The sequence below is a fragment of the Phenylobacterium sp. genome, assembly GCF_041691455.1.
Taxonomy (GTDB): domain Bacteria; phylum Pseudomonadota; class Alphaproteobacteria; order Caulobacterales; family Caulobacteraceae; genus Phenylobacterium.
The window spans coordinates 109,027-163,830 of record NZ_JBEPUO010000004.1; the positions used below are offsets into that span (position 1 = coordinate 109,027).

Below are 54,804 nucleotides of genomic sequence, written 5' to 3' on the forward strand. Positions count from 1 at the left end.
AAGAGAAGAGGGAAGAGACCGATGAAAACCCCGATCCGCGCGGCCGTCCTGGCCGGTGTGCTCAGCCTCGCCGTCGCGCCCGCCGCGCTGGCGCAGGTTTCCCGCTCGACCCCGGGCCAGCCCGAGGCCCGCACCGCGCTCGATCTGATGCCGGCCAAGGCAAAGCTCACCGTCACGACGCCCGCCTTCAAGGAGGGCGCCGACATCCCCTTCGAAAACACCCAGTATCGGACCAACACCTTCCCCGGCCTGAGCTGGACCAAGGGACCGAAGGCGACCAAGTCCTATGTGCTGATCATGCAGGACAACTCCCTGCTGCTGCGCGGCGCGCCGATCCTGCACTGGACGCTGTTCAACGTCCCGGCCAGCGTCACCAAGCTCGACGCCGGCATGGCGCCCACCGGCAACCCGGCCGGCTCGTCCTACGGTCCGAACTACAAGGGCGCGAGCCAGCCCTATACCGGCCCGCGCACCCCGCCGGGGCCGGGCGACAGCTACCACTTCGAGATCTTCGCCATCGACACCACGATCCCCGACGAGGGGAAGTCGAGCTATGAGGCGATCACCAAGGCGATGGAGGGCCATGTGCTCGCCAGCGGCGAGGTGGTCGGCCACGGGATCGCCGATCCCAGCGCGCCACCGCCCGCGCCACGACCTGCTGCGCCCGCGCCCAAATAGGGCTAAAGCGACCCTCGGGTAGGGGGAGCTTTGCGTCCGCATGGTTGAATTCACCGAGGCCGAACGCCGGGTCACGCTGGCGGGCGTGGCCATCGTCTTCCTGTTGTCGGCGCTCGATCAGACGATCGTCTCGACCGCCATGCCGCGGATCATCTCCGAGCTGAATGGCCTGGCGCTCTACTCCTGGGTGACCACCGCCTACCTGCTGAGCTCGACGGTGATGGTGCCCATCTGGGGCAAGCTTGGCGACCTCTTCGGGCGCAAGCCGGTGCTGTTGGCCGGGATCATCATCTTCCTCGCCGGATCCTGGCTTTCCGGCCTCTCCGGCGAATTCGGCGCCCTGCCGCTGGTCGGCGGGGGCATGACCCAGCTGATCGTCTTCCGCGCCATCCAGGGGATCGGCGGCGGGGCGCTCTTCACGACGGCCTTTGCGATCATCGGCGACCTCTTCCCGCCGCGCGAGCGGGGGCGAATCGGCGGGATGTTCGGGGCGGTCTTCGGGCTTTCCAGCACCATCGGCCCGCTGATCGGCGGCTATTTCACCGACCACGGCACGGTGCAGATCCTTGGCCACACGGTCGCGGGCTGGCGCTGGGTCTTCTACCTGAACCTGCCGCTGTCGATCCTGTCCCTGTTCATGATCCTGGTGAAGATGCCGAAGATGTCCCACCACGCGCGGGGCAAGATCGACTTCATCGGCGCGGGCCTGATCATCGCGACGGTGGTCCCGTTCCTGCTGGCGCTGACCTTCGGCGGCCGGACCTATCCCTGGGGCTCGCCGACTGAGCTCCTGCTGTTCGGCGGCTCGGCCCTGGGCCTGCTGCTCTATGTGATCGCCGAGCGGTTCGCGTCGGACCCGATCCTTCCGCTCGACCTCTTCCAGAACAGGGTCTTCTCCACCGCCAACCTGGCGGGCTTCCTGATCTCCATGTCGTTCATGAGCACCGTGGCCTTCCTGCCGCTGTTCATGCAGCTGGGGCAGGGGATCAAGGCCACCGCCAGCGGGCTTTCGATCCTGCCCTTGATGGCGGGCCTGATGGGCAGCTCGATCTTCGCCGGCCGTCTGGTCACCAAGACCGGCGCCTACAAGTCGCTGATGATCGGCGGCGTGGTCGTCACCTTCGCGGGCATTTTCCTCTTGAGCCGCATGCACGCCGAGACCGGCCGCCTCGACCTGGCCTGGCGCATGCTGGTGCTGGGGATCGGGCTCGGCCCCGGCCAGAGCCTGTTCAGTCTGGCGGTGCAGAACGCCATGCCGATTGAGCGGCTGGGCGTGGTCACCAGCTCCAGCCAGTTCTTCCGCCAGATCGGCTCGACGATCGGGGTGGCGGTGTTCGGGACGGTGCTGACCGCGCACCTGAACGCCGGCCTCGGCAAGATCATGCCGGGCATCGACGTGGGCAAGCTGCAGGGGATGGGCGTGGGCGCCAACGGCGGGGCGGCGCCGGCGCTGCCGCACTTCATCAAGGTGATCATCTCCGACGCGATCACCAGCGTCTTCGCGCTCGGGCTCTATGTCGTCGTCATCGCCTTCTTCGTGGTCCTGCTGATTCCGCAGGTGAAGATGCGCGACCGTTCGATGATGGGCGCCCAGGCCTCGCCCAAGGAGGACGGTGAAACCGTCATCCCGGCCGAGGCGCACCTCTAGCCAAAAGCGCCCTAGGGCTTGAGCTGGGCCGCCAGGAACTTCTTCACGCCCTCGCCATAGGGCGGGCGCAGCGCCTTCATCGGCCCAAGGTCCTTCTTGAGCTGGTGATAGATCGACTTGCGGTGGCTGAACTCCCGGAAGCCGTCGACCCCGTGGTAGCTGCCCATGCCCGAGGGGCCCACGCCGCCGAACGGCAGATCCTCCATGGCGACGTGGAAGATCACGTCGTTGACCGTGGCCCCGCCTGAGGTCGTGCGCGACAGGACCTGCGCCTCCTCCGCCGCGTCGGTCCCGAAGTAGTAGAGGCCCAGGGGCCGGTCGTGGGCATTGACGTAGCCGATGGCGTCGTCGACCGATTTGTAAGTCATTACAGGCAGTACGGGGCCGAAGATCTCCTCCTGCATTACCTTCATCTCGTCGGTGGCGTTGAGGATCAGGGTGGGCGGGATCTTGCGGTGTTCCTGTTGGCTGAAGTCCTCGCCGGCCGGGTTGATCTCGACGATCTCAGCGCCCTTCGCCCGGGCGTCCTCGACGTAGCCCTTGATCCGCTCGAAGTGCCGCTCGGCGATGACGGCGGTGTAGTCGGGGTTGTCCTTGATCGTCGGGAACATCGCCGTCACGGCCGCCGTCGCTTCCCGCACGAAGGTGGCCACCTGGTCGGCCGGGGCCAGGACGTAGTCGGGGGCCAGGCAGATCTGGCCGGCGTTCAGCGTCTTGCCGGCCATGATCCGGGCCGCGCTGGTGGCATAGTCGGCGGAGCGGCCGAGGATCACCGGGCTCTTGCCGCCGAGTTCGAGGGTCACCGGCACGAGGTTTGCCGCGGCCGCCTTCATCACGTGCCGGGCGACCGAGGTCGCGCCGGTGAACACGAGGTGGTCGAAGGCCAGTTCCGAGAAGGCTTGGCCCACGTCCGGCCCGCCGGGAAAGACGGCGATCTCGTCCTCGTCGAAGACTTCCGCGAACATCCGGGCCATCAGCTCCGAGGTCGCGGGCGTGAATTCCGAGGGCTTGATCATCACCCGGTTGCCCGCCGCCAGCACGCCGGCCAGCGGCGCGAAGGTCAGGTTCACCGGGAAGTTCCAGGGGCTGATGATGCCGATCACGCCCTTGGGCTGGAAGCGCACCTCGGCCCTGGCGCCCAGCATGCCGAGCAGCGCCGGTGTGGTCTTGCGCTTCTCAGGCTTCATCCAGGTCTTCAGGTGCGCCTTGGCATGCTTCAGCGGTCCGATGGACGCGCCGATGTCGGTGATGCCGCTGACCGCCGGCGCGCGCGCCCCGAAGTCCTGGGTCAGAGCCTTCACGATCGCCTCGTCATGCCGGATCAGCAGGCCGATGGCGCGATCGAGCCGCGCGATCCGCGTCTCGAGACTGGGCGCGCCGTCGCGGATGTTGGCGGCCTTCTGCCGGCGCAGCACCTCGGCCATGCGGCGCGATTCGCTCGCGAGGTCGATGTTCGGCGCAACGCTCATGGTCAGTCCTCCGTAGGCGCCGGCACGGTGAACCGGCCCCCCGCGTTCGACAAGCACGACGCCGCGTAAACCACGGCGCTCACCGAACGACGTGATCGACCCGCCTGTCTGTCCGGATCGCCGTCTTCCGGCGCAGGGCTTGGCGCGGCAGGTTCCGCCTCCGAATATTCAGAGGAGAAACCACATGAAAACCTTAGCTTTTGCGCTCGCCGTCGTCTGCCTGGGCGCCGGCTTCGCCTCGGCCCATCCGCCGGTCCGCACGCCGGAAGGAGAGGGTGCGGCGCCGGTCCTGCGCTACGCCGATCTCAATCTCCGCCGCGAGCCGGGCGTCCGGATGCTGGTCGGCCGCATCAAGCAGGCGGCCCACGCCTTCTGCGGTCCCGAACCCAGCGCGCTGAGCCTCGGCGAATACCAGCGCTACGGCGCCTGCGTGCGGGAGAGCACGGATGCGGCGGTGCGGCGGGTGAACGCCCCGCTGGTCACCTCCATCTATAAGCAGGGCGCAGACAGCCTGCGGTTCGCCGCGCGCTGAACCTTGTGACCTCATGGCGTCAGCAGAAGCGCGTCGGCCCCCGGCCGGCGCGCTTCTTGCCGTCAGACGGCGTCCAAGCCGATGTCCAGCACGCTGGCGGAATGGGTCAGGGCGCCGACGCTGATCACGTCCACACCGGTCTGGGCGATCGCCCGCACGGTTTCCAGCGTCACGCCGCCGGAGGCTTCCAGCACCGCGCGGCCGGCGGCCCGGCGCACCGCCTCCGTCAGGTCATCCAGGCTGAAGTTGTCCAGCAGCACCACGTCGGGGCCGTACTTCAGCGCCTCCTCGAGCTGGTCGAGCCCGTCGACCTCCACCTCGACCTTCATCAGATGCCCCGCCGCGGCCTTGGCGCGACGCACAGCCTCGCCCACCGAGCCGCAGGCGGCGATGTGGTTGTCCTTGATCAGGATTGCGTCATCGAGGCCGAAGCGATGGTTGATCCCGCCGCCGCAGCGCACGGCGTATTTTTCAAGGGCGCGCAGGCCCGGCGTGGTCTTGCGCGTGTCGGCGATCAACGCGCCGCTGCCTTCGATCGCCTCGACATAGGCGCGCGTCAGGGTCGCGACCCCCGACAGGCGGCCCAGAAGGTTCAGGCTGACTCGTTCGGCCGCAAGGAGGGCGCGGGCGTTGGCGTCCACCCAGGCGAGCTTTTCGCCGGCCCCGATCCGGGTCCCGTCGTCGGCCACCGCCTTGAAGTCGGCCGAGGGGTCGAGGGCGGTGATCGCCAGGCGCGCGCAGGCAAGGCCCGAAACCACGCCGGCCCTGCGGGCGACGAAGACCGCGCGGAGCCGGGTATCGGCGGGGACGCAGGCCTGGGAGGTGACGTCTCCGGCGCGCCCCAGGTCCTCGGTCAAGGCCGCCTGGACGAGGGGCGCGATCAGCAAATCCGGCAGGGGCTCGGTCATTCGGCGGCGTACCTCCAGGCGTTGGCGGCGATGAGTTCGGACCAGCGGACGAAGGTCCGTTGCGGGACTGCGGGGCTTTCGCCGGCGTCGGCGCGGAAATGGCCGCCGCGGCTTTCGGTGCGGGCCAGGGCGCAGGCCGCGACCAGCCGGGCCGCCGCCAGCGCCGCCGTGCGTCCGTGCCGGGCCTCCAGGCCGTCGACCTCGTCGAGCAGGCGCGAGAGGCCCTCGGCCGAGCGCACGACGCCGGCGTCGCGGCTCATGGCCCGCCGCAGGGCCTGCACGGCGGCCTGGGGAAGCTCGGGCGCGATCAGGCGGACCAGGCGCGCGGGCGCGGGCTCCGGCTCAAGGCCGGCGGCGCGGCCGGCGCGGGCTCCGAACACCGCGGCCTCCAGCAGCGAATTGGAGGCGAGGCGATTTGCGCCGTGCACGCCGGTCGAGGCGCACTCGCCCGCGGCGTAGAGGCCGGGGAGGGAGGTGCGGCCCTCAGCGTCCGTGGCGATCCCACCCATGTGATAGTGACAGGCCGGCGCCACGGGGATCGGCTGGCTCCGCGGGTCGATCCCGCCGGCCAGGCAGGCGGCGAACACCGCCGGAAATTCGTCGGGGAAGCGTTCCCCGACCGCGTCGCGCGCGTCCAGGAAGGCGCCGCGGCCGGCCTCGCGCTCGGCGTGGATGGCGCGGGCGACCACGTCGCGCGGCGCGAGCTCGGCCTGCGGATGGTAGCGGCCCATGAAGCGCGCGCCCGCCGCGTCGACAAGCACCGCGCCTTCGCCGCGCAGGGCTTCGGTGGCCAGCGGCGCCGGATCGCGGCCAACGTCGATGGCGGTCGGGTGGAACTGCACGAACTCCGGATCGGCGACGAGCGCCCCGGCCAGGGCAGCGAGTCCAAGACCTTCGCCCCTGAGCTCGGCCGGCGTGGTGGTGACGGCATAGAGCCCGCCGATGCCGCCGGTCGCCAGCACGGTCGCCGTCGCCGTGATCTCGACCAGCGCGCCCTCATGCTCGGCGATCACGCCCCGCACGCGGCCCGAGGCGTCCTGCAGCAGGCCACGCAGCCGATGGCCGGTGCGCACCTCGACATGCGGAGCGGCCAGGACGGCGATGGCGACGGCCTGCATGATCGCCGCGCCCGCCTGGTCGCCCTTCACGCGCGCCACGCGAGGCCGCGAGTGGGCGGCCTCCAGGCCCTGGGCGAAGCCGCCGTCGGCCGTGCGGTCGAAGGGCGCGCCGAGCGCGGCCAGGGCGCGGACCGCGGCCGGGCCTTCCTCGGTCAGGATACGCGCCATGGCCGGATCCACCAGGCCGGCGCCGGCCGCGATGGTGTCGGCGGCGTGGGCCTCGGCGCTGTCGTCGGCGGACAACGCCACCGCCATGCCGCCCTGGGCCCAGGCCGAGGAGCAGCCGTGGTTCACCGGCGCGTCGGTCAGCACCAGCACCTGGCGCGGGGCGGCCGCCAGGGCGGCGCTGAGGCCCGCCAGGCCCGCCCCGACCACCAGCACCCCGTCGTGGACGATCCGGCGCATCAGATCAGCTCCACGTCGACGTGGTGGCGCGCCTTGACCAGATCGTAGCGGGCGGGCTTGGCCGGCGGCGGCAGGTCGACCATCCGCTGCACCGCCAGGCGGGCGCGCGCGGCGACGTCGGCCTCGACCGTCACCTCGTGGCGGCCGTGCAGCAGGGCCTCGTAGATGTTCTCCAGGCTGATCCGCTGCATGTGCGGGCAAAGCACGCAGGGCCGCACGAACTCGGTGTCGACCGCGTCGGCCGCGACGTTGTCGGCCATGGAGCACTCGGTGATCAGCACGACCCGCTTGGGCTTCCGCGTCAGGACGTAGTCGTTCATCGCCTGTGTGGAGCCCGCGAAGTCGGCGACTTCCAGCACCTCGGCCGGGCACTCCGGGTGGGCCAGCACCTCGGCGCCGGGATAGGCCTGCTTGATCTCCAGGATATCGGCGGCGGTGAAGCGCTCGTGCACCTCGCAGCGGCCCTTCCAGGCGATGATCTTGATGTCGGTCTGGCGGGCGACGTTGCGGGCGAGGAACTCGTCTGGGATCAGGATCACCCGGTCGACGCCCCACAGCCGCGCGGCCTCCTCGACCACCTGCACGGCGTTGGCGCTGGTGCAGCAGATATCGGTCTCCGCCTTCACCTCGGCGGTGGTGTTGACGTAGGTCACTACCGGCAGGCCGGGGTAGCGCTGCTTGATCAGCCGCACATCGGCGCCGGTGATCGAGGCGGCGAGTGAGCATCCCGCCCGAAGATCCGGAATCAGAACGGTTTTCTCCGGCGACAGGATCTTCGAGGTCTCGGCCATGAAGTGGACGCCCGCCTGGACGATGACCCTGGCCTTCGAGCGGGCCGCCTCCTTGGCCAGGCCCAGGCTGTCGCCGACATAGTCGCCGACCCCGTGGAAAATCTCCGGCGTCATGTAGTTGTGCGCCAGGATCACCGCGTCCTTTTCGGCCTTCAGCCGGTTGATCGCCGCGATCAGTGGGGCCTTGGCGCGCCATTCCATCGGCGTGACGATGCGCCTGACCTTCTCCCAGACCGGCGCGGTCTCGACCTCGATCTCGGGTGTGAACGCGAACTGGAACCCATCGGCGGCCATCAGATCCTCCGTTATGCTCAAAATGAGCATTTCTTCGGTCTAAAAAGACGCCAGGCGAGCTTGTCGCTGGCGTCAGTTATGCTCAATCCGAGCATAACCGGTAAGGGACATATAGACCCATCCGGACATTTCGCAAGTCTCGGAAGCGAAAAGGGCGCCTAGACGGCTTCCGGAGCCTTTCCCATCACCGCCTCGATGACGGCGGCGAGGGCCTCGGCGGGGTAGGGCTTGGCGAGTAGGGGCCACGGCGCCTCGGTCGCGGCCCCCAGGGTCTCGCCGGTGTAGCCGGAGGTGAGGATCACCGGCAGGCCGGGGCGCATCTCCACCGCCTTGTGCGCGAGTTCCACGCCGTTCACCCCGCCCGGCATGATCAGGTCCGTGAGTAGCAGGTCGATCCGTTCGCGGCGCTTGAGGATCTTCAGGGCCGGCGCGGCAGCCTCGGCGCGCACCACCTCGTGCCCCAGGTCCGTCAGCATGGCCTCGACCATCTCACCGACGCTGGCGTCGTCCTCTACCAGCAGCACCCTGCGGGCCGGCCCCCGCGCCGCGGGAGCCTCCACGGCGGTCTGCGCGCGCCTAGCGCCGGCCCCGGCGAGCGGCAGGTAGACACGGACAGTGGCGCCCTTGCCCGGCGCGCTTTCCACGACCGCCGCGCCGCCGCTCTGGCGGGCGAAGCCATAGACCTGGCTCAGACCCAGACCGGTGCCGCGCCCCGGCTCCTTGGTGGTGAAGAAGGGCTCGAACACCCGGGCCGCGGTCTCGCTGTCCATGCCTTCGCCGGTGTCGTGCACCGAGACGCAGAGGTACTCGCCGGGCGGAGCGTCTTCCGCCTCCCGGGCGGTCAGGGTGCAGAGGTGGCTTTCCACCCGGATGCCGCCGCCGGGCGGGGTGGCGTCGCGGGCGTTGACCACCAGGTTCATCACCGCCGCTTCGAACTGGCTGGGGTCGACGTTGCTCACCGCTTGCGGTGCGCCAGGGGCCACGGTCAGCGTCACCGCCTCGCCGACCGCGCGGCGCAACAGGGGCTCGCTCTCGGCCAGGATGTCGTCGACGCAGACCAGTTCGGGCTTCAGGGCCTGGCGCCGCGAGAACGCGAGGAGCTGCTGGGTCAGCCGCTCGCCGCGCCGGGCCGCGCCTTGCGCAGCCTCGATCATCCGCTCGCGCCGGGCCTCATCGGCGGGATGGCGCTGGATCAGGTCGAGGGCGCCGATGATCACCGTCAGCAGATTGTTGAAATCGTGGGCGACCCCGCCGGTCAGCTGGCCGACGGCCTCCATCTTCTGGGCCCGCACCAGGGCGGCCTCGGCCTGGTCGCGTTCGGCGAGCGCGGCCTGCACCCGTTCGGCCAGGAGATCGTTGATCCGCTTGAGGTCGGCCTCGGCGCGCTTGGCGTCGCTGATGTCGTAGCCGACGCCGATGTAGCCGGTGAGCTCGCCGGTCGGCAGGTAGCGCCGCTGGGAGACGGAGCGGATCCATGGGTGCTCGCCATTGCTGCGGCGGTAGCGGGCTTCCCAGATGAAGTCGCCGCCCGTGGTCAGGGCGGTCCGCTCCTCGGCGGCGATGCGGTCGAGGTCGTCCGGATGGATCAGGCCGCGCCAGTCGAAGCCCAGCGCGGTGTCATAGTCGAGGCCGAGGAAGTCCAGGTAGGCGCGGTTGACGAATTCCCGGGCGCCCGTGAGGTCCGAAACCCACATCAGCACCGGAGCGCTATCGGCCAGGACGCGGAACCGGGCCTCGGTGGCTACCAGGTCGGCCTGCACCGCCGCCTCGGCGGCCTTGGCCTCGTCGAGCCGCAACAGGGCCTCGCGGAGCGCCGCGGCGACCAGCACCGTAGCCACGCCGGACAGCGCGAACTGGATGATCACAGCGTCGCGCGAGACGGTCGACACCGTGATCGTCGCGCCGAAGAAGCCGATCACAATCGTGACGATCAGCGAGGCCCAGCCCCAGCGGGGTCCGGCGTAAAGCGTCGCCACGATGAAGGCGGGGAAATAGGTGGCTGAGAGGCCCCAGGCGTTGTCGAACCCAAGCAGCAGGCCGCGGATCAGGATCGCGCCCGCAAAGGCCGTCAGGGTGATGAGGGCGGCCCGCCAGAGGGGCGGGGAACGGCGGGGAATGAAGCGTAGCGGCCACTCGGACGGCGTCATACTCGAAGCGTCTCCGGCACGATGTCTGCAAGCCCGGCCTACCCCGCGCCAGAATGGGAGTGCTGGCGACAGGGCGCAACCGGGGATATGAACCCTGACCCCCGCGGCCAGGATGCCGGTCTCAACGCGCTCCGGCGCAGCTTGTTCAACTTTTGGCCGGTTTGCGGCCCCACGATGGTCCAGTACCGGCGCTAGGCCCGCCGGTCGCGAGGAAAAGGGAAGACGACGAGATCCGCAGGTTGTTCGACATATGGCGCCGCGCCGGCCTGGCGACGGCCATGGCGGCGGCCGCGCTCTGCGCCTGCGCGCCGGCGTCCAAGCCTGTGACTGCGCCGGCGCCGGCCCTGACCGCGCAGGGCCTCTCGGACCCGATGCTCATCGCCATCACCGCCAGGTTCGATCCCGCGATCCGCGATCTCGCCCGGCGCCACGATCCGGGCCTTCGCCGTGCCGACACCTGGGGACGGCCGCAAGGCTGGTCGAACCTCGACCTGAGAGAGGTTCCCGACCTCGGCTTTGCGACCCAGGAGGGGGATGGGGCCGTCGCGGTGAACAACCTGCGGCCCTTCGCCGGCCTGCCGATCCGTCCGATGCGCCCGTTCGTGCTGAACGCCGACCCCGACGACAGCGCGCGTGCGCTCCACTGCATGACCCAGGCGATCTATTTCGAGGCGGCCCGCGAGCCGGTGCGCGGCCAGCAGGCGGTGGCCCAGGTGGTGCTGAACCGCGTGCGGCACCCCGCCTATCCGAAGTCGATCTGCGGCGTGGTCTATCAGGGCTCGGCCCGGCCCACCGGCTGCCAGTTCACCTTCACCTGCGACGGCGCGCTACGCTGGGCGCCGCAGCCGACGCTCTGGCGTCAGGCGCAGGACGTCGCCCGGCGCGCGCTGGCGGGTTTCGTCGACAAGGACGTGGGATCGGCCACCCACTACCACGCGGCCTATGTCGTGCCGTACTGGGCCCCGACGCTGGTCAAGATGACCCAGGTGGGGCAGCACATCTTCTATCGCTGGACCGGCCCATGGGGTGAGCCGCCGGCCTTCAACGGCCGCTATGCCGGCCGCGAGGCGGACCTTTCGCCCGAGCTCCTGGCCAGCCTCGACCCGCGCACCCAGGGCGGAGGCCCGGCGACGCACCAGATCACGCTTGCCGTCGCGGGTGAACTGCGCACCTACACGGTCGCCGATCCCGGAGCGCCGGGCAATGAGCGCACGCGGGTGCTGGGCGCGCTCTATGCGCCCCGCCGCCAGCCGACGGCGGATGAAGTGAAGCGGATCAACGACAGCTTGGCGACCATGGAAAAGGGGCTGGAGCCCACGCCGCAGTCCGCGAGCCCCGCGCCGGCCAAGTCGACGCCCGGCCCCAAGGCCGAGGTCGCGGCCAATCTGCCGGGCCTATAGAGGCTCCGACGGCGCGTCGGAAAAGGCGTCCGGATAGCTGACGCTCATCTCCCCGGCGAAGGCGTGGTCCTCGAGCGCCAGCGCCTGGAAGCCGGCGAGGCCCCGATAGGGCGCGCCGACCCCCGCGGCGGCCCCCGCCGAGAAGCCGAAACGGCCATAGTAGGCGGGATCGCCCAGCACCAGGATCCCGTGGCAGCCGAACTCTCGCGCGGTCTCCAGGCTGGCGCGGACCAGGGCCGAGCCCAGCCCGCTTTTCTGCCGTCCGGGAAGCACCGCCAGGGGCGCGAGGCCCGCGTAGAGCTCCCGCCGATCGGCCCACAGCCGGCTGAAGAGGATGTGGCCGACAACCTCGCCGGCCTCCTCCGCGACCAGTTCGAACGCCACGTCGCCGTCGGCGCGCAGGCGGCTGACCAACCGGCCCTCATCGCCGCGCCCGAAGGCCGCCTGCAGGACCGCTTCGATCGCGGGATGGTCGGCGGTCCTGGCGTGGCGGATCATCGGCGACCTACCAGACCCCGATCTTTTCGGCCTCGTGGTGGCTGATCGGGTGATGCGCCTTGCGGTGGTCCTCCTCGGCGAGGAACCGGACCGCTTCGAGCGCCGCCATGCAGCCCATACCGGCCGCGGTCACCGCCTGGCGGTAGATGTCGTCGGTGACGTCGCCGGCCGCATAGACCCCTTCGATCGCCGTCGCCGCGCTGCCGGCCTTCACCTGCAGGTAGCCCGCGGCGTCCATCTCCAGCTGGCCCTTGAACAGCTCCGAGGCCGGCGCGTGGCCGATGGCGATGAACACGCCGTCGCAGGGGACGACCTTGGTCTCACCGGTCTTCACGTCCTTCAGCCTCACGCCGGTGACCCCCATGGGATCGCTCCCGCCGATCACCTCGTCGATGGCGTTGTTCCAGATCACCTCGATCTTGGGGTGATGGAAGAGCCGCTCCTGCAGGATCTTCTCGGCGCGGAATTCGTCGCGCCGGTGCACGACCGTGACCTTCGAGCCGAAGTTGGTGAGGAAGAGGGCCTCCTCGACCGCGGTGTTGCCGCCGCCCACCACCACGACCTCCTTGCCGCGGTAGAAGAAGCCGTCGCAGGTGGCGCAGGCCGACACCCCGAAGCCCTGGAACTGCTGCTCGGACGGCAGGCCCAGCCACTTGGCCTGAGCCCCAGTGGCGATGATCAGGGTCTCGGCGAGCCAGACCTGGCCGGAGTCCGTGGTCAGCCGGAACGGCCGCTTCGACAGGTCGGCGGAGAGCACGATGTCGTTGACGACCTCGGTGCCCACATGCTCGGCCTGGGCCTGCATCTGTTCCATCAGCCAGGGCCCCTGGATGACGTCGGCGAAGCCGGGATAGTTCTCGACGTCGGTGGTGATGGTCAGCTGGCCGCCGGGCTGGATCCCCTGGATCAGCACGGGGTTCAACAAGGCGCGCGCGGCATAGACCGCGGCGGTGTAGCCTGCCGGGCCGGATCCAACGATCAGGCAGCGGACAGAACGGGGCTCGGAACGATCCTCAGACATACCCCTTATGTAGGCGAGATTCTGGAGCGGCGCATGCAGGACGAACTGAAGACGGTCGGGGTGGTCGCGCTGGTGGGCGGCGCGGTCGGCGTCGGCCTGGCGCTGGGCCTGGGCCTGCGGTTCTTCACGGCCGTGGCCATGGTGGGCCTCGGCACGGGGGTCGCCCTCGGCGTGCTCGCCGGAACCAAGCCGAAATCCCTCAGTCTGGAATCCAGCCCGCCGCTGCTCTGAGGCGCGCTTAGTTAACGCGCGTTTCAGCGGCCGGAGCTAGACTGGCCGCCGATGAGCGCCATTCCCGCCCCGCCCGAAGTCGAAATCGCCGGCCGCCGGATCGGCGCGGACCATCCGCCCTATGTGATCTGTGAGCTGTCGGGGAACCACAACGGCAGCCTCGAGCGGGCGCTGATCATGATCGACGCGGCCGCGGCCACCGGCTGCGATGCGATCAAGATCCAGACCTACACGGCCGACACCATCACTCTCGACGTCGACCGGCCGGAGTTCAGGATCACCGGCGGCCTCTGGGACGGGCGCAGCCTGCACGAACTCTACCGCGAGGCCCAGACGCCCTACGAATGGCACGCCGCGCTCTTCGCCCGCGCCGCCGAGCGGGGCGTCACCCTGTTCTCCAGTCCGTTCGACGAGACCGCCGTCGACCTGCTCGCGGGCCTTGGCGCGCCCGCTTACAAGATCGCCTCCTTCGAGGCCGTCGACCTGCCGCTGATCCGCTATGCGGCCAAACAGGGCAAGCCGCTAATCATCTCCACGGGCATGGCCAACCTCGCCGAAATCGAGGCGGCCCGCGCCGCGGCGCTCGAGGCGGGCGCGGCGGGCGTGGTGCTGCTCCATTGCGTCTCGAGCTACCCGGCCGAACTCGCCGACGCCAATGTCCGCACGGTGGCCGACATGGCCCAGCGCTTCGCCTCGCCGGTCGGGCTCTCCGACCACACGCACGGCACGGCGGCCTCGGTGGCGGCGATCGCCATGGGGGCCAGCGTCATCGAAAAGCATTTCACCCTCGCCAGGGCCGACGGCGGCCCGGACGCCGCGTTCAGCCTGGAGCCTGGCGAGTTCACCGCGTTGGTCCGCGACACGAAGGACGCCTGGACCGCGCTCGGCCGCGCCCACTACGACCTGCTGGGCTCGGAGCGGGCCAACCGTCAGTTCCGGCGCTCGCTCTATGTCACCGCCGACGTCCGCGCAGGCGAACCCCTGACGCGGGCCAATGTCCGCTCTGTGCGGCCGGGCAACGGCCTGCCGCCGGCCGATTTCGAGGCGGTGCTCGGCCGCGCGGCGTCGCGGGACCTGACCCGCGGCGAACCGCTGGCCTGGGACATGCTGGCCTAGAGGCCATGGACCGCGCGGCCGCCATCGCCAACGGACCCCGCGCTCCGCCATGGACATGGTCGCCGAGCTTCGCGACCTGTTGCGCCGCGCCGACGAGCCCGGACCCTACGTCCTGGTCGGTCATTCCTACGGCGGCCTGCTGATGCGCCTGTTCGCCTATCATCATCGCGATGAGGTGGCGGGTTTGGTGCTGGTGGACTCGATGCACGAGGATCAGTTCGAGGTCTTCGGGCCGCTCTTTCCGCCCCCCGCGCCCGACGACCCCGAACAGCTGAAGAGCATCCGCGCCTTCTGGACCACCGGCTGGCGCGACCCGGCCTCGACGACGGAAGGGATCGACTTCCTGACGAGCCAACGCGAGGGCCACCAGGTCACCTCGCTGGATGACCTGCCCCTGCGGGTGATGACCGCCGGGACCTATCTTCACATGCCCGGCGTTCCCGATGTCGCCCGGCCGCACCTGCAGTCGCTCTGGCGGGGGCTGCAAGGGCGGCTTGCCGGCCTTTCGCGGAACGTGGCCGTCACGCAGCTGGACGCCAGCGGGCACTTCATCCAGCGCGACGACCCGGCCGCTATCGTCTCGGTGATCCGGGATCTGGTCGCGCAGGTGCGTAAACCGCCGCAATCGGCGGCCGTGGTAAGGACAGATTAAGCCAAATCGCGGCCTGCTTCCGCGATGCGGGAGACAATCCGATGAACGCCATGCCGAAGCCGCGCGACCTTTCGCCCACGCTCGCCGAGACGGTGGTCGGGGACTTCATCCGCGACGGGGCGCACCTGTTCGCCGATCCGGTGGACCCACGCGCCTGCGCCGACCTCCTGGCCCGCATTCGCCAGACCCGCGACTTCGGGTCGAGCCTGTTCCTTTCCGAGGCGGAGTTCGACGCCGACCCGCAATACACCGGCGTCAATCCGCGCCCCGGCCGCAACCTCCTGGAGCGGCTCGAGGATGGGCTCGGCTTCGTCGAAAAGGCGCCGCAGCTCGTGGACGGCATCACCGCGCTGCTCGGCCCCGACTATGAGATCCTCAACAAGAAGGTGGTCTGCGGCGTGCCCGCGGCCTCGGTGCCGGACTGGCTCCGCAAGCGGATCCTCGGCAACCCGGTGAACAACCTCGGCGCCTATGTCCGCCCGCAATACCGCGACATCACCTACTTCTACGGCATCGATTTCCACCAGGACCTGATCGACTACAAGCAGCGCGAGGCCGACTTCCTCACGCTCTACGTCTACCTGCATCCGGTGACCCGCTCCGACGCCCCGCTCTATCTCCTGGAGGGCAGCCACAAGCTCGGCGGCTCGGTCTTCCCGCACAACCTGACCCGCATCGGCGACACCGACTGGCTCTACCAGAACGGCGACCACGGCGAGGTGGTGGCCCGCCAGCACATCCTGACCGGCGATACCGGCTTCGCGGCCATCTGGCACGCCTGCACCCTGCACGGCACCCAGCCGGACGCCGCCGATCATGAGCGCATCTCGCTGCGCTATCTCGTCGCCCGCCGCCACAAGGGCCCGACCGGCCTCGACGCCGTCAACGCCAAGCTGGAGGGCCCCTTGAGCCTCTCCGACACCCGCGCGGATCTCGCCGCCGACGGCTCGGCCGCGGTCAAGCGCAATACGGTCAACCAAGCCTAGTCGGGCAGGGCCGCCTTAGCCGGCGCGCTCGGCGACCAGCTTCAGGAACGCCTCGCCGACCCGCGGGCCGCCCTGTCCGTCGCAGAGCGCGGCGCTGCTCGCAGCCAGCTGACGGCGGAGCGTGGCGTCGGTCATCAGCCGCATCAGCGCCCGGTCGAAGGCGGCCTCGTAGTCGGGGGCGGCGACGTCGACCACCAGGGCCGCCTCGCGCTCGGCCAGCGCCGTGGCGGCGCCACGCTGGTTCTCCGCCAGCACCAGCATCAGGGTCGGCAGGCCGAGCGTGCAGCGCTCCCAGGTCGAGGATCCCGCAGCGCCCACCGCGATATCGGCCTCGGCGGTCAGCCGGGCCATGTGCAAGCTGTCGACGTGGAGCGTGACGCGGGTGTCGCGCTTGGCGATCTTGCTGAGGCCGGCGAGGCTCGGCGCCTCGGCCCCCAGGACGATATCGAGACCCGCCTCGCCGATCCGCGGCCGCAGGCGGTCGACCACGCGCGCGGTGACGCCGTCGAGGTCGGTGAGGCCAAGCGACACCAGCACCCGGCCCACCGGCTCGCCGCGCCAGGCCAGGGCTGTGTCGCGCAGGGTCGCGAACTCGGCCCGCACCGGGGCGTAGTGGGGGCCGAGCAGCAGCTGCGCGCCCTCATCGATCAGGCCCTCATAGTCCTCCGGGCGGCGCGCCGGGCCGGAGTCCAGGATCAGGTCCGCGCCGAGCGGCCGGTCGGCCAGGTCGTCGATGACCAGCACGGGGTGGCCCTGGGCCATGGTCCGATGATCGGCGGCGGAGAGGCCGTAGTGGTCGAACACGATCGCGTCGTAGGTTTCGCCGGCCACCGCCTCGGCCAGGTCCCGCGGCGCGGCGGAGGCTGCCGGGACCTGGGCGCGGTCCGGTGCGAACACCGCCAGCATCGCCGCGGCCGCGGGCGGCGCGATAAACCTGCAGCTGGCGCCCTGCGCGTCCAGCACCCCGGCCAGGGTCAGCGAACGCATGACATGGCCGCCGCCCACCGCAGGACCGGCGTCGACGACGAACAGGATGTTGGGGCTGCTCATATCCGCCGCGGGCCTCCGGACGACTCAACCGTGCCAACCCTAGGCGCAAATGCAAAGGGCCGCTCCGAAGAGCGGCCCCGCACGTCGATATTGTGGCCGAGCGTCAGATGATGCTGCTACCCGAAATGTCGGTCAGCGCGCGGCCCGTGAGGATCACCGCGTCATCCGCCACGTTATTGTTGTTGGTGTCGACGAAGACGATGATGTCGGCGCCGACCTGCACGACGGCGACGTCCTCGCCGGCGTTGGTCACGAACATCGCGTTGGCCTTGGTAAGGGCGTCAGCGAAGCTCGTCCCCGTCGCGTCGGTGTGGAACGCGGTCGGTGTGATCGCGAAGTCCAGGTGATCCGTCGAGTTCCAGTCTGTAATCGTCGCGACCCCCGTGGAGCCGCCAGCCACGGGCGACGAGCCGGAGGCGAACACGAAGTTATCCGTGCCACCGCCGCCCGAGAGCACGTCGTGCCCGCCGGCGCCGGTGATGGTGTCGTTGCCCGCGCCACCGGTGATGGTGTCGCCGGCGCCGGTGCCGACGATCGAGTCGCTGCCGGCGCCGCCGTCGATGACCGAAGCCAGGCCGCCGCTGCCGCTGATGGTGTCGTCGCCGTCGCCGCCCTGGATCCCGCCCGCGCCGGTGAAGGTGATGGAGTCGTTGCCCGCGCCGGCGTCGATCAGGTCGTTGCCGCCGCCGCTGGAGATCACGTCGTTGCCGGCGCCCGATGAGACGCTGTCGTTGTTTGAGCCGACCAGGGTGATGGTGTCGCCGCCGGAGCCGGAGGTGACGACGTCGGGCCCGGTGCCGGTGTCGGAGAGGACGTTGGTTCCGTCGCCGAGCGCGATGTGGTCGCCGGTCGAGCCGGTGATGGTCACCGTGTCGTTGCCGGCCCCGCCCGAGACCGTGTTGGCCCCGCCGGAGTCGACCAGGGTGTTGTTGCCTTCGCCGAGCGTGAGGGAGTCGGAGCCGCCGCCGGACGAGATGTTGTCGTTGCCCGCGCCGCCGTCGATCGTGCTTGCGGCGGTCGAGCCGCTGACCGTGTCGTCGCCATCGCCCGCGCTGACCGAGCCTCCGCCCGTGAAGCTCAGGACGTCGTTGCCGCTGCCGGCGTCGATGGTGTCTGTGCCGCCGCCGGCCGCGATGGTGTCGTCGCCGGTGCTCGACGAGATGCTGTCGTTGCCGGCGCCCGTCGTGATGGCGTCGTTGCCGATGCCGGAGATGACGATGTTGGCGCCTGCGCCGGCGTTGACGACGTTGGTCCCGTCGCTGACGACGATCACATCATTGCCGGAGCCCGCGGTGACGGTGTCGTCGCCGATTCCGGTGTTGATGTTGTTGTTGCCGCCCCCGGCCACGTTGATCGTGTTGTTTCCCGTGCCGCCGTCGATGGTGTCGTTGCCGCCGGCGGTGCTCAAGGTGTCGTTGCCGGCGCCCAGGATGATCGAATCGTTGCCGGCGCCCGACTGGGTGACCTTGTCGTTGCCGTCGCCGGCGTCGATGGACGAGTTGCCGCTGCCCGCGGAGATCGTGTCGTTGCCGATCCCGCCGTTGATCGTGTCGTTGCCGCTGGCCCCGCCGGACAGGTTGTCGTCGCCGTCCTCGCCGAACACGTTGTCGTTGCCCGTGCCGCCCACGACCGTATCGTTGCCGAGGTTGCCGTTCAGGAAGTCGTTTCCGTTGCCGCCGGACAGGTTGTCGTCGTCCTTGCCGCCCAGGATCGTGTCGGCGTTGGAGCTGCCGGTGATGGTGTCGCTGCCGAGGTTGCCCTGGGCGAAGTTGGTGCTGGTCGCGCCGCCGCCGCCGGCCAGGTCGATGGTGTCGTTGCCCTGGCCGCCATAGATGGTGTTGAAGCCCGCGCCGCCGTTCAGGCTGTCGTCGCCCTGGTTGCCCTGCAGCAGGTCGTTGCCGCCCGCGCCGCCCATGGTGTCATTGCCGTCGCCGCCGAACAGGCCGTCCGCGCCGGTGGTGCCGACCACCGTGTCGTTGGTGGTCAGGCCGATGTAGAGCTTGGAGCCGTCGGGGAAGAGGGTGAGCGACTGGCCGCGGATCACCGTCGGGTCGTCCCCGAAGGTCACGCTGTTGCCGTTGTAGATCAGGGTGACGCTCGGCAACGTGTTGACCGTCAGCGGATTGAAGACGACCGTCGCCTGACTCGCCGTGCCGCTGGTGAACACCAGCACGTCGTTGGCTTGCAGGTACCCGGCGGCCTGCGCCTGGGTCATTTGATCGAAGAAGAAGTTCGCCACGTCAGGGCCCCCGACTCGGAAGAATTAGCGTCACCATGCCGCGATGATGTTGCCAAAGTCTTGCTAAACCGCCGCCGCGTTTACCATGAGGCAACAAGGCCTCAGATCGATGACGCCGCTCGCCGTGCATCGAAGCGCCGCAGCAGTTCGGCGGCCGCGCGATTGGTCTCGTCCAGCGGCGGATAGCGCCACGCCGCAAGGCTGCCGGTGAACGGCCGTGCGATACCGCGGCGCCTGAGGTCCTGGTGGAACCGGTCGAACTTGCGGCCGCCGCCGTCCATCGACAGCACATGGATCGGCTTGCCGGTGGTCGCCGCGTCGGTGGCGAGGTTGGTCGAGTCCTCGGTGACCAGGATGCTGTCGGCCGCCGCTAGGAAGGCGAAGTAGGGGTTGTCGCCCTGGCCGTCCCAGATCCAGCCCGGCACGGCGGCCAGGCCCTCGGTCAGGATCCGGCGCGCGGGTTCCGGCGTGCGGCGGGTGAAGCTGACCAGCAGCGAGCCGCCGATCGCCTGCACCGCGGCGGCCACCTCGGCGGCCATGGCGCGCGCGCGCTCGGGCCGCAGGTCGTGGGATCGGGACTTGCCGCCGACGATCATCGCCACCCGCGGCGCCGGCAGGGGATCGATCTGCGGCCGGAAGTGGGCGAGGTCCCTGGCGAAGCCCTGGGCGCTCATCCGGTTCGGGGCGCCGACGATGGGGAAGACGTTGGGGCCGGTCAGGGCGTCGTGGACCGGCGGGACGACGAGGTCGAAGGCGGCCAGGCCACGGCGCGGGTCCTGGGTCTGGACGACGAAGGTGCGGCCGCCCGACCAGCGGCGGACGCGGCGCGACAGCGGCAGGCTCGCACGGCCGGCGCCGATCCAGATGTCCGGCCAAGGCGGGGCGATGGGGCTGTCGGCGCGCAGAACCAGACGCGGGAAGGGGATCAGGCTGAGCGGCGTGCGCCCCAGGCCCCATCTCCAGCCGACCCGCTTCACGACGACGCTCGCCGCGCGCTGCCGCGCCACGGCTTCCGCCAGGCCCAGAACCTGGGCCTCAATGCCGATGCGGCCGTCGGAGACGGCCCAGATGGTCAGGTGAGGCGAGGGGCCCTCAGTCATAGAGGCGGCGGGCCATCGCAGAGTGGGTTAGACCCACTCCACCTTGGTGATCTCATAGGCCTTCACGCCGCCGGGGGTGTTCACCTCGACGGTCTCGCCGCTTTCCTTGCCGATCATGGCGCGCGCGATGGGCGAGGTGATCGAGACCCGGCCCTGTTTCACGTCGGCCTCGTGTTCGCCGACGATCTGGTAACGGGCCTTTTCCTCGGTGTCCTCGTCGATCACCGAGACGGTGGCGCCGAACTTCACCTGCTTGCCCGAGAGCTTCGAGACATCGATGACCTGTGCGCGGGCCATCTTGTCCTCGATCTCGGCGATCTGGCCTTCGATCCAGCCCTGGCGGTCCTTGGCGGCGTGGTACTCGGCGTTCTCGGAGAGGTCGCCGTGCAGACGCGCTTCTCCGATCGCGGCGATCACGGCGGGCCGTTCCACGGTCTTCAAACGCTTCAACTCTTCGTCGAGGGCATGGTAGCCCTCGGCGGTCATCGGGACTTTATCCATTGAGGTGGTGACTCGAGTTCGCCCTAGTTAGAAGTTCGCAGTTTCCGGCCGCGGGCGCAGGCGTCCGGGGGGAAAGAGGATAGAATTGTGCGCCGCAAAACGCAAGGTGACCAAACCGGCGCTATCTGAACCCTCCCCTATATAGGGACGAGGCCCGGCCGGTTAGAAGGGCCGCGCGCCGTTCTTTGAAGAGAACCGGTGCTTTGCGACCGGACCGTGACCGGCGGCAGGTCACCCCACGGCCGGCGGCCGGGTCTGGCGCGGATCGTAGAAGAACCGCTCCTCGGCGACGCGGTCGCCCTCCCAGCGCTGCAGGGTGAGCTCCTCCATGATCATCGGCGGTCCCTCCGCCGGGGTGAAGGTGAATTTCCAGCGGATCGCCACCTTGTCGCCGTCGATCAAGAGGTCGGCCACCGGATCGGTCCTCATCGTCTCGAACCGCGCCATGGTCGCGCGCTCGTCGGCGATCAGCCGCTCCAGGCCCAGCCGCGGCGCCTGCTGATTGTCCTGCATGGTGGCGTTCGGATGGTAGAATTCCTCGAGCGCCTCGACGAACCTGGCCTGCTCGACCAGGGCGACGAAGGCCTGGACGCGATCTCGGGTGGGCATCGGCGGGGCTCCAACTGGCGGCGACGGCTCAAGCGTCCTAGGTAAGGCCTCGCTCGAGGAGACCAAGCCCATGGCGAGCCCACGCGGGATCACCCTCTACCATTCGCCGGCCAGCCGCGCCTTCACGGCCTACTGGATGCTGGAGGAACTGGGCGTCCCGTTCAACGTCAAGACCATCGATATCCGCAAGGGCGAGCAGAAAGCGCCCGCCTACCTGAAGCTCAACCCGGCCGGCAAGGTGCCGACGCTCACGGACGGGGGGGTTGTGGTCAGCGAGAATCCCGCCATCGCCATCTATCTGGCCGACCGCTACGGCTACGGGACGCTGGCGCCGAAGATCGACGAGGCCGACCGCGGGCCGTACCTGAAGTGGATCGTCTATTCGAGCGCCGTCGTCGATCCGGTCGCCACCCTGCACGAGCAGAAGATCGACCTGCCGGGCTACCACTTCAGCTTCGGGTCCTTCGACGACATGGTGCAGGTCCTGAGCAGCGTCCTGAAGACCCGCGAGTACCTGCTGGGCGACCGGTTCTCGGCCGCCGATGTGGTGCTGGGCGGGACCCTGTCGCGGCTGCTCTACCAGAAGGTCCTGCCACAGGAGCCGGTGCTGCTCGACTACAATGGCCGGCTGACCGCCCGCGAAGCCTACCACCGCGCCGCCGACGCCACCTGGCCCTCGCACCTGTTCCCGGTGGGCTAGCGGCCGGGCGGCAGCTTCGGCGCGTCGGCGGGGGCGGCCACCTGGGCGGTGTTGAGCGTCATGGAGACCAGGTCGTAGTAGCCGCTGAGCGCCACCAGATCGATGATCCCCTGGTCGCCCAGGACCTTGTGCGCGGCGGCGTAGGCCGGGTCGGCGACCCGGTGCGTGCGGCGTAGTTCGGTGACGAAATCGTAGACCGCGGCCTCGTCGGCGGCCATGCCGCCGGGCCGCTTGCCGGCCGCAAGGTCGGCGGCGATGGCCGGCTTGAGGCCCGCCTTCATCGCCAGCGGATAGTGCGCCGACCATTCGTAGTCGGCGTCCCACGCCCGCGCCGTCATCAGAATCGCGAACTCGTTCAGCCTGGGCGGCACGCTGGAGTGGAAGCGAAGGTGCTCGCCCACCTGCTGCAGCTTGTCGGCGAGTTCAGGGCTGCGCAGCCAGGCGTTGAACGGCCCGCCCATCGTCTTGCGCGGCCCGGCGACGATGGCGTCGGCCACTTGCCGCTGGGCTGGCGTCATCTGCTCGGGCGTCAGTGTCGGGAACCGCTCGGCGGCCTCAGCCGGCGCGCCGGCGGCGATCCCCAGTCCCAAGGCGGTGGCGATGACCGGGCCGGATGTCTTTCCCATGGGGACGTCTCCTGGTGATGAGGCTATTCGCTGACGCTGATCACGGCGCCGGCCAGCTCCGCCGGCTCCGGCGGCTCGTAGACGCCCTCGATGAACTCGAACATGTCGGGCGAGACCTCGATGGCGAAGCTGTCGCCGCGCACCACATTGCGGCCGGCCACCCGGGCGCGCCGAATCTCCTGCGGCGCATCGACGAAGTGGAACTGCAGCGGCAGGTCCGTGGCCTCGGCGATCTCGCGGACCCGGGCGCGGTCGGCCACCCGCATCAGGCCGATGTCCAGGATCACCGGGGTTCCGGTCGCCAGGACGCCGGCCGCCACCGACCAGATCTGCGCCTCGCAGCGGGCGACCCGCTCGATCATCCAGTCGTACTCGATGGGCTCAGGCATGTCGGGCCCGAACATGCGCGCCATCCAGTCGTCGAGGATGAAGGCCACCGCCTTCTCCCGCCGCGCGAAGGCGTGGGCGTAGGTGGTCTTGCCCGCGCCGCAGGGCCCGAAGATCACATTCAGGGTCGCTGTCATCAGCGAACCGAAAGCCCGCCGTCGATGACCAGCTCGGAGCCGGTGACATAGCGGCTCTCCTCGGACGCCAGCCAGAGCACGCCGTTGGCGATGTCCTCCGGATAGCCCTTCACGCCCAGCGGCACGGCCATGGTCGATATGGCGTCCAGGTCCGGCGGGGCGTTGGCGCCTGGATTGGTGGTGTCCATGATGGAGAGCCAGATCGGGGTCTCGATGATCCCGGGGTGCACCGAGTTCACCCGGATGCCGTCCTTGGCGTTGGCGCACTCCATGGCGACGGCCTTGCTGAAGAGCCGCACGCCGCCCTTGGTGGCGCAATAGCCGGCCAGCGTCGCCGCGCCCTTCAGGCCGGCCACCGAGGACATGTTGATGATGCTGCCGCCGTCGCCCGACACGCGCATCAGCGGGATGGAATGCTTCACGCCCAGGAAGACGCCGTCGAGGTTGACCGCGGTCTGCTTGCGCCAGTCGGCCAGCGTCATGTCGAGGATCGAGCCGCCGATGCCGATGCCGGCGTTGTTGACCAGGATGTCGAGCCGGCCATGGCGGGCCTTCACCTGGCCGACGACATCGGCCCAGGCGGCCTCGTCGGTGACGTCGTGGCGCAGGTATTCGGCCTTGCCGCCGGCCTTGGCGATAGCGGCCACGACCTCGGCCCCCTTGTCGTCCTGCAGGTCGGTGATCACCGCCACCGCACCCTCGGCCGCCAGCTTCTCGGCGCAGCCACGCCCGATGCCGCTCGCCCCGCCGGTGATCAGCGCCACCTTGCCCTGCACGCGACCCGCCATGACGACCTCCCTGGATGTTTCCAGAGGCCTAGCCCACGACAAAGGCCGCCGCCAGCGCTTCGCATGCGGCGTCGTCTGGTCGGACGCACAAATCCCTCCCGGCCCGCGGCGCACCGCCGGCGGCAGAGGGACGACGATGGCGGCCGGCGAACGCGTCGTCGGCCGGTCAGGGCGTCAGCGCATCCAGCTCGGCGTCGAGTCGCCGGTCATGATCATGTAGACGCCGCCGATCACCAGCAGGGCGATCGCGACGACCATCATGGTCCCGAGCAGGCCTTCGAAACGCTCGGCCAGATGCTTGTTCTTGTGATGAACTTCCGGGTGGTCAGAGTGCATACGGCTACCTCCCAATCTGCTGGGGGTTTCTTTGCCCCCGCCAGACTGCGGCAGACGCCATGTGGCGTCGTCCCGGCCGGTCTATCTGGGGCCGCCGGAGCGCGCCCATGTGCCTGCATCAGCTAGGCTATGCCTCGGAATCTGCGCCTCGAAACAACTTCGGTCAATCAGAAGCGTGATCTGAGGCCGTGGAGATGTTCACAGCGTGTTCTTTTGGCCACCGCCGTCAATACTTCGGTCAGCATAGTCGTCGGCCCTACAACAGCTCCGCCAGCATGGCCGCGACCCGCGCCGCGCCATCGGACTCCACGGGGCTGGGGCCCCGCGGCGAGGCCAGTTCGGCGACCATCGCCGCGGCGATGTCGTCCGGATCGCTCTCGCCATAGATCATCCGCCGCCCGGCGCCGTAGCCCTCCAGCCGGTGCGCCACGTGGATGTTCTGTTCGAAGTGGTTCTGCAGCGGGAAATAGAGGAACGGCGTCCCGGCGGCGGTCAGCTCCATGCAGGTCGTCAGGCCGCCCTGGACGAGGGCCAGGTCGCAGGCCGCCAGATGCCGGTCGAGGTCGGGCACGAACGCCTTCACCGTCAGGCCAGGCTGGGCCGCGATCGCCGCCGGATCGATCCGCGGACCCGTCACCACCGTCATCGTCAGGTCCGGCATGCGTCGCCGCGCGATGGGGAAGGCCGCCAGGATGCGCCGGATCAGGGGCAGCCCCACGCCGGAGCCGCCGACCGTGACGATGCAGACCTTCTCGCCCGACCGGTAGCCGAGCTTTTCGCGAAGCTCGTCGCGCGGACCGAAGGTTTCCGGATGCTGGCCCATCACATAGCCGGAGAACTCGAAGTGCTTCGGCGTCCAGTCGCGCATGTCCGGCAGGTCGCGGCCGAAGCTCAGCGGCGCGATGTCCCGCGGGTTGCCGACGAAGATGGCGCGGTCGCGCAAGGCCGGGCAGCCCTCGACATGGCCGATCATCTCGGCGTTGTAGTCCGTCGTCAGCATCGCTTCGCGGGCCCCGCCGTCCGGCATCGGCGCCCAGCCCACGAAGTCGGTGAGCCAGGCCATCTGCGTCTTCTTGAAGTTCGGGTGCTCGTGCCAGAAGTGATCCACGTCCCAGGCCTCGTCGGCGATCACCAGGTCGAAAGTCTCGCTCTCGATCACCTCCTGGAAGACCATGAAGTTGCGGATCAGGATCTCATCCATGTTGCGCAGCGCCTGGAAGGCGTTGAGGTCGTGTTCGCCCGCCTCCTCTTCGATGTGCTGGGATTCGTTCGCCAGCAGCGCGCTCGCGCCGTGCACCCGCTCCTCGTTGATGGCCAGGAATCGCGTGACCGGGTCCTGCGCCAGCCAGTCCACCTGCAGGCCGGGGCGGCTGCGGCGCAGCTCCCGCGCGATCGCCAGGTCGCGGCGGGCGTGTCCAAGGCCGATGGGCGAGGACAGGTAGAGCGCGCGCTTGGCGCCGCCGGGCCGCGCGCGCCGGCGCGGCTCCCAGGTCCCGAGCTTCTCGGCCAGGAAGTCGCGCACCCGGGTGTTGACCTCGGCGGGGAAGCGCCCGTGCGGGCCGTGGCCGGCCTGCGGCATCACATGCAAGTCGCCGCCGGTCAGCTCCGCGATCTTCTCCGACATGGCGAGCGGCGCGATGGCGTCCCGGGCGCCATGGACCAGCAGGACCGGACAGGCGATGCGCCGGAACATCTCCTCGTCGATGAGGTAGCGGCTCTTCTGCCGCCATTCCAACGACATCCCCAGCATGTCGCCGTCGCCCTCGGCGGCCCAGGCGATGCAGTCCTCGATCTGCTTGCTCGAATGGCTCTCGTTGCAGATCTCGCCGATGAAGAAGGCGCAGAAGTCCGCGTAGTTGGCCTCGCTCGCGCGCCAGTAATCGGGGTTGAGCTTCTGCCAGCCCTCATGGGGCTCGCCCGGGTGCGGCGGGGGAACGCGCTGATAGCTGAAGGACGGCGCGATCTGCGGGGTGAACGCGCCGAATCCGATGAAGGCCTCGACGCGGTCCGGATGATAGGCGGCCAGCGCCGAACCTACCGAGACGCTGGTGGAGTAGCCAAGGATGATGGCCCGCTCGACGCCGGCCGCGTCCAGCACCGCCAGCGCGTCCCCCACCAGGGCCTCGAGATTGTAGCTTTCCCGGGTCGCCGGGCGGTCCGACCTGCCGTTGCCGCGCGGGTCGTAGGCGATCACCCGGAAACGGTCGCTGAAATAGGGGATCTGCGCCTTGTAGACGCGCGAATGCACCACCTGCCAGGTGGGCAGGAACAGCATGGTGTGTTCGCCGTCGCCGTAGATCTCGTAGTGGATCCGGACGCCGTCGCGGTCGACGAACCCTTCGGTGTGAGGCAGCTTTGCGCGCATGGGGGCCTCCGCTATCCGCGGCCGCTCTCAAGGATCTTGATCGCCGCGCCGACGCGCCGCAACGCCTGGCGGATCGGGATCTTTTCGGACTCGAGTTCGAGCAGCAGGGCCGCCTCGGCGCCGATGAAGGCCGCGCCCACGAGGGCGGCGATGTCGTCGGCGCTGAACGGCCCGAGCGAGCCGAACTGGGTTTCCGCCCGCCGTGCAACGGTGCTGAGGAGGTCGATCCAGCCGGTGACGCCGTCCTTCACCACCCGGGCTATGCCGGGGTCCGACCAGCCCGCCGCCCAGAGCTCCATCAGCACCCGCACATAGCCCGACGCCAGGTCGTCATCGAGGTAATTGCAGGCCAGTTCCCACTGGGCGGAGATCGGCATGGTCGGGTCCGCGTAGAGCGCCGTCTGGCGATCGAGCAACTGGGCGTTCTGGTGCTCGAAGACGGCGATGATCAGGCCCTGCTTGGATCCGAAGTGGTAGTGGATCTGGCTGAGCGGCACGTCCGCGGCCGAGGCGACGTCGCGCGTCGACAGGCCGGCGCAGCCCCGCTCGCGCAGTACGGATTTCGCGGCGTCCAGGATCGCGATCCGCGTCCTGTCGACACTCCGCAGGCTCACCGATGTCATGGAAGTCCCACCTGTTTTCACGCATCCGACAACGACGGACCTATGCGGCGAGGATCACTCGCCGGCCCGGATCTCGCCCACCTTAAAGCGCGCCCTTCCGCCGCCCAGACCGGGGATCAGCATCGGCGTGCGCCGCTTGTAGTCCCTATAGGTCCCGCCGAATTCGTCGATCAAGTCGCGCTCTTCCAGCTGGATCGCCACCAGGATGTAGACGGTGGTTCCGACCGCGAAGATCAGGTGCGCCACCGTCATGGTCGGCGCCGCCCAGAAGATGGTCAGCCAGCCCACATAGATCGGATGCCGCACGAGCTTGTAGAGCGCGGGCTCGTGGAACTGTGGCGCGCCGGTCGGCAGGCCCCGCAGCTGCCGCCAGACCTGGGCCAGCCCGAACAGGTCGAAGTGGTTGATCAGGAAGGTGGCGAGGAACAAGAGCGCCCAGCCGAAGACGTAGAGGCCGATGACGATCGCACGCGCCAGGCCCTGGGTCTCCCAGACCACCCCGCCGATCGGCCGCCAGGCGACGAACAGCGCGATCATCGCCAGCGAACTGATCAGCACATAGGCGCTGCGCTCGGCCGGGGCAGGGATGATCCGGGTCCACCAGCGCTTGAACGCCGGGCGCGCCATGCCGCTGTGTTGGATGGAGAAGACGACCAGCAGCGCAAGGTCGATGGCGAGCGCCTGGGCCAGCGACCCCTGCGGCGCGCCATCGAGGCTGGTCGGTGTCAGAAACCCGCCCAGGAAGCCCATGGCGTAGACAAAGACCGCGAGCGCCACGACGTAGCTGGCGACGCCAAATATGAAAACTGTCAAACGGCCCATGTCCGTTCCTCCTTCTCCGGGGTGGTTTGTGCGCGGCCCGCGCTCGGGCAAGTCGCTGTGGACGGCGTGATTAATTCGGTCGACCGACCGAGTCAATAACAGAGTTATGAAATTCTTCCGACCCACTCAGATCCGGGGTGCGACCGCGCGCGGCCTGAGTTCCACAGCCCTGTTGACTCGATTGTACAAAACACAACCATGAGCGGCGCTCAGGGGGAGGCGGTCTTGGACACCAACAAGCTATCGGGGCGCGAACTTCGCGATCTCGCGGTCCTCCTCGGCGTGGGCTTGCTGCTGGCGATCGCCGGCGTGGCGATCATCCAATTGGGCGGCTACCCAGCGGTCGGTGGGGTTTGTCTGCTCGTTGGCCTCGCCGCATTTGGAGCCGGAAGCGCGCTCGGATTCATCTTCGGCCTTCCAAGGGTCTTCAGCGACGACGCCCAGACCGCGAAAGCCATCTCGGCGGCGGCCGCCGCTCCGGCCGGCGCGGAACCGCGAACTGGCAAGCGGTACCTGAAGAGCAACGCCAACCTGGAGCGGATCTCCGACTGGCTGACCACGATGCTGGTCGGGGTGGCCCTGACTCAGCTCCTGAACATCGGCAAGGCGCTGGCCCAATTCCAGGATTTCCTGCGTGGCTTTTCCCATGCCTGCGGAGATCAGACGCCCTGCAACGCGGACGCTCTGGCGACCGCCGGACCGATTGTCTTGGTCATGGGCGCGGTCGCGGGCTTCCTGTTCATGTACCTCTACACCCGGCTTGTGCTCACCCAGGTCTTCAACAAGGTAGAGGGCGATCTCGAGAATGTGCTGACCGCGACCGGTTCGGACTCCGTCCGCGCCAACTTCAGCGGCAAGGGCGTCACGGGAGAGACTTCGGCGCCCCCGCTATCGGTGGAGGCCGCCTTGCAGCTGATGTTCGCCGCGCTCTACGAGCCGCCTCCGCGCGGCTACGAAAAGGCCTTGAACACCGGTGCGGTTCTGTCGAACACGGTCGCGACCCGCAGGGCGGACTACTGGTTCTACCTTGCCGCCGCCTTTGGCCAGAAGCTGAATGAGTTGCGGAAACGCAGACGCCGAAAGGACATCGAGGGGCTGGGTCAGGACGAGCAATCGGCGCTCGACAACGCGATTGACGCAGCCCAGCGCGCGGTTGCGATCGATCCGGCCTACAAGGCTCGTCTTCGCAATATCGCGAACCCCGACGGGCCAGACGATGATCTCACGCTCGTGGCGAGGGATCACGCGCGGTGGGAGGCGATCATCAAATGATCGCGATCAGGCGTAGCTCTGCAGCGGCCTGACCTCGAGGGTGTCTTCCACCGTCGCCACGATGGCCTGGGCGGCGGCGAGCGCCCCCGCGGCGGTCGTGTAATAGGGCGTCTTCATCATCAGGGCCGTGCGGCGCAGCTCGAAACTGTCGGCCAGGGACTGGCGGCCCTCGGTGGTGTTGAACACCAACTGCACCTCGCCGTTCTTCATGGCGTCGACGATGTGCGGGCGGCCCTCCAGCACCTTCTTCACGTGCTCGACCTTCAGGCCCTGGGCTTCGAGGTAGGTCGCCGTGCCGCCGGTGGCCAGCACCTTGAAGCCGAGGCCCAGCAGCAGCTTCACCGGCTCCAGCACCCACGGCTTGTCGGCGTCCTTCACCGAGACGAACACCGCGCCGGACTTGGGCAGCACGGTCCCGCCGCCGAGCTGGCTCTTGGCGAAGGCCCGAGCGAAGGCCGGTGCGAGCGTCTCGCCCGGCCGCACCCAGTCCAGGCCCATCACCTCGCCGGTGGAACGCATCTCCGGGCCCAGCACCGTGTCGACGCCCGGGAACCGCGCGAAGGGGAAGACCGCCTCCTTCACCGCGATGTGGTCGTAGGGCTTCTCGACCAGGTCGAATTCGGAGAGCTTGCGGCCGGCCATCAGCTTGGCGGCGATCGCCGCAACCGGCCGGCCGATGGTCTTGGCGACGAACGGCACGGTGCGGCTCGCCCGGGGGTTCACTTCCAGGACGAAGATCCGCGGCTCGTCGGAGTGCGGCTCCTCGATGGCGAACTGCACGTTCATCAGCCCGCGCACTTCCAGCGCCCGGGCCATGGCCTCGGTCTGGCGCTTCAGCTCGGCGATGGTCTCAGGCTTCAGCGAGAAGGGCGGCATCGAGCAGGCGCTATCGCCCGAGTGCACCCCGGCCTCCTCGATGTGCTCCATGACCCCGGCGACGAAGACCGCGCCGTCGGCGTCGCAGAGCGCGTCCACGTCCACCTCGGTGGCGCGGGAAAGGTACTGGTCGATGAGCACGGGCGAGTCGCCGCTCACCTTCACCGCATTGGTGATGTAGCGCTCCAGCTGCTCGTCATCGCGGACGATCTCCATGGCCCGGCCGCCCAGCACATAGGAGGGCCGGATCACCACCGGGTAACCGACCTGGTGGGCGCCGGCGAAGGCCTCGTCGCGGCTGCGGGCGATGGCGTTGATCGGCTGGGCGATCTTCAGGCGGTGCAGCAGCTGCTGGAACCGCTCGCGGTCTTCGGCGAGGTCGATGGCGTCCGGAGTGGTCCCGAGGATCGGGATGCCGGCGTCTTCGAGGGGCTTGGCGAGCTTCAGCGGCGTCTGGCCGCCGAACTGGACGATGACGCCCAGCAGCGTGCCGTTGGACTGCTCGACGTGGATCAGCTCGAGGACGTCTTCTGCCGTCAGCGGTTCGAAGTACAGGCGGTCCGAGGTGTCGTAGTCCGTCGAAACCGTCTCCGGGTTGCAGTTGACCATGATCGACTCCACGCCGATCTCGTCGAGGGCGAAGGCCGCGTGGCAGCAGCAGTAGTCGAACTCGATCCCCTGGCCGATCCGGTTCGGCCCGCCGCCCAGGATGATCGCCTTCTTGCGGTCGGAGGGATCGCTCTCGCAGTCGGGCGCCTGGCCGAGCGCGCCGCTCTCGTAGGTCGAGTACATGTAGGGCGTCTCGGCGCGGAACTCGCCGGCGCAGGTGTCGATGCGCTTGAAGACCGGCCGCACGCCCAGCGCGCGGCGCTCTTCGCGCACCCGGGCCTCGGTCGACCCGACAAGGTCCGCAAGCCGGGCGTCCGAGAAGCCCTGGGCCTTCAGCGCCCGGAAACCCTGCGCGGTCTTCGGCAGGCCCTCGAAGCGCACCCGCGCCTCCTCGGCGACCAGGGTCTGGATCTGCCGCAGGAACCACGGCTCGTAGGAACAGGCCGCGTGGATGTCCTCGACGGAGAGGCCGTGCCGGAAGGCCTGGGCGATCACCCGCAGGCGGTCCGGCGTCGGCTGGCCGAGCGCGCGCAGCACCGCGGCGTGGCCCATCTCCGGATCGGCGGCGTTCTCGATCTCCACCTCGTCGAGGCCACAGAGCCCGGTCTCAAGGCCTCGCAGGGCCTTCTGCAGGCTCTCGGCGAAGGTCCGGCCGATGGCCATCACCTCGCCGACCGACTTCATGGAGGTGGTGAGATAGGGCTCCGAGCCCGGATATTTCTCGAAGGCGAAGCGCGGGATCTTGGTGACCACATAGTCGATGGAGGGCTCGAACGAGGCGGGCGTCGCGCCGGTGATATCGTTCATCAGCTCGTCGAGGGTGTAGCCGACGGCCAGGCGGGCGGCGACCTTGGCGATCGGGAATCCTGTGGCCTTGGACGCCAGGGCCGAGGACCGCGAGACCCGCGGGTTCATCTCGATCACCACCATCCGGCCGTCGACCGGATTGACCGCGAACTGCACGTTGGAGCCGCCGGTCTCGACCCCGATCTCGCGCAGGACGGCGATCGAGGCCGCCCGCATACGCTGATATTCCTTGTCGGTCAGGGTCAGGGCCGGGGCGACGGTGATCGAGTCGCCGGTGTGCACGCCCATCGGGTCGATGTTCTCGATGGAGCAGACAATGATGCAGTTGTCCGCCTTGTCGCGGACGACCTCCATTTCGTACTCCTTCCAGCCGAGCACGCTCTCCTCAATCAGCACCTCGGTGGTCGGCGACAGGTCGAGGCCGCGTTCGACGATCTCGCGGAACTCCTCGACGTTGTAGGCGATGCCGCCGCCGGTGCCGGCCAGGGTGAAGGAGGGCCGCACGATCGCCGGCAGGCCCACGAACTCCAGGCCCTCAAGCGCCTCATCCAGGGTGTGCGCCGCCTTGGACTTCGGGCTCTCCAGGCCCAGGTGGTCCATGGCGTTGCGGAATTTCTGGCGGTCCTCAGCCTTGTCGATCACCTCGGCGCGGGCGCCGATCATCTCGACGCCGTACTTCTTCAGGACGCCTGAAGCGTCGAGGGCGAGGGCGGTATTCAGCGCCGTCTGGCCGCCCATGGTCGGAAGCAGGGCGTCGGGCCGTTCCTTGGCGATGATCTTCTCGACCATCTCGGGCGTGATCGGCTCGATGTAGGTGGCGTCGGCGACGTCCGGGTCGGTCATGATCGTCGCCGGGTTGGAGTTCACCAGCACGATCCGATAGCCCTCGGCCCGGAGCGCCTTGCAGGCCTGCACGCCGGAATAGTCGAACTCGCAGGCCTGACCGATCACGATCGGCCCCGCGCCGATAATCAGGATCGAGGAGATGTCGGTCCGCTTGGGCATTCGGTCTCGCGCGCAGGGGCTCGCACGCTTTCACGCGCCGCCCGGCCAAATCTGCAGGTTAAGGCGCCCGTTTAGAGACGGAGTCGGTGGGGCGCAACCCCGCGTCGCCACGCTCTAGGAGAAGAGCTCGCGATCGCGGATTTTGTAGGGGACCGCGTAGTCGTCCGCGAACCAGGGCAGCTCGCCGGGCGCCCTGGGCGGGAGCTTCAGAGTGAGCGGCTGGGCCTTGCCCTTGGCCTGCGCCTGCACGACCCGGAAATGGTAGTGGTCGAAGAGCCCCAGGGCCTCGACGGCGTAGGCGGTGACCACCCGCCGGTCGGCGATCATCAGCAGGTTCTCGCCGTTCGAAAGGTCGGCCACCTTGGAGAAATTGTACGAGCCCAGGTAGACCCTCGCGGTCGGCTTGTCGAAATCGATGACGATGAACTTGTGGTGCAGGCGGATGCCCTTGCCGCCGGTGGGCTCCGGCTTGAACGGCGGCGGCAGGTTCTTGGTCAGCGCCGAGGGATAGACCGCCGCCACATTGCCGTCCGGCTTCTGGACGTCGAGGCCGCTCACCTTGTGCTCGGACATGCCGTAGACGAACCGGTCGTTGCGGCCGGTGATCGCCTCGATCGCGTCGCGGATCGCACCCTTGGTCTGGTAGAGGAAGGCCAGCGAATAGAGCAGCGACGAGGTGGTGTTCTGCGAGATGTCGTCGGCGACGGTCTGCAGCAGTGCGTTGCTGGCCGCATGCGGCGAGAAGGCGACCTTGGCCGTAACGCCCGCCAGCCCAAGGTTGCGCCATTTGGCCGAGGCCGTGGCCCCGAAGGCGTTCACAGCGTCGCTGGCGAAATAGGCCGTGAAGGCGTCCTGGAAGGCGGCGACCGCCGTGGCCCCGGTCAGGGTCACGGCGTTGTTGGCCTGCACGAAGAAGCCGCGCCAGCTGAAGTTGGTCGAGCCGCAGATCGCCTGGTTCACCGTCCCACCGACCACGATGAACTTGTTGTGCTGCAGCGAGCCCATGTGCTGGCGCTTGACGTTGGCCGCGCCGGCCGAGGCGGCAAGCCGCTCGGCGGCGGCGTTTTCCGCCGAGCCGGCCTTGCCGTGGTCGCCGCTGTTGTCGACGATCGCCATCAGCCGGGGCCCGAGGCTGACGAGGCGGTCGACGATTTCGGGCTCGTTCAGGTCGTAGGCCACGGCCCGCACCTGCGCCGTCGGATCGGCGACGGCGGCGTCCAGCAGGGCGATGACCGAGCGCCGGGCCTCGAAGCCCATCCAGTCATAGGCCTCCTGGGCCTTGGGATGGGTGGGAACGAAGGTCAGTCCGGCCGCCGCCGTGGCCGGCAGCAGGGTCGCCATCTCGGCGTTGGTCTTGGCGTAGCGGTCGACGAAGGCCTGGGATGAGATGAGGCCGCGGGTGAAGGCCACATTCAACTCGCCCGCCACGGTCTCGCGCGCCAGCACGATCTGGGCGTGCTGGGCGACGCCGTAGCTGAGCACGCCGGCCGGGTTCATGAACACCGGCGTCACGCGGTAGGTGAAGGCGCCCGCCTTCTCGGCGTTCAGCGGGAAGTGCACCCAGCGGAATTTCTGGATCGGCGAGAGCTTGGACGAAAGCGTGTTGGGGTTGAGCTTGCCGTCGAGGCCCGGGAAGGCCAGCCGGTTGGAAACCGGCCAGTAGCGGTTGTCGCCCGGCTCGCAATATTCGATGGCGAAGCCCACGAAGTCGGCCGGCGGCTGCGGCCCGTCGCGCCAGTTCATGGCCAGCAGGCACATGCCCTCGCCGCGGTGGAGCTTCAGCGTGAAGGGGGCCTTCGCCACCTTGCCCGTGACCTGGAAGTCCGTCGCCGCCATGCGCCCGCCTCCATTGCACCTCTAGCGAGCAAATGGGCGCACACCTCATCCACGGCTGCAAGTCGCGGAACGACGGTTCGCGGGATGGAGCTGATATCGGCGCAAACAAAATGGGCCGGTGCGGACACCGGCCCATCCTGTGGCTTGGCGGGGTTGAACCCCGCGATTCTTGACCCTTAGGCCTGGAGCTGGCCGGCCGCGGACTTGCCGCTGCGCGGATCCTTCTCGAGCTCATAGGTGATCTTCTGGCCCTCGTTCAGGGAACGCAGGCCCGCACGCTCGACCGCGGAGATGTGCACGAACACGTCAGGACCGCCTTCATCGGGCTGGATGAAGCCGAAGCCCTTGGCGCCATTGAACCATTTTACGGTGCCGGTAGCCATGTAAGTTCTAGTCCTTCGATAGGTTATTGCCGACCGGCCCAAGCATTTGCGCCGACGATCGGAGTTCGAAAGCGGTCGGGAGGCAGGTCCGGCGCCCAATTGATCGGGCGGGGAAAGTCGGCCGAACCGTGACGAATTCGATGGCCGATACCGTGGAGGATTTCCAAACGGGAGGCAAGACAGGCGAAAAAATTGCAGAAAACTCGAAACCAATTGGCGGCTTGGCCATATAACTAGAGGTGAGACCGCGCTTATCGCGACGGCCAATTGTGGAGGGGTGTCCCATGAGCCTCATCGAAAAGATCCCGACGATGACCGACGCCGAAGTGGTCAATCTGCTGACCAACGCGCGTCGGCTTCACGAAACGGGCGATGAGCGCCAGCAGGCCGCCGCCGCCGAATTGCTGCCCGCGCTGGAGGCCGCCGCCACCGAGCGCAAGACCGAGCGCCTGGCGGCCGCCCAGGCCAAGCGCGCCGCGGCGCGCAAGCCGAAGAAGGTCGCCGCCTAGCCCGGCCTTGCCGCAGCGCAACTGAACGGGCAGCCTCCCCGTCAACGCCTCGCGAGACCTGAGCCCGCAATCTTGGCCGTCGCCACGCCAGAAGACCTCGCCGCCCTGATGACCCGCGTCGCCGCGGGCGAGCGCGCGGCCCTGCGACATCTCTACGAGGCGACCTCGTCGAAGCTTTTCGGCGTCTGCCTGCGTATCCTCTCCGACCGAGAGGAATCCGAGGACGTCTTGCAAGAGGTCTATGTCACCATCTGGCGCCGGGCCGACCGCTTCGACGCGTCTCGCGCGAGCGTCATGACCTGGGTTTCGACGATCGCCCGCAACCGCGCGATCGACCGGCTGCGGGCGCGCGGGCCCTTGGCCTACGCGGACCAGATCGAGGATCTGCAGATTCCTGACAGCGCACTCGGCGCGGAGGCCCTGCTGGCCGCCGCCGGCGAGGAGGGGCGGCTACGCAACTGCCTGTCGGAACTCGACGACCGCACCGAGAAGGTGATCCGCACCGCGTTCTTCGAGGGTGTCACCTATGAGGCGCTGGCGCGCCGGATGGATACGCCGCTCGGCACGGTCAAGAGCTGGGTCCGCCGCGGCCTCGCGCGCCTCAAGGGATGCCTCGAGCGATGAGCGAAGCGCCCGACCTCAGCGAAACCGAAGCCTTGGCGGCCGAGCATGCCCTGGGCGTGCTGACCGCCGGCGAGCGGCGGCTGGCCGAGGCCCGCATGGCCTCCGATCCCGGGTTCGCCGACCTGGTCGAGGCGTGGCGCGCTCGCCTCACGCCTCTGCTCGACGCCGCGCCGTCGATCGCCGCGCCGGAGGGCCTCTGGGCCCGGATCGAGCGGATGCTGAGCGCCAACGACAACGCGGTCGCCCAGCGCGCCCTGCGCTTCTGGCGCGGCGCCACGGCGGGGGCTTCCTTGCTCGCGGCGGCCAGCATCGCCACGGCGGTGTTCCTGGCCAGCCAGCCCCCGGTGGTTGTCCAGCCGCCCGCGCCGGGCCAGCTCCTGAACGCCAGCCTGGTCAGCCCGTCCGGGACTACGCCTGTGCCGCTGTTCGTCGCGGCTTACGATCCGGTCCGCAAGGCGCTGATCGTCACCTCCCTGGTGCAGCCGGGGACGGATCCGGTGCACGTCCATGAGCTCTGGGTGATCCCGGCCGACGGCAAGCCGCGGCCGCTGGGCTTCATCGAGCCCGGCAAGACCAAGGCCATGCCGATGCCGGCCAACCTGCTGCCGTCCCTGGCCGCGGGATCGCAGATCGCCGTCTCCGTCGAACCCCCCGGCGGCTCGCCGAAGGTCGACACGCCCAGCGGCCCCATCGCCGCGGTCGGCAAGCTCGCGCAGATCTAGCCGTCGGGATCTCGGACGAGAGGCTACTTCGCCGCGTCCATCAGGCCCGCGAACCGCTCGAACAGATAGAGGCTGTCGGTCGGGCCCGGCGAGGCTTCCGGGTGGTGCTGGACGGAGAACACCGGCCGGCCCTTGAGCGCCAGGCCCGCGTTGGTGCCGTCGAACAGCGAGACGTGGGTCTCCACCACCGGCTCGGGCAGGCTCGCGCGGTCCACCGTGAAGCCGTGGTTCATGGAGACGATCTCGACCTTGCCGGTGGTCAGGTCCTTCACCGGGTGGTTCGCGCCGTGGTGGCCCTGGTCCATCTTCACGGTCCTGGCCCCCATCGCCAGCGACAGCATCTGGTGGCCAAGGCAGATGCCGAACACCGGCGTACCGCTGTCGATCAGCTTCCTGATCTCGGGAACGGCGTATTCGCCGGTCGCGGCCGGGTCGCCCGGACCGTTGGACAGCAGCACGCCGTCGGGCTTGCGCGCCAGGATGTCCTCGGCGCTGGTCGAGGCCGGGACCACGGTCGCCCGCGCCCCGACGCTGGTCAGCGCGCGCAGGATGTTGCGCTTCACGCCGTAGTCGACGACCACCACCTCGTATTTCGGCCTGCCGTTCTTGAGAAGAGCGGGCTCGGCGTAGCCATCGGGCCAGGACCACAGGCCCTCGTCATAGACGAAGGGCTGCAGGCAGGAGGCGTCCTTGGCGAGGTCCAGGCCTTCGAGGCCGCTCCAGGCCTTGGCCTGGGCGACCAGGGCGTCGAGGTCGAACTTGCCATCCGGCGCGTGGGCGATCACCGCATGCGGCATGCCGTGTTCGCGGATCGAGCGCGTGAGCGCGCGGGTGTCGACCCCGGCCAGGCCCACGACGCCGCGCCGGGTCATCCAGGTCGCAAGGTCCGAGTCGGCGCGCCAGTTGGCCGGGGCCGTCGGCAGGTCGCGGAAGATCGCGCCCCGGGCGGCCGTCTCCGCCGAACCCGACATCTGCTCCAGGTCCTCGGCGGTCGTGCCGGTGTTGCCGACGTGGGGGAAGGTGAAGGCCACGATCTGGGCCATGTACGAGGGGTCCGTCAGGATCTCCTGGTAGCCGGTCATGGCGGTGTTGAAGCAGACCTCGCCCACCGCCGCGCCGACCGCGCCGACGCCGAAGCCCTGCAGCACGGTCCCGTCCGCGAGCGCCAGCACGCCGGTGCATCCGGGCAGCAGATCGCGGCTCATGACGAAGGACTCCTTTTGGGCAAACGGCCGCGTAGGTAGTGAGTCCCGCGCGGCCGGTCAATGTGCGCATATCGCACGGCAAGCACGCGGAGGGCGCCCCTGATGAGCGAGGCCTATATCGACCCCGATCGGCAGGCCTGGGAGGTCTTCAAGGCTCTTCCGCGCGACCAGCCGATCCACATGCTGAACCTGATCCGGCTGCGCGACCGCGCGGAATACCCACCGGACCATCCCAGCCACGGCAAGGACATCTCCGGCCGCGAGGCCTACCGTGAGTATGGCCGCACGATCGCCCCGCACCTGGCGCGGCTGAACAGCCGCCAGGTCTGGGCCGGCGCGCCGCAGGTGATGGTCACCGGGCCCGGGTCCGAAACCTGGGACTTGGCCTTCATCGTCGAATATCCGGGTTCCCAGGCGTTCATCGACATGGTCCGCGACCCGGACTATCGCGCCAATGTCGTGCCGCATCGCACGGCGGCGGTGGCCGATTCCCGGCTGCTGCGGCTCGCGCCCCTGGGTCCGGGAGACAAGCTCGGCGACTAGCTGGCTGGAATTGAGGGAAAGCTGTCATTTCCTCGCCGGGCGGGCCGGCGCATGATCGGCCCATGCTGATCCTCAAGCCCAATTGCGAATGCTGCGACCGCGACCTCGCCCCCGACAGCCCCGACGCGCGCATCTGCACCTACGAATGCACCTTCTGCGCCGATTGCGTGGAGACCCGGTTGGGCGGCGCCTGCCCCAACTGCGGCGGCGACTTCACAGTCCGCCCGATCCGTCCCGCGGCCATGCTCGCCCGGCATCCGGCCTCCGCCGAGCGGGTGATAGGCCAGCACGAGGCCTGCGCCGCCTAGCCGCCCGCGCGCGGCTGGCCTAAGAGGCCGCCATGCGCATCACCACGGTCGGCCTCGACGCCGACGACACGCTTTGGCACAACGAAACCATCTTCCGGCTCACCCAGGATCGCTTCCGCGCCCTGATGGCCGACGTCGCCGCGCCCGAAGCGCTGGATGAGCGGCTGGCGGCGGTCGAGAAGCGTAATCTCCGCCTCTACGGCTACGGCGTGAAGGGCTTCACCCTGTCGCTGATCGAGACCGCTATGGAGCTCACCGGCGGCGAGCCGCCCGGGCGGATGATCGCCGACATCCTGGCCGCCGGCCGCGAGATGCTGGCCCATCCGGTTGAAACCTTGCCGGGCGTCGATCATGCCCTGGCCGACCTCAGCCAGACCTACCGCCTGGTCCTGATCACCAAGGGCGACCTCCTGCACCAGGAGCAGAAGCTGGCGGCCAGTGGCCTGGGCGAACTCTTCGCCGCAGTCGAGATCGTCAGCGAGAAGGACGCGACCACCTACGAGCGGGTCTTCGCCCGCCACGGCGCCGGCGCGGACCGGGCCGCCATGTGCGGCAACTCCCTGCGCTCGGACGTGATCCCCGCTCTCGACGCCGGCGCCTGGGCCGCGCACATCCCCTATCCCCTGACCTGGGCCCACGAGATGGCCGAAACGCCGGTGGGCCGCGAGCGGTTCGCCGAACTGGCCTCGATCGGCGAGCTGCCGGCATGGGTGAGGGGCCTGGGCTAGGTCTTGCCGTCCCCGTTCACGGGGGAAGGCAAGATTCGATGTCACAAACCGCTCCGCCGCCTCGTCCTGGCTTCCGAACCCCTTGGGAGGCCGTCGCATGGCCCGGATCGTCGCCGCTGTCCTCGTTGTCATCCTCGGCGCCAATGGCCTGGCCATGCTGTTCGCCGGCCCCTGGTGGTACGGGATCGTTCCCGGCGTCACCGCCACCGGGCCGTTCAACCCGCACTTCGTCCGCGACATCGGCGCGGCCTACCTGGTGACTGCCGGTGGCCTCGGCTGGTTCGCCGCCCGGCCGCGGGAGGGTTGGCCCGCCCTGGTCGCCGCCGCCGCGTTCCTCACACTGCATGTCGCGATCCACGTCTTCGACGCGGTCTGCGGCACGAAGCCCTTGGCCGACGTCGCCCGCGATTTTGCCGGGGTCTACCTGCCCGCGATCCTGACCTTCGCCATCGCCCTTCGCCGCCCGCCCGAAAGGAGCGCCTGAGATGCTGAAAACCCTGCTGTCCCGCCAGATCGACAAGCTGGAACGCCTCTGGGGCTATGACGCCAGCTACATGCGCCGCGTGCTGGCCGCGAGCCCGGCGGCCTTCCTGAAGTTCGGCTTCGTCACCGGCCTCGTTGATCGAAAGGCCGCGCCCGCCGAGGCCCTGGCCGCCGCCGGCATCGTGGGCACGCTCGCCGAGGACTGCGGACCCTGCACCCAGATCGGGGTCGACATGGCCGCCGCCGGCGGCGTGAAGCCGGAAATCCTGCGCGCCATCCTGGCCGGCGACGAGACCGCCATGGGCGAGAGCGCGGCGCTGGCCTGGCGGTTCGCCCGTGCGAGCCTCGCCCGCGACATGGACGCCTGCGACCCGCTGCGCGACGAGATCGTCCGCCGCTGGGGCGACAGGGGCCTCGTGGCGCTCGGCATGGCCCTGACCACGGCGCGGATGTACCCGACCCTGAAATACGCCCTGGGCTACGGCAAGGCCTGCTCGCGGGTCACCGTCGCGGGCGTTGCGGCGCCGGTCGCGCCCCTGGCGATGGCGGCGTAGGCTCACGGCCATGGACGCAAGCCTCACCGAGGCCTTCGAGGCCCAGAGGCCCAGGCTCATCCGCCTGGCCTACCGCATGCTGGGCTCGGTCGCGGAGGCCGAGGACGCCGTGCAGGACGCCTGGATCCGGTGGAGCCGGGCGGGCGAGGGGGTCGAGGACCCCGCCGCCTGGCTGGTGCGGACCACCACGCGCCTGGCCATCGACCGCCTGCGCGCCGCCAAGGCCCAGCGCGAGGCCTATCGCGGGCCGTGGCTGCCCGAGCCGCTGATCGAGCCCCTGACGGAGGATCCGGTCGAACGCGCCGAGGACGTTTCCGTCGCCTTCCTGCTCGCGCTCGAGCGGCTGTCGCCCCTGGAGCGCGCGGTCTTCCTGCTGCACGACGTCTTCGACGAGGACTATGGGACGGTCGCCGAGACCCTGGGCCGCACCGAGCCAGCCGTCCGCCAGCTCGCCAGCCGCGCCCGTGAGCACGTCCGCGAGGCGAGGCCACGCTTTTCGGTTTCCCAGGAAGAGGCCCTGCGCCTGGCCAACGCCTTCATGGCCGCCTCGACGCAGGGCGACATGGCCGGGCTCTCCGCGCTCTTGGCCGAAGACGCGATCATGGTCACCGACGGCGGCGGCAAGCGCGCGGCGGCCCTGCGGGTCCTGGTCGGCCGCGAGGACATCGTCGACCTCTTGCAGCGGATCGCCTGGCGCCAGCATGCGCCGGAGATGCTGCAGGTCGGCGGGGCGCGGATCAACGGCTATCCGGGCTTCGTGCTCACCCTGGCGGACGGCCCGGCGACCGTGGCCTTCCAGCCCGGCCAGGACGGCCTGATCGCCGCCGTCTACATGGTCCGGAACCCGGAAAAGCTCGCCCACGTGGGCGCAACGGGCGTCGGCTCGCGCTAGGCGTCCCGTCGGCGCGGCTGCGGCTTTGAGCTCGCCGCGCGCCGCAGATGCCCCGCCCAGCGCCGGGCGGCGGCCAGCAGCGACGTGCCCATCACCACGAAGAACATCATCAGCCAGAAGAATTCCCCGAGCCGGCCGTGGGCGGCGGGGGCGTCGTCAGGCGAACGCGCGCCGAGGATCCGGCTGACGCCGAAATATTCCAGCGCGCCGATGGCGGCGAGCGTCACCAGCAAAGCGCCCGCCAGGCGGAGCCACATCACCAAACGCCATCCCCCAAATCACACGCGACAGGCGGTAACCATCGACCCTGAGTGGTCCTGCGTCAAATGCTCTGGGGACGATTTCGGCGTCCGGCTTGCGGGGATTTCGCGCCTGCCGTCTATGATCTGCGCCGTGCGCTTCGATGAACGCTTCCTGGACGAGATCAAGTCTCGCCTTCGCCCCTCCGATGTGATCGGCAAGACGGTGAAGCTGCGCCGGCAGGGGCGCGAATACGTCGGCCTCTCGCCCTTCACCAAGGAGAAGACCCCCTCCTTCTACGTCAACGACGACAAGGGCCAGTTCTTCGACTTCTCGTCGGGCAAGACCGGCGACATCATCTCCTTCCTGCAGGAAAGCGAGCGGCTGACCTTCGTCGAGGCGGTCGAGCGGCTGGCTGCCGAGGCCGGCGTCGCCTTGCCCGCCGTCGATCCGCGGGCCGCCGAGCAGGAAAAGGTCCGCCAGGGACTCTCCGAATGGCTGGAGCTCGCCGCCCAGTGGTTCGAGGCCGAACTGCGCCGCCCCTCCGGCCGCGAGGCCCGCGCCTATCTCGAAAAGCGCGGCCTGCCGGAAAAGGACTGGGCGCGCTTCCGCCTGGGCTTCTCGCCGCCCGGGCGCACGGCGCTGAAGGACTACATGATCGCCAAGGGCGCGCGACCCGCCGAGCTGATCGAGACCGGCCTGCTGATCGCGCCGGAAGACGGCGGCCAGCCCTACGACCGCTTCCGCGACCGGATCATCTTCCCGATCGCCGACGCGCGGGGGAGGGTGGTTTCCTTCGGCGGCCGGGCGATGGATCCGCAGGCCCGCGCCAAGTACCTGAACGGCCCGGAGACCTCCATCTTCCACAAGGGCCACCACCTCTACGGCCTGGCCGAGGCCCGCAAGCTGATCGCCGCGGCGCCCGCCGGCGAGACCCCGCCGCTGGCGGTGGTGGAGGGTTACATGGACGCCATCGCCTGCCACCGGGCCAATATCCCGGCCGTGGCGCCGATGGGCACGGCGCTCGGCGAAGACCAGATGGAGATCCTCTGGCGCCACCACCCGGAGCCGACGCTCAGCTTCGACGGCGACCGCGCGGGCCGCCAGGCGGCGTTCCGGACCATGGATCGCGCCCTGCCGCTCTTGAAGCCCGGCAAGAGCTTCCAGTTCGCCATCGTCGAGGGCGGCAAGGACGCCGACGAGGTGCTGCGCGAGCAGGGGCCCGCCGCGCTCAAGGCCCAGCTCGCCAAGGCCACACCTTTCGCCGAGGCGCTGTTCATCCGCGAGCGGGACGCCGAACCCTACGACACGCCGGAGCGCAAGACCGCGCTCAAGACCCGGCTGCGCAAGCTCGCGGCCACTATCGCGGACGGCGATCTGGCCCAGGCCTACAAGGAAGACCTGCTCGGCCGCTTCGAACAGCTCTGGCCGACGCGGGCCCCGGTCTACACGGTGGGCGCCGCGGCCCGCGAGATGTCGCGGGCCCGCTGGGACAAGCGGCGCAACCCCAACGGCATTTCCGACGCCGCCGCGACGCCGGAGGCGCGGGACGCGAGCCGCCGCCTGCGCGCGTCCCCGCGCCCCCTGGCCGCCGCGCTCGCCCTGGCCGCCGTCCGCGACCCCGGGGTGATCGATGAGAAGATCGAGCTGGTGGGCGCGCGCGGCTTCGGCGACGACAAGCTGGACAGCCTTGCCCAGGAACTGGTCCGCCTGCGCTATGAGACCGAGGGCATGGCGTTCGACGCCGCCCTGCGCCACTTGGACGCCCGCGGCTTTGGACCGGCCAACCTCGCCACGCTGGAGCAGGACGCCCGCCGCGCCGGGGTCAGCGCGCCTTTCCTGCAGGCCACCGGCGAACGGGCCCGCGACCTCTGGCGCCAGGCCTTCGACCTGCTGATGCAGCTGGAGAGCCTTGAACGCGCCGTCGAGGCCGCCGCCCGCGACCTCGACCGCGACCACGACTCCTCGACGCTGATCAGCCTGAAGACCGAGCGCGACCTCCTGCGCAAACTCGTCGCCAGCGACTGGTCGCACCCTGAGGAAGCGACCGCGCCCGTCCTGCCGCATTAGGGCAGGCTAGGTCCAGCGCAGGTCCGCGTGCTTCAGGGGCAGGCGCCGCACGCGCGTCCCGGTCGCCGCGAACACCGCGTTGGCCAGCGCCGGCGCGAACGGACCAAGCCCCGGCTCGCCGACCCCGCCCCATTTCGGGCCGCCGCTGGGGACCAGATGGACGTCGATGCGCGGGGGCGTGTCGGCCATGCGGCCCATCCGGTAGTCGTGGAAATTGCTCTCCACGGGGGCGCCGTTCTTGATGTTGATCTCGCCCCAAAGCGCCGCGGTCATGCCCATGATCACGGCGCCCTCCATCTGTTGGGCCACGGTGTTGGGGTTGGCCACGTGGTAGGGGTCGAGGACACAGGTCACCCGGTCGACCTTCAGCTTGCCGTCCTGCGAGACCGTGACCTCGACCACCTGGCCCGAAACGCTTCCATAGGCCTCCAGGATGGCCAAGCCGCGCCCGCGGCCCCGGGGCAGGGGTTGGCCCCAGTCGGCGTGCTTGGCGAGCGCGTCGATCACCCCCAGGGCGTCGGGCCGGTCGGTAAGCAGGGCGCGGCGGTACTGGTAGGGGTCCTGGCCGGCCGCGTGTGCGAGCTCATCCATGAAGCCTTCCATGAAGAAGCCGTTCTGCGACGAGCCGACGCCGCGCCAGAAGGAAACCGGGACGTGGCTGTTCTTGAGCAGCACGCCGACGTCGCGGGCCGGCAGGGCATAGAAGCTGTTCTGGATGCACTCGGTGGCCATGGGTTCGCTGGCCTGGATCTCCTGCGGGCCGGCGCCGCCGCGCAGCAGCGAGCCGACGGCGATGCGGGCCTGGAAGGCCGTGGGCCGCCCGTCGCCGCCCAGGGCGGCGCGGAACCGCACGGCCGCCTGCGGACGGAAGCGGTCGCGGCGGATGTCCTGCTCGCGGGACCAGATCAGCTTGACCGGCTTTCCCACCTGCTTGGCGACCGCGATCGCCTGCACGAGCTCGTCGTGCGCCCCGCCCCGGCGGCCGAAGCCGCCGCCTACGAAGGCGTTGTGGACATAGACCTTGTCCTGGGTCAGGCCGGTTTCCTTGGCGGTCTGCTGCAGCACCGCCATCGGCGCCTGGGTGGAAATCCAGACGTCGGCGCGGTCCGCGCCCAGCGCCACGGTGCAGTTCATGGGCTCCATGGGCGAGTGGGAGAGGAAGGGCGCTTCGTAGACGGCTTCGACGAGCTTCGCGCCGGGCGCGTCGAGCGCGGCCTGGGCGTCGCCCTTCTTCTCGGCCGTCGACATGGGCCGGTCGAGGGCCTCGCGATAGCCCTGGTTCAGCTGTGCGCTGTCGATCCCGCCATAACCGGCGGCGTCCCACTCGATCTTCAGCGCGTCGAGGCCCCTCTTGGCGCGCCAGTACCGGTCGGCCACGACCACGACGGCGTCCTTGAGCTTCACCACGGCTATGATCCCGCGGAGGTCCTTCAGTGCGGAGTCGTCCACCGACGTCAGCGCGCCGCCGTAGACCGGGGCGGACCAGACGGCGGCGTAGACCATCCCCGGAACCTGGGCGTCGAGGCCGAGCCTGGCCGAACCGTCGAGCTTGGCGGGCGTGTCGAGGCGGGGCGTCCACTTGCCGACCAGGCGGTACTTGTCGGGCGCCTTGATCGCCGGCTCGGCAGGCAGTTGGACGACCGCCGCGGCGGCGGCCAGGGCGCCGTAGTCGAGGCTGCGGTTCGACGCCTTGTGCAGGCACTTTCCGGAACTCACCGTGCAGTCGGCCGGATCGATCTTCCAACGGTCGGCTGCGGCCAGCTTGAGGCGCTCGCGGGCGCTGGCGCCGGCCTGCTGCATCATGGTCACCGAGGTGCGTAGGCCACTCGACCCCACGGTCTGCATTCTGCCGTAGAGCTTGCCGTCGACGCGCCCGTTGCGGTTGGCGGAGGCGTATTCGACCCGCACCTTGGCCCAGTCGCACTCCAGTTCCTCGGCCACCAGCATCGCCAGCGCCGTGGTCGTGCCCTGGCCCATCTCGGCATGCGGCACACGCACCGTGACCGTGTTGTCGGGCTCGATGACCAGGAAGGCGGTCATTTCCTTCGCCGGGTTGGTCCCGTCGGCCATCAGCGGCGGCTGCGGGGCGGCGCGCGCCGCCACGGGCACGCCGATCACCAGGGCGCCGGTCGCGGAAAGGCCTGAGAAGACGATGGCGCGTCGGGAGAGCCCATTTTTGCCGATGAGGGGGGCGTTCATGCACGCACCCCCTTGCTTAGCGTCGCCGCGGCCCGGTGAACGGCCTTGCGGATCCGCGGATAGGTGCCGCAGCGGCAGATGTTGGTGAGCTTGGCGTCGATGTCGGCGTCGGTCGGGTTGGGGGTGTCCTTCAGGAGGGCGGCTGCGGCCATGATCTGGCCCGACTGGCAATAGCCGCACTGGGGAACGTCCTCGGCGAGCCAGGCCTGTTGGACCGGGTGCCTGAGGTTGGCCGATAGGCCCTCGATCGTGGTGACGTCGCCCTTCACGGCGCTGACCGGCATGACGCAGGATCGCACGGGCTTGCCGTCGATCTGCACGGTGCAGGCGCCGCACTGGGCGATCCCGCAGCCGAATTTCGTGCCCGTAAGCCCCAACTCGTCGCGGATCACCCAAAGGAGCGGGGCGTCGGGTTCCACGTCGAGGTCATGGCGCTTGCCGTTGACGGTGAGCGTGATCATGACTGGCGACCTCCCGGGCGAGGCCGAGCCTAAACCCAAACCAGGGCGCGGGTCACCAAGGGCGGGAAGTTTCTGGCGCCCGGGTCGCCATTGGCATCATCCGGACCCTGCATACCTTGACATCGGACCGCTTCGACGCCATCTGGCCCCCTGCGGATTTAGCGCGCTGTGACAGGTATCGATTCGGGCCGCCACGATTTATCGGGCGCGCCCCTCTCAAGAGATCGAGATACCTCCCTCGAAGCGTGGTGATCCCAGTGGTCGCGCCTCTTTGCGGGCTCCGTCCTGGAGCTTGCGGCATAAGGTCGACGCCACCGACACCGCGAAGGGAAACCTTCGGGGCTGTTGTTGCATGGCGCCGCACCGATGCCCGAAGGCGAGCGCGACGCACTGACGCACGCGATTCAGAACGGGAACGATTTGGGCGGACGGCGGGTCGTATTGCTGCGGCCTCAGCTTCTGTCCAAGCGCCGTTAACCAGTTTCGGCCCCATCCTTGCATGGCCAGATTTGGCCCTGTGTGGATGCGGCGCCGCTTTCGGAGACCTCGATGAGCACGACCACCGCTGAAGCCGAAACGCCAGAAACCACCGGCGGCGACGGCCCGCTGCTCGATCTGACGGACGCCGCGGTCAAGAAATTCATCAAGCAGGCCAAGGCCCGCGGCTACGTCACCATGGACGAGCTGAACAAGGTCCTGCCGTCCGAGGAGGTCACCTCCGAGGCGATCGAGGACACGCTGGCCATGCTCAGCGAGATGGGGGTCAACGTCGTCGAGGCGGAAGAAGACGCCGAGGGCGGCGGCGAGGTCGCGGTCCGCGAGGAGTCGGCTGTCGTCGAGACCGCCAAGGAAGCCGCCTACGACCGCACCGACGACCCGGTGCGCATGTACCTGCGCGAGATGGGCTCGGTGGAGCTGCTCTCCCGCGAGGGCGAAATCGCCATCGCCAAGCGCATCGAGGCCGGCCGCGACACCATGATCCGGGGCCTGTGCGAAAGCGCGCTGACCTTCGAAGCCATCATGGTCTGGCGCGAGGAGCTCGGCTCGGGCCGCATCCTGCTGCGCGAAGTGATCGACCTCGAGCAGACCTACGGCGGCCTGAACGCCGGCGTCGAAGCCCTGCCGGTCGAGGCCGTGGCCGAAGCCGAAGAAGAGAAGGAAGAAGCCGAGGCCGTTGAGGGCCAGCCGGAAGGCGAGAGCGACGACGACTTCGACGATGGCGCGGGTCCGACGATCAGCGCCATGGAGGCCGAGCTGCGCGAAGGCGTCATGGCCACGCTCGACGCCATCGCGCTGGAGTTCGAAAGCTTCCGCCTCCTGCAGGAGAAGCTGGTCGGCCAGCGCCTGAAGGGCGCCGACCTCTCCGACAACGACCGCAAGGCCTATGTCGCCGCGACCGGCGCCATCGTCCTGCACCTCAAGACGCTGAAGCTGAACAACAACCGCATCGAGGCGCTGGTCGAGCAGCTCTATGCGATCAACAAGCGCCTGATGGGCCTGGAAGGCCGCCTGCTGCGGCTCGCCGACAGCTACGGCATCAGCCGCGGTGAGTTCCTGAAGGCCTACTTCGGCTCCGAGATGCGCCCCGACTGGACCGACCAGGTGAAGGCGCTGGGCGTGCGCTGGACCAAGTTCGCCGAGAACGACAACGGCCAGATCGGCGACATCCGCACCGAGATCGCGGCTCTGGCCACCGAGACCGGCGTGCCGATCGACGACTACCGCCGCATCGTCCAGACCGTGCAGAAGGGCGAACGCGAAGCCCGCCAGGCCAAGAAGGAAATGGTCGAGGCCAACCTGCGCCTGGTGATCTCCATCGCCAAGAAGTACACGAACCGCGGCCTGCAATTCCTTGATCTCATTCAGGAAGGCAACATCGGCCTGATGAAGGCGGTCGACAAGTTCGAGTACCGCCGCGGCTACAAGTTCTCGACCTACGCCACCTGGTGGATCCGCCAGGCGATCACCCGCTCGATCGCCGACCAGGCGCGCACCATCCGCATCCCGGTGCACATGATCGAGACGATCAACAAGATCGTCCGCACCTCGCGCCAGATGCTGCACGAGATCGGCCGCGAGCCGACGCCGGAGGAACTGGCCGAAAAGCTCGCCATGCCGCTCGAAAAGGTCCGCAAGGTCCTGAAGATCGCCAAGGAGCCGATCAGCCTCGAAACGCCGATCGGCGACGAGGAAGACAGCCACCTGGGCGATTTCATCGAGGACAAGAACGCCATCCTGCCGATCGATGCGGCCATCCAGTCGAACCTGCGGGAGACCACCACCCGCGTGCTCGCCTCGCTGACGCCGCGCGAAGAACGCGTGCTGCGCATGCGCTTCGGCATCGGCATGAACACCGACCACACGCTGGAAGAAGTGGGGCAGCAGTTCAGCGTCACCCGCGAACGGATCCGCCAGATCGAGGCCAAGGCGCTGCGCAAGCTGAAGCACCCGTCGCGGTCGCGGAAGCTGCGCAGCTTCCTCGACAGCTAGCGCTCGGGGCCCGCCGTCCCCGGCGGTCATCTCTTTGTCCGCTGCGGTCATGGCCGCGGGTCGCGCGGGCGATAGTCTCGTGCGGGATGAGACCGGACCTAGCGCCAGCCGTAGTTGAAGCTGATCGAGATGCGCTCGGTCTTCGCGCGGTTGGCCGGCACCTCGTGGCGCAGCCAGCTCTCCCACATCAGCACCGCGCCCGGCTCGGGCTGCAGGTAGACGAAGGCGCGGCTCGCCTCCGGCGCATCGGCGCGCCGGGGCGGGGCGGCCATCATCATCGGCAGGCGGGGATCCTCGAGCTTGAGCGCGCTCGCGCCCGGCGGCGTCACCACATAGACCGTGCCCGACAGCACGCTGTGCGGGTGGATGTGGCCGGAGTGCGCCGCGCCGGGCTTCAGGATGTTGACCCACAGGCTGTCGAGTTTCAGCCGCCCGCCCTTCAGGTCGAACGCCAGGTCCTTGGCGAAGGCCGCGGCGTGGCGGTCGAGCCTGGTCTTGAGCTCACCGAACACGCTGGCCCGGGTCGGCAGGTCGTCGAGCGAGGCGTAGGAGGTGTAGCCGCCATAGCCGTTGGTCTTGCACCAGGCGCGGCCGGCGGCGTCCTCGGCCGCCAGCATCCGGCAGGCGGCTTCCAATTCTGCCCTGAAATTTTCGAAACTTCGGTCCGTGCTAAGCGACGCTTCATAGACCGGAGTCGCAAAGAGGGGACGCAGCGCCATGATTAGGGCGCTAGTCTTGCGGCGCGGGATTGTCAAAGTTATGGGCGGCTGGCGCTTAGACCAAACGTCCGTTAGAAATTTGAGAAAATCGGCTCCGTCGGAATCAGGCGGAGATTTGGGGAGCGAACAATGATCAGGACTATGGTCGCGCTGGCCTTGGCGAGCGTGGTGATTGGCGGCCAGGCGCAAGCTGCGCCGGCGAAGGCGAAACCGGCTGCGGCCAGGGCGGCGGCCTATCACGCCCCGCGCGGACCGGACGGCAAACATCCCGACCTGAACGGCGTCTGGCAGGTGATGAACACCGCCAACTGGAACATCGAGCCGCACGCCTCAAGCGCGGCGCTGCAGATGCGTCCGGGCCCGGTGGTGCCGGTGCCGGCCAAGGAAGTTCTGGCGCTGGGCGCTGTGGGCTCCGTGCCCGCCGGCCTCGGCGTGGTCGAAGGCGGCGCGATCCCCTACACGCCCGAAGCCCTGAAGACGCGCGACGCCAACAAGGCCGACTGGATCCACAAGGATCCGGAGATCAAGTGCTACCTGCCGGGCGTGCCGCGCGCCAACTACATGGCCCTGCCGTTCCAGATCTTCCAATCCGAGAGCGCCACCCTGATCGCCTATGAATATGCGGGCGCGGTGCGCAATCTGCAGTTCAAGGATCCGGGCCCCGCCCCGGTCGACAGCTGGATGGGCCAGTCGGTGGCTCACTGGGAAGGCGACACCCTGGTGGTGGTGGTCACCGGCATGCTGGACTCGACCTGGTTCGACCGCGCCGGCAACTTCCACACCGGCGACCTGAAGGTCACCGAACGCTGGACGCCCACCGGCCCCGGCGTGCTGCGCTACGAGGCGCTGATCGAGGATCCCTCGATCTTCACGCGCCCGTGGAAGATGAGCATGAATCTCTACAAGCACGTCGGCGAGGACGCTCGCCTGCAGCAGTTCAAGTGCGTCGAATTCGTCGAAGAATTGATGTACGGTCACCTGCGGAAAGAGCCGTTGAAGTGACGATCTAACCCGCCCTGTCCTTCCGCGGCGCCGCTGTTGTCATCTTGACTTCGCCGGCGCTGCGGGAAGATGAAAAGACAGCAGTATCCTCCGCTGGAGACGCCCAATGAATTTCCGCCGTTTCATTATCCCCGCCGCCATTTCAGCCGGCCTCCTCGCCGCAGCCTCCATTGGCGTGACGCAGGCCGCCGCCCACCACGCCTTCGCCGCCGAATTCGACGGCAAGTCCCCGGTGCTGCTGCGCGGCAAGGTGACCAAGGTCGAGTGGATCAATCCGCACGCTTGGGTGCATGTGCAGAACACCAATCCCGATTTCGCGCAGGTCGAGTGGATGGTCGAGGGCGGCACGCCCAACACCTTGCTCCGCGCCGGCATCGACCGGAATTCGCTGAAGGTCGGGACCGAGATCGTGGTCCGCGGCTATCAGTCGAAGGACAAGGCCTGCACCCCGATCTGCAAGGCCAACGGCCGCGACGTGACCTTCCCCGACGGCCGCAAGCTGTTCATGGGCTCGTCCGGCACCGGCGCGCCGAAAGACGGCTCCGACAAGAGCGAAATGCCCTAGCGGCGGCTTTCAAAACAGACTTCGGAATGGGGAGCCCTCGCGGCTCCCTTTTCTTTTGCGCTTCAGGTGAGGCGTGAACCCGCGGCCGGGCGCTCGTCATCGGCCAGGAGCCCGCGGCGCAGGGTGATGAGCAAGAGCGCGACCAGCACCGGCGGTCCCAGTGGCACGCCCAACCGCATGGCCGCGACCCGCGAAACCAGCGGCAGCACATAGGCCGCCAGCAGCACGAGCTTTTCCCACCGGGCGAACCCGCGGCGCAAGCCCTCGCCCAGCACCCAGGCCATCGGCACGGCGGTCAGGGTGAGGTCGTAGTCGAGGACGTAGGGCGTCGCGAGCAGGGCCGCCGTCATCAGCACCGGCCCGATCGCCGGGCTCCTGGCGCGCCGGGCGGCGAACCACCCGACGGCGACCGCGACGGCGAGCGACAGGGCGATCTGGGCGGCGTAGGCGGCCCCGAGCGGCGCATGCCACAGGCGAAGGGCGGCGAACAGGCTCTGGACCTTCCCGGGATCGAGCTCGTCGCCTTCGACCACCGCGCGCATCTGCGGCAGGATCGCCAGGAAGCCTCGCCACGGCTCCAGTCCGAAGGCGAGCGTCGCGGCGCCGGTCAAGGCGATCGCCGTCGCAGCCGCGCCCAGCAACGCGCGCCACTGCCGCGCCGCGATCAGGGCCACGGGGATCAGGAGTCCGAGCTGCGGCTTGTAGATCAGGGCGCCGAAACAGGCCCCGGCGAGGAACGGCCTGCGCTGCAGCAACAGGGCGCCGCCGCCGAACAGGCCGGTCGTGAGAAACGCGTTCTGGCCGTGTCCGAGATTGAGCAGGACCGCGGGAAACGACAGGGCGAGCAACGTCCGGCCGCGCACGCCGGCCAGCCAGGCGCCGACGACCCGCCAGTAGCCGAGGAGGGTCAGGCCCATCCAGGCGACGAGGGAGCCGAAATAGGGCAGGAACCCGAGCGGCACGCAGATCAAGAGAAACATGGGCGGGTAAGGGAAGGGCGTGTAGCCCACGTCCGCGCCCGGGAACGTCGCCTGCTGCAGGGCCGCGTGCGCCTGGGCGTCGTAGACCGTGGCCGGCGCCGCGCCCTGCAGGAGGAGGCGCGAGGCGGTCCAGAAGCTGAGGAAGTCGGTGCCGAGCGGCTTGCCCGTGAGGTCCACCCCGCCCCGGGACAGGGCGATCCAACCCACCACGATCAGGACGGTTACGGCGGCCAGGACCCGCAGCCAGGCCGTCGCGCGCTCGGCGGTGAGCCAGTCCGCGGCGCCAAGGCGCATCAGGGCGCGACGGAGGCGGTGCATGCGGCGCACGGTGCCCGTGAGCCGATGGAGATCGGGTAAACGGCGCGGGAGGCCGCACGCCCATTCCAAGTTTTTCCGTCGCGTAACGTAATCACGGATCACCTAGGTTATGCATGGGCTGGCGAACGCTGGCATCTGCGCTATGAGTGCGCGGCAACGGCGTCACGCGGAACGTCGAAGAACAACAGGCTGCGGGGGAGTTTCCTTGATAGGCGAATTCTTGAACTGGGTTCAGCACACGCTGGGCAAGGGCGCCTCGCCCGACGCTCAGTCGTGGAGCGAGGCGTTGCTGGGCTCGCTGAACTTCTGGGGCATCCTGGAAGGCACCCACCTGATCGCGCTGATGCTGTTCGCCGGCACCATCATGGTGGTGGACCTGCGGCTGCTGGGGGTGACTTTCCGCAAGACGAAGGTCTCGGTGGTCAGCGACGCGATCCTGCCGCTCACCATCTTCAGCTTCGCCTTCGTGGTGATCACCGGCCTGGCGCTGCTCTTCGCCAAGCCCTTGGATTATTATCACAATATATGGTTCCGGGCGAAGATGATCTTCCTCGCCCTGGCCCTGCTGAACATCATCATCTTCCATGGCCGGGTCCAGGCCACGCAGGACTCGTGGGACGCCGATGAAAAGCCGCCGCGCGCGGCCCGCCTCGCCGCCGCCGGCTCGCTGATCGCCTGGCTGCTGGTGATCACCTGCGGCCGCTTCATCCCCTACGACTGGTACCAGTGCGGCAAGCCGCAGACCACGTTCATCAACTGGGTTCAGGAGTGCAAGTCCTCCGAGAAGGGCGAAGTCAACCTCGCGGGGAAGCACCTATGAAGATCGAAATCGAACAGTACCTGCCGCACATCCGGCCGTGGGTGGAGAGCCTCGCCAACACCTTCCCCGGCAAGCAGATCAAGCCGCAGTTCGCGGTCTGGGAAGTGGGCCACATCCTGTCGCTGATCGTGCTCGGCGGCACGACGATCCTCATGAACCTGCGGCTGCTGGGCGTCGGGCTGACGGCGGAGCCGCCGTCGGAGGTCTACCGGAACCTCAGGTTCTGGCAGAACGTGGGGATTATCGGAATCGTCTTCACGGGCGTCGCGATCGGGTCGGCCAACGCCGAACGGCTCTACGACAGCGCCGCCTTCATCGTGAAGATGCTGGCGCTGCTCGCCGGCATCATACTGACCTACGGCGTGAGCCGGCCGGTCGCCGCGGCCGACGGCGCCGTGGGCCCGATGCAGAAGGTCTGGTTCGCGCTCGGAAGCGCGGTCTTCCTTCTGGGGCTTTGGGTCTTCGCGATCTCCGACCTGGTCAATGTGGGCGTCTACCACATCATCACCGCCGCGGCCCTGGTGGTGCTGTTCGCGACGCGGGGCCGGCTGCGGTTGGTCTATCTCGGTGTGCTGAGCGCCATGATCGTCGCGCAGTACGTCAACACCCACATCCTCATCAAGCCGGACGACTACGATCACCTCAACCCGGTCAACAAGGCCTGGACGGTGGCCTTCTCGACCTGGATCGTCGGGGCGGCGCTGTTCCAGCTGTTCCGGGCGGGACGGGGTCCGGAGGGCGGACCGCTCACCAAGATCATCGCCTACGCCACGATCCTGGTCTGGGTGATGGGGGCCGCGGCCGGCCGCTGGATCGCCTTCGCCTGAGCGCGAGGCGTCCGGCTAGGTCGTCTGCAGGTCGAGCAGCGACTGCCACATCTTGTCGGCGATCTTGATGACGCCGACGTTGGCGCTGAAGGCCTGCTTGGCCTCGATCTGGCCGACCGCCTCCTTGGCGTAGTCGACGCTGTCGTCGCCGGCCATGTTGGCGACACGGCTCGCCGAAGCATCGAGGCTCCGGGTCGCGGCCATCATGCCGTAGCGGGCGGTGGAGATCGGGTCCATGCCGCCACATTGCGCCGGCTGCGGTTAAGCTATCGCGAGGTTTCGTGGTGAATGGACGCTAAGCTTTGCTGTGGGCGCGCCCCGCCCTGACGATTGACTGTCGGCGCGGACGCGCCCTGAATGGCGGCTCGGGGGACGAGACGGAGACAGCCATGAAGTCCTTCATCTTCCTTGCGGCCGCGGCCTTCAGCCTGAGCGCCGGCCTCGCCAGCGCCCAGTCGCTGGCCGACAATCCGCCCAAGACCACCATCATCTGCCTCGACGTCGCCGGCCGGAGCCTGCCGGCCAACTGCAGGGGCCAGGCGAGCCGGCTCGATGCGCGGGAAGACATCTGCCTCTGCCC

General features: G+C 69.0%; 54 protein-coding genes and 1 pseudogene (1 of these 55 only partly in view). 26 read left to right on the top strand and 29 right to left on the bottom strand.

Annotated features, from left to right (window positions below):
* The first annotated feature begins 21 nt into the window (after positions 1-21).
* The gene (locus tag ACESMY_RS08665; RefSeq protein WP_372784165.1) at positions 22-678 is read left to right on the top strand and encodes a YbhB/YbcL family Raf kinase inhibitor-like protein; all 657 of its coding nucleotides are present in this window, start codon (positions 22-24) and stop codon (positions 676-678) included.
* A 40-nt stretch (positions 679-718) separates the two neighbouring features.
* The gene (locus ACESMY_RS08670; RefSeq protein ID WP_372784166.1) at positions 719-2,326 is read left to right on the top strand and encodes an MDR family MFS transporter; all 1,608 of its coding nucleotides are present in this window, start codon (positions 719-721) and stop codon (positions 2,324-2,326) included.
* A gap of 11 nt (positions 2,327-2,337) precedes the next feature.
* On the opposite strand, the gene ACESMY_RS08675 is transcribed toward ACESMY_RS08670, so the two are convergent.
* A complete protein-coding gene (locus ACESMY_RS08675) occupies positions 2,338-3,795 on the bottom strand; it encodes a coniferyl aldehyde dehydrogenase (RefSeq protein ID WP_372784167.1) in 1,458 nt (485 codons plus the stop codon).
* Positions 3,796-3,979: 184 nt separating this feature from the next.
* Between ACESMY_RS08675 and ACESMY_RS08680 the strand changes: the two genes are divergently transcribed.
* Entirely contained in the window at positions 3,980-4,327 is a 348-nt protein-coding gene (locus ACESMY_RS08680) for a UrcA family protein (protein WP_372784168.1), read from the top strand.
* Between the two features lie 62 nt (positions 4,328-4,389).
* Here ACESMY_RS08680 and nadC read toward each other — a convergent pair whose 3' ends face one another.
* The 4 genes from nadC to ACESMY_RS08700 form a co-directional block, all read right to left on the bottom strand.
* Positions 4,390-5,235 (bottom strand): carboxylating nicotinate-nucleotide diphosphorylase, encoded by an 846-nt coding sequence (nadC, locus tag ACESMY_RS08685; RefSeq protein WP_372784169.1) that lies wholly within the window; start codon positions 5,233-5,235, stop codon positions 4,390-4,392.
* The gene (locus ACESMY_RS08690) at positions 5,232-6,758 is read right to left on the bottom strand and encodes an L-aspartate oxidase (RefSeq protein WP_372784170.1); all 1,527 of its coding nucleotides are present in this window, start codon (positions 6,756-6,758) and stop codon (positions 5,232-5,234) included. The genes nadC and ACESMY_RS08690 overlap by 4 nt, the downstream gene beginning before the upstream one ends.
* On the bottom strand, positions 6,758-7,873 hold the full coding sequence (nadA, locus tag ACESMY_RS08695) for a quinolinate synthase NadA (RefSeq protein ID WP_372784171.1): 1,116 nt from the start codon (positions 7,871-7,873) through the stop codon (positions 6,758-6,760). Before nadA ends, ACESMY_RS08690 begins: the two co-directional genes overlap by 1 nt.
* Before the next feature lie 128 nt (positions 7,874-8,001).
* Entirely contained in the window at positions 8,002-9,990 is a 1,989-nt protein-coding gene (locus ACESMY_RS08700; RefSeq protein WP_372784172.1) for an ATP-binding protein, read from the bottom strand.
* Between the two features lie 239 nt (positions 9,991-10,229).
* Between ACESMY_RS08700 and ACESMY_RS08705 the strand changes: the two genes are divergently transcribed.
* On the top strand, positions 10,230-11,390 hold the full coding sequence (locus ACESMY_RS08705) for a cell wall hydrolase (protein ID WP_372784173.1): 1,161 nt from the start codon (positions 10,230-10,232) through the stop codon (positions 11,388-11,390).
* On the opposite strand, the gene ACESMY_RS08710 is transcribed toward ACESMY_RS08705, so the two are convergent.
* Together ACESMY_RS08710 and trxB are read right to left on the bottom strand one after the other, a co-directional pair.
* Positions 11,385-11,888, bottom strand: coding sequence for a GNAT family N-acetyltransferase (locus tag ACESMY_RS08710; RefSeq protein WP_372784174.1), 504 nt, complete (start codon positions 11,886-11,888; stop codon positions 11,385-11,387). The genes ACESMY_RS08705 and ACESMY_RS08710 overlap by 6 nt on opposite strands.
* 7 nt (positions 11,889-11,895) lie before the next feature.
* A complete protein-coding gene (gene trxB / locus ACESMY_RS08715) occupies positions 11,896-12,909 on the bottom strand; it encodes a thioredoxin-disulfide reductase (RefSeq protein ID WP_372784175.1) in 1,014 nt (337 codons plus the stop codon).
* Between the two features lie 33 nt (positions 12,910-12,942).
* On the opposite strand from trxB, the gene ACESMY_RS08720 reads away from it, so the two are divergent.
* The 4 genes and pseudogenes from ACESMY_RS08720 to ACESMY_RS08735 all read left to right on the top strand — a co-directional run bounded on the left by ACESMY_RS08720 (position 12,943) and on the right by ACESMY_RS08735 (position 15,894).
* Positions 12,943-13,140: a hypothetical protein gene (locus tag ACESMY_RS08720; protein ID WP_372784176.1), complete on the top strand. Its 198-nt coding sequence runs from the start codon at positions 12,943-12,945 to the stop codon at positions 13,138-13,140.
* Between the two features lie 51 nt (positions 13,141-13,191).
* Positions 13,192-14,256, top strand: a complete 1,065-nt coding sequence (gene pseI / locus ACESMY_RS08725; protein ID WP_372784177.1) for a pseudaminic acid synthase — start codon at positions 13,192-13,194, stop codon at positions 14,254-14,256.
* A 10-nt stretch (positions 14,257-14,266) separates the two neighbouring features.
* Positions 14,267-14,908, top strand: a pseudogene (locus tag ACESMY_RS08730) (alpha/beta fold hydrolase); the annotation flags it as partial.
* A gap of 41 nt (positions 14,909-14,949) precedes the next feature.
* Positions 14,950-15,894, top strand: coding sequence for a hypothetical protein (locus tag ACESMY_RS08735; protein ID WP_372784178.1), 945 nt, complete (start codon positions 14,950-14,952; stop codon positions 15,892-15,894).
* 15 nt (positions 15,895-15,909) lie between these two features.
* On the opposite strand, the gene pseG is transcribed toward ACESMY_RS08735, so the two are convergent.
* From pseG to ACESMY_RS08760, 5 genes are all read right to left on the bottom strand, one after another.
* Positions 15,910-16,944 carry a UDP-2,4-diacetamido-2,4,6-trideoxy-beta-L-altropyranose hydrolase gene (gene pseG, locus ACESMY_RS08740; RefSeq protein ID WP_372784179.1) on the bottom strand — a complete coding sequence of 345 codons (1,035 nt, stop codon included), beginning with the start codon at positions 16,942-16,944 and terminating at the stop codon, positions 15,910-15,912.
* Between the two features lie 103 nt (positions 16,945-17,047).
* Positions 17,048-19,183, bottom strand: a complete 2,136-nt coding sequence (locus tag ACESMY_RS08745) for a beta strand repeat-containing protein (protein WP_372784180.1) — start codon at positions 19,181-19,183, stop codon at positions 17,048-17,050.
* A gap of 101 nt (positions 19,184-19,284) precedes the next feature.
* Positions 19,285-20,283 carry a mitochondrial fission ELM1 family protein gene (locus ACESMY_RS08750; RefSeq protein ID WP_372784181.1) on the bottom strand — a complete coding sequence of 333 codons (999 nt, stop codon included), beginning with the start codon at positions 20,281-20,283 and terminating at the stop codon, positions 19,285-19,287.
* 27 nt (positions 20,284-20,310) lie between these two features.
* Complete coding sequence (gene greA / locus ACESMY_RS08755) at positions 20,311-20,784, bottom strand: transcription elongation factor GreA (RefSeq protein ID WP_372784182.1); 474 nt, start codon at positions 20,782-20,784, stop codon at positions 20,311-20,313.
* A gap of 231 nt (positions 20,785-21,015) precedes the next feature.
* Positions 21,016-21,393, bottom strand: coding sequence for an ester cyclase (locus ACESMY_RS08760; RefSeq protein ID WP_372784183.1), 378 nt, complete (start codon positions 21,391-21,393; stop codon positions 21,016-21,018).
* Between the two features lie 70 nt (positions 21,394-21,463).
* On the opposite strand from ACESMY_RS08760, the gene ACESMY_RS08765 reads away from it, so the two are divergent.
* Positions 21,464-22,093, top strand: a complete 630-nt coding sequence (locus ACESMY_RS08765; protein WP_372784184.1) for a glutathione S-transferase family protein — start codon at positions 21,464-21,466, stop codon at positions 22,091-22,093.
* On the opposite strand, the gene ACESMY_RS08770 is transcribed toward ACESMY_RS08765, so the two are convergent.
* From ACESMY_RS08770 to mddA, 7 genes are all read right to left on the bottom strand, one after another.
* Positions 22,090-22,719: a carboxymuconolactone decarboxylase family protein gene (locus ACESMY_RS08770; RefSeq protein ID WP_372784185.1), complete on the bottom strand. Its 630-nt coding sequence runs from the start codon at positions 22,717-22,719 to the stop codon at positions 22,090-22,092. The genes ACESMY_RS08765 and ACESMY_RS08770 overlap by 4 nt on opposite strands.
* Positions 22,720-22,742: 23 nt before the next feature.
* The gene (locus tag ACESMY_RS08775) at positions 22,743-23,243 is read right to left on the bottom strand and encodes an AAA family ATPase (RefSeq protein ID WP_372784186.1); all 501 of its coding nucleotides are present in this window, start codon (positions 23,241-23,243) and stop codon (positions 22,743-22,745) included.
* The gene (locus tag ACESMY_RS08780; RefSeq protein ID WP_372784187.1) at positions 23,243-24,031 is read right to left on the bottom strand and encodes an SDR family NAD(P)-dependent oxidoreductase; all 789 of its coding nucleotides are present in this window, start codon (positions 24,029-24,031) and stop codon (positions 23,243-23,245) included. The genes ACESMY_RS08775 and ACESMY_RS08780 overlap by 1 nt, the downstream gene beginning before the upstream one ends.
* Positions 24,032-24,205: 174 nt before the next feature.
* Complete coding sequence (locus ACESMY_RS08785) at positions 24,206-24,367, bottom strand: hypothetical protein (RefSeq protein WP_372784188.1); 162 nt, start codon at positions 24,365-24,367, stop codon at positions 24,206-24,208.
* A gap of 256 nt (positions 24,368-24,623) precedes the next feature.
* Positions 24,624-26,732 carry an alpha/beta fold hydrolase gene (locus tag ACESMY_RS08790; RefSeq protein WP_372784189.1) on the bottom strand — a complete coding sequence of 703 codons (2,109 nt, stop codon included), beginning with the start codon at positions 26,730-26,732 and terminating at the stop codon, positions 24,624-24,626.
* Between the two features lie 11 nt (positions 26,733-26,743).
* Complete coding sequence (locus ACESMY_RS08795; RefSeq protein WP_372784190.1) at positions 26,744-27,355, bottom strand: TetR/AcrR family transcriptional regulator; 612 nt, start codon at positions 27,353-27,355, stop codon at positions 26,744-26,746.
* A 54-nt stretch (positions 27,356-27,409) separates the two neighbouring features.
* Positions 27,410-28,177: a methanethiol S-methyltransferase gene (mddA, locus tag ACESMY_RS08800; protein ID WP_372784191.1), complete on the bottom strand. Its 768-nt coding sequence runs from the start codon at positions 28,175-28,177 to the stop codon at positions 27,410-27,412.
* 225 nt (positions 28,178-28,402) lie between these two features.
* Here mddA and ACESMY_RS08805 point away from each other — a divergent pair, with 225 nt between their 5' ends.
* A complete protein-coding gene (locus ACESMY_RS08805) occupies positions 28,403-29,449 on the top strand; it encodes a hypothetical protein (RefSeq protein ID WP_372784192.1) in 1,047 nt (348 codons plus the stop codon).
* 6 nt (positions 29,450-29,455) lie between these two features.
* Here ACESMY_RS08805 and carB read toward each other — a convergent pair whose 3' ends face one another.
* The 3 genes from carB to ACESMY_RS08820 form a co-directional block, all read right to left on the bottom strand.
* On the bottom strand, positions 29,456-32,746 hold the full coding sequence (gene carB / locus ACESMY_RS08810; RefSeq protein WP_372784193.1) for a carbamoyl-phosphate synthase large subunit: 3,291 nt from the start codon (positions 32,744-32,746) through the stop codon (positions 29,456-29,458).
* A gap of 114 nt (positions 32,747-32,860) precedes the next feature.
* A complete protein-coding gene (locus ACESMY_RS08815; protein WP_372784194.1) occupies positions 32,861-34,582 on the bottom strand; it encodes a phospholipase D-like domain-containing protein in 1,722 nt (573 codons plus the stop codon).
* 176 nt (positions 34,583-34,758) lie between these two features.
* Entirely contained in the window at positions 34,759-34,965 is a 207-nt protein-coding gene (locus ACESMY_RS08820; RefSeq protein ID WP_299540401.1) for a cold-shock protein, read from the bottom strand.
* Positions 34,966-35,249: 284 nt separating this feature from the next.
* On the opposite strand from ACESMY_RS08820, the gene ACESMY_RS08825 reads away from it, so the two are divergent.
* The 3 genes from ACESMY_RS08825 (at position 35,250) to ACESMY_RS08835 (ending at position 36,820) form a co-directional block, all read left to right on the top strand.
* A complete protein-coding gene (locus ACESMY_RS08825; protein ID WP_372784195.1) occupies positions 35,250-35,474 on the top strand; it encodes a hypothetical protein in 225 nt (74 codons plus the stop codon).
* 72 nt (positions 35,475-35,546) lie between these two features.
* Entirely contained in the window at positions 35,547-36,098 is a 552-nt protein-coding gene (locus tag ACESMY_RS08830; protein ID WP_372784196.1) for a sigma-70 family RNA polymerase sigma factor, read from the top strand.
* Positions 36,095-36,820, top strand: a complete 726-nt coding sequence (locus ACESMY_RS08835; protein WP_372784197.1) for an anti-sigma factor domain-containing protein — start codon at positions 36,095-36,097, stop codon at positions 36,818-36,820. The genes ACESMY_RS08830 and ACESMY_RS08835 overlap by 4 nt, the downstream gene beginning before the upstream one ends.
* Positions 36,821-36,843: 23 nt before the next feature.
* Here the strand turns inward: ACESMY_RS08835 and carA are convergent, their stop codons facing one another.
* The gene (gene carA, locus ACESMY_RS08840; RefSeq protein WP_372784198.1) at positions 36,844-38,025 is read right to left on the bottom strand and encodes a glutamine-hydrolyzing carbamoyl-phosphate synthase small subunit; all 1,182 of its coding nucleotides are present in this window, start codon (positions 38,023-38,025) and stop codon (positions 36,844-36,846) included.
* 102 nt (positions 38,026-38,127) lie between these two features.
* Here carA and ACESMY_RS08845 point away from each other — a divergent pair, with 102 nt between their 5' ends.
* The 6 genes from ACESMY_RS08845 (at position 38,128) to sigJ (ending at position 41,533) form a co-directional block, all read left to right on the top strand.
* Complete coding sequence (locus tag ACESMY_RS08845) at positions 38,128-38,568, top strand: DUF1330 domain-containing protein (RefSeq protein WP_372784199.1); 441 nt, start codon at positions 38,128-38,130, stop codon at positions 38,566-38,568.
* Between the two features lie 62 nt (positions 38,569-38,630).
* The gene (locus ACESMY_RS08850; protein ID WP_372784200.1) at positions 38,631-38,876 is read left to right on the top strand and encodes a DUF1272 domain-containing protein; all 246 of its coding nucleotides are present in this window, start codon (positions 38,631-38,633) and stop codon (positions 38,874-38,876) included.
* 32 nt (positions 38,877-38,908) lie between these two features.
* The gene (locus tag ACESMY_RS08855) at positions 38,909-39,604 is read left to right on the top strand and encodes an HAD family hydrolase (RefSeq protein WP_372784201.1); all 696 of its coding nucleotides are present in this window, start codon (positions 38,909-38,911) and stop codon (positions 39,602-39,604) included.
* Between the two features lie 97 nt (positions 39,605-39,701).
* On the top strand, positions 39,702-40,088 hold the full coding sequence (locus tag ACESMY_RS08860) for a hypothetical protein (protein WP_372784202.1): 387 nt from the start codon (positions 39,702-39,704) through the stop codon (positions 40,086-40,088).
* 1 nt (position 40,089) lies between these two features.
* Complete coding sequence (locus tag ACESMY_RS08865) at positions 40,090-40,641, top strand: hypothetical protein (protein ID WP_372784203.1); 552 nt, start codon at positions 40,090-40,092, stop codon at positions 40,639-40,641.
* 10 nt (positions 40,642-40,651) lie between these two features.
* Complete coding sequence (gene sigJ, locus ACESMY_RS08870) at positions 40,652-41,533, top strand: RNA polymerase sigma factor SigJ (protein ID WP_372784204.1); 882 nt, start codon at positions 40,652-40,654, stop codon at positions 41,531-41,533.
* Here sigJ and ACESMY_RS08875 read toward each other — a convergent pair.
* Complete coding sequence (locus ACESMY_RS08875) at positions 41,530-41,790, bottom strand: hypothetical protein (RefSeq protein WP_372784205.1); 261 nt, start codon at positions 41,788-41,790, stop codon at positions 41,530-41,532. The two genes, sigJ and ACESMY_RS08875, sit on opposite strands and share 4 nt — an antisense overlap.
* A 136-nt stretch (positions 41,791-41,926) precedes the next feature.
* Here ACESMY_RS08875 and dnaG point away from each other — a divergent pair, with 136 nt between their 5' ends.
* A complete protein-coding gene (dnaG, locus tag ACESMY_RS08880; protein WP_372784206.1) occupies positions 41,927-43,843 on the top strand; it encodes a DNA primase in 1,917 nt (638 codons plus the stop codon).
* Between the two features lie 6 nt (positions 43,844-43,849).
* Here the strand turns inward: dnaG and ACESMY_RS08885 are convergent, their stop codons facing one another.
* Together ACESMY_RS08885 and ACESMY_RS08890 are read right to left on the bottom strand one after the other, a co-directional pair.
* Positions 43,850-46,042: a molybdopterin cofactor-binding domain-containing protein gene (locus ACESMY_RS08885; RefSeq protein ID WP_372784207.1), complete on the bottom strand. Its 2,193-nt coding sequence runs from the start codon at positions 46,040-46,042 to the stop codon at positions 43,850-43,852.
* Positions 46,039-46,503: a (2Fe-2S)-binding protein gene (locus ACESMY_RS08890; RefSeq protein WP_372784208.1), complete on the bottom strand. Its 465-nt coding sequence runs from the start codon at positions 46,501-46,503 to the stop codon at positions 46,039-46,041. The genes ACESMY_RS08885 and ACESMY_RS08890 overlap by 4 nt, the downstream gene beginning before the upstream one ends.
* Positions 46,504-47,052: 549 nt before the next feature.
* On the opposite strand from ACESMY_RS08890, the gene rpoD reads away from it, so the two are divergent.
* Positions 47,053-48,993 carry an RNA polymerase sigma factor RpoD gene (rpoD, locus tag ACESMY_RS08895; protein ID WP_372784209.1) on the top strand — a complete coding sequence of 647 codons (1,941 nt, stop codon included), beginning with the start codon at positions 47,053-47,055 and terminating at the stop codon, positions 48,991-48,993.
* Positions 48,994-49,091: 98 nt separating this feature from the next.
* On the opposite strand, the gene ACESMY_RS08900 is transcribed toward rpoD, so the two are convergent.
* The gene (locus tag ACESMY_RS08900; protein WP_372784210.1) at positions 49,092-49,712 is read right to left on the bottom strand and encodes a TIGR02466 family protein; all 621 of its coding nucleotides are present in this window, start codon (positions 49,710-49,712) and stop codon (positions 49,092-49,094) included.
* Positions 49,713-49,841: 129 nt separating this feature from the next.
* On the opposite strand from ACESMY_RS08900, the gene ACESMY_RS08905 reads away from it, so the two are divergent.
* A complete protein-coding gene (locus tag ACESMY_RS08905) occupies positions 49,842-50,714 on the top strand; it encodes a hypothetical protein (RefSeq protein ID WP_372784211.1) in 873 nt (290 codons plus the stop codon).
* Positions 50,715-50,820: 106 nt separating this feature from the next.
* Positions 50,821-51,279: a DUF6152 family protein gene (locus ACESMY_RS08910; protein WP_372784212.1), complete on the top strand. Its 459-nt coding sequence runs from the start codon at positions 50,821-50,823 to the stop codon at positions 51,277-51,279.
* Between the two features lie 62 nt (positions 51,280-51,341).
* On the opposite strand, the gene ACESMY_RS08915 is transcribed toward ACESMY_RS08910, so the two are convergent.
* The gene (locus ACESMY_RS08915; protein WP_372784213.1) at positions 51,342-52,577 is read right to left on the bottom strand and encodes a glycosyltransferase family 87 protein; all 1,236 of its coding nucleotides are present in this window, start codon (positions 52,575-52,577) and stop codon (positions 51,342-51,344) included.
* Positions 52,578-52,797: 220 nt separating this feature from the next.
* On the opposite strand from ACESMY_RS08915, the gene ACESMY_RS08920 reads away from it, so the two are divergent.
* Positions 52,798-53,397 (top strand): DUF6644 family protein, encoded by a 600-nt coding sequence (locus tag ACESMY_RS08920; RefSeq protein WP_372784214.1) that lies wholly within the window; start codon positions 52,798-52,800, stop codon positions 53,395-53,397.
* Positions 53,394-54,224 (top strand): DUF6644 family protein, encoded by an 831-nt coding sequence (locus tag ACESMY_RS08925; protein WP_372784215.1) that lies wholly within the window; start codon positions 53,394-53,396, stop codon positions 54,222-54,224. The genes ACESMY_RS08920 and ACESMY_RS08925 overlap by 4 nt, the downstream gene beginning before the upstream one ends.
* Positions 54,225-54,239: 15 nt before the next feature.
* Here ACESMY_RS08925 and ACESMY_RS08930 read toward each other — a convergent pair whose 3' ends face one another.
* The gene (locus ACESMY_RS08930) at positions 54,240-54,461 is read right to left on the bottom strand and encodes a flagellar basal body rod C-terminal domain-containing protein (protein WP_372784216.1); all 222 of its coding nucleotides are present in this window, start codon (positions 54,459-54,461) and stop codon (positions 54,240-54,242) included.
* A gap of 152 nt (positions 54,462-54,613) precedes the next feature.
* Here ACESMY_RS08930 and ACESMY_RS08935 point away from each other — a divergent pair, with 152 nt between their 5' ends.
* Positions 54,614-54,804, top strand: the 5' portion of a protein-coding gene (locus tag ACESMY_RS08935; protein ID WP_372784217.1) for a hypothetical protein. 175 nt of this gene lie beyond the right edge of the window; only the first 191 of its 366 coding nucleotides appear in the window; the start codon lies at positions 54,614-54,616; its stop codon lies off the right edge, out of view.

Bases quoted from the DNA above. Each gene is read 5' to 3' on its own strand.
- ACESMY_RS08665 (WP_372784165.1), top strand. From the start codon at position 22: ATGAAAACCCCGATCCGCGCGGCCGTCCTGGCCGGTGTGCTCAGCCTC.
- ACESMY_RS08670 (WP_372784166.1), top strand. From the start codon at position 719: ATGGTTGAATTCACCGAGGCCGAACGCCGGGTCACGCTGGCGGGCGTG.
- ACESMY_RS08675 (WP_372784167.1), bottom strand. From the start codon at position 3,795: ATGAGCGTTGCGCCGAACATCGACCTCGCGAGCGAATCGCGCCGCATG.
- ACESMY_RS08680 (WP_372784168.1), top strand. From the start codon at position 3,980: ATGAAAACCTTAGCTTTTGCGCTCGCCGTCGTCTGCCTGGGCGCCGGC.
- nadC (WP_372784169.1), bottom strand. From the start codon at position 5,235: ATGACCGAGCCCCTGCCGGATTTGCTGATCGCGCCCCTCGTCCAGGCG.
- ACESMY_RS08690 (WP_372784170.1), bottom strand. From the start codon at position 6,758: ATGCGCCGGATCGTCCACGACGGGGTGCTGGTGGTCGGGGCGGGCCTG.
- nadA (WP_372784171.1), bottom strand. From the start codon at position 7,873: ATGCTCATTTTGAGCATAACGGAGGATCTGATGGCCGCCGATGGGTTC.
- ACESMY_RS08700 (WP_372784172.1), bottom strand. From the start codon at position 9,990: ATGACGCCGTCCGAGTGGCCGCTACGCTTCATTCCCCGCCGTTCCCCG.
- ACESMY_RS08710 (WP_372784174.1), bottom strand. From the start codon at position 11,888: ATGATCCGCCACGCCAGGACCGCCGACCATCCCGCGATCGAAGCGGTC.
- trxB (WP_372784175.1), bottom strand. From the start codon at position 12,909: ATGTCTGAGGATCGTTCCGAGCCCCGTTCTGTCCGCTGCCTGATCGTT.
- ACESMY_RS08720 (WP_372784176.1), top strand. From the start codon at position 12,943: ATGCAGGACGAACTGAAGACGGTCGGGGTGGTCGCGCTGGTGGGCGGC.
- pseI (WP_372784177.1), top strand. From the start codon at position 13,192: ATGAGCGCCATTCCCGCCCCGCCCGAAGTCGAAATCGCCGGCCGCCGG.
- ACESMY_RS08735 (WP_372784178.1), top strand. From the start codon at position 14,950: ATGAACGCCATGCCGAAGCCGCGCGACCTTTCGCCCACGCTCGCCGAG.
- pseG (WP_372784179.1), bottom strand. From the start codon at position 16,944: ATGAGCAGCCCCAACATCCTGTTCGTCGTCGACGCCGGTCCTGCGGTG.
- ACESMY_RS08750 (WP_372784181.1), bottom strand. From the start codon at position 20,283: ATGACTGAGGGCCCCTCGCCTCACCTGACCATCTGGGCCGTCTCCGAC.
- greA (WP_372784182.1), bottom strand. From the start codon at position 20,784: ATGGATAAAGTCCCGATGACCGCCGAGGGCTACCATGCCCTCGACGAA.
- ACESMY_RS08760 (WP_372784183.1), bottom strand. From the start codon at position 21,393: ATGCCCACCCGAGATCGCGTCCAGGCCTTCGTCGCCCTGGTCGAGCAG.
- ACESMY_RS08765 (WP_372784184.1), top strand. From the start codon at position 21,464: ATGGCGAGCCCACGCGGGATCACCCTCTACCATTCGCCGGCCAGCCGC.
- ACESMY_RS08770 (WP_372784185.1), bottom strand. From the start codon at position 22,719: ATGGGAAAGACATCCGGCCCGGTCATCGCCACCGCCTTGGGACTGGGG.
- ACESMY_RS08775 (WP_372784186.1), bottom strand. From the start codon at position 23,243: ATGACAGCGACCCTGAATGTGATCTTCGGGCCCTGCGGCGCGGGCAAG.
- ACESMY_RS08780 (WP_372784187.1), bottom strand. From the start codon at position 24,031: ATGGCGGGTCGCGTGCAGGGCAAGGTGGCGCTGATCACCGGCGGGGCG.
- ACESMY_RS08785 (WP_372784188.1), bottom strand. From the start codon at position 24,367: ATGCACTCTGACCACCCGGAAGTTCATCACAAGAACAAGCATCTGGCC.
- ACESMY_RS08790 (WP_372784189.1), bottom strand. From the start codon at position 26,732: ATGCGCGCAAAGCTGCCTCACACCGAAGGGTTCGTCGACCGCGACGGC.
- ACESMY_RS08795 (WP_372784190.1), bottom strand. From the start codon at position 27,355: ATGACATCGGTGAGCCTGCGGAGTGTCGACAGGACGCGGATCGCGATC.
- mddA (WP_372784191.1), bottom strand. From the start codon at position 28,177: ATGGGCCGTTTGACAGTTTTCATATTTGGCGTCGCCAGCTACGTCGTG.
- carB (WP_372784193.1), bottom strand. From the start codon at position 32,746: ATGCCCAAGCGGACCGACATCTCCTCGATCCTGATTATCGGCGCGGGG.
- ACESMY_RS08815 (WP_372784194.1), bottom strand. From the start codon at position 34,582: ATGGCGGCGACGGACTTCCAGGTCACGGGCAAGGTGGCGAAGGCCCCC.
- ACESMY_RS08820 (WP_299540401.1), bottom strand. From the start codon at position 34,965: ATGGCTACCGGCACCGTAAAATGGTTCAATGGCGCCAAGGGCTTCGGC.
- ACESMY_RS08825 (WP_372784195.1), top strand. From the start codon at position 35,250: ATGAGCCTCATCGAAAAGATCCCGACGATGACCGACGCCGAAGTGGTC.
- ACESMY_RS08835 (WP_372784197.1), top strand. From the start codon at position 36,095: ATGAGCGAAGCGCCCGACCTCAGCGAAACCGAAGCCTTGGCGGCCGAG.
- carA (WP_372784198.1), bottom strand. From the start codon at position 38,025: ATGAGCCGCGATCTGCTGCCCGGATGCACCGGCGTGCTGGCGCTCGCG.
- ACESMY_RS08845 (WP_372784199.1), top strand. From the start codon at position 38,128: ATGAGCGAGGCCTATATCGACCCCGATCGGCAGGCCTGGGAGGTCTTC.
- ACESMY_RS08850 (WP_372784200.1), top strand. From the start codon at position 38,631: ATGCTGATCCTCAAGCCCAATTGCGAATGCTGCGACCGCGACCTCGCC.
- ACESMY_RS08855 (WP_372784201.1), top strand. From the start codon at position 38,909: ATGCGCATCACCACGGTCGGCCTCGACGCCGACGACACGCTTTGGCAC.
- ACESMY_RS08860 (WP_372784202.1), top strand. From the start codon at position 39,702: ATGGCCCGGATCGTCGCCGCTGTCCTCGTTGTCATCCTCGGCGCCAAT.
- ACESMY_RS08865 (WP_372784203.1), top strand. From the start codon at position 40,090: ATGCTGAAAACCCTGCTGTCCCGCCAGATCGACAAGCTGGAACGCCTC.
- sigJ (WP_372784204.1), top strand. From the start codon at position 40,652: ATGGACGCAAGCCTCACCGAGGCCTTCGAGGCCCAGAGGCCCAGGCTC.
- ACESMY_RS08875 (WP_372784205.1), bottom strand. From the start codon at position 41,790: ATGTGGCTCCGCCTGGCGGGCGCTTTGCTGGTGACGCTCGCCGCCATC.
- ACESMY_RS08885 (WP_372784207.1), bottom strand. From the start codon at position 46,042: ATGAACGCCCCCCTCATCGGCAAAAATGGGCTCTCCCGACGCGCCATC.
- ACESMY_RS08890 (WP_372784208.1), bottom strand. From the start codon at position 46,503: ATGATCACGCTCACCGTCAACGGCAAGCGCCATGACCTCGACGTGGAA.
- rpoD (WP_372784209.1), top strand. From the start codon at position 47,053: ATGAGCACGACCACCGCTGAAGCCGAAACGCCAGAAACCACCGGCGGC.
- ACESMY_RS08900 (WP_372784210.1), bottom strand. From the start codon at position 49,712: ATGGCGCTGCGTCCCCTCTTTGCGACTCCGGTCTATGAAGCGTCGCTT.
- ACESMY_RS08905 (WP_372784211.1), top strand. From the start codon at position 49,842: ATGATCAGGACTATGGTCGCGCTGGCCTTGGCGAGCGTGGTGATTGGC.
- ACESMY_RS08910 (WP_372784212.1), top strand. From the start codon at position 50,821: ATGAATTTCCGCCGTTTCATTATCCCCGCCGCCATTTCAGCCGGCCTC.
- ACESMY_RS08915 (WP_372784213.1), bottom strand. From the start codon at position 52,577: ATGCACCGCCTCCGTCGCGCCCTGATGCGCCTTGGCGCCGCGGACTGG.
- ACESMY_RS08925 (WP_372784215.1), top strand. From the start codon at position 53,394: ATGAAGATCGAAATCGAACAGTACCTGCCGCACATCCGGCCGTGGGTG.
- ACESMY_RS08930 (WP_372784216.1), bottom strand. From the start codon at position 54,461: ATGGACCCGATCTCCACCGCCCGCTACGGCATGATGGCCGCGACCCGG.